The organism is Rhizobium sp. Root483D2 (genome assembly GCF_001426685.1).
GTDB lineage: Bacteria > Pseudomonadota > Alphaproteobacteria > Rhizobiales > Rhizobiaceae > Pararhizobium > Pararhizobium qamdonense.
The window spans coordinates 35,537-90,988 of record NZ_LMFB01000041.1 but is presented as its reverse complement, the minus strand read 5'-3'; the positions used below and the strand labels follow the sequence as shown (position 1 = coordinate 90,988).

At 60.3% G+C, this 55,452-nt stretch carries 57 protein-coding genes and 2 pseudogenes (1 of these 59 running past the window's edge); 27 read left to right on the top strand and 32 right to left on the bottom strand.

Going from position 1 to position 55,452, the window contains the following annotated elements:
* Positions 1-470 carry the 5' end (the start) of an OmpA family protein gene (locus ASD32_RS25265; RefSeq protein ID WP_060640790.1) on the bottom strand. The gene continues 1,756 nt to the left of window position 1, outside the view, so the window shows 470 of its 2,226 coding nt (coding positions 1-470); its start codon is at positions 468-470; its stop codon lies beyond the left edge, outside the window.
* Positions 471-854: 384 nt separating this feature from the next.
* Here ASD32_RS25265 and ASD32_RS25260 point away from each other — a divergent pair, with 384 nt between their 5' ends.
* The 4 genes from ASD32_RS25260 (at position 855) to ASD32_RS25245 (ending at position 3,863) form a co-directional block, all read left to right on the top strand.
* A complete protein-coding gene (locus ASD32_RS25260; protein WP_060640789.1) occupies positions 855-1,637 on the top strand; it encodes an ABC transporter substrate-binding protein in 783 nt (260 codons plus the stop codon).
* Between the two features lie 173 nt (positions 1,638-1,810).
* Positions 1,811-2,614 (top strand): ABC transporter permease, encoded by an 804-nt coding sequence (locus ASD32_RS25255; protein WP_060640788.1) that lies wholly within the window; start codon positions 1,811-1,813, stop codon positions 2,612-2,614.
* Positions 2,611-3,441: an ABC transporter permease gene (locus tag ASD32_RS25250; RefSeq protein WP_060640787.1), complete on the top strand. Its 831-nt coding sequence runs from the start codon at positions 2,611-2,613 to the stop codon at positions 3,439-3,441. The genes ASD32_RS25255 and ASD32_RS25250 overlap by 4 nt, the downstream gene beginning before the upstream one ends.
* 155 nt (positions 3,442-3,596) lie before the next feature.
* On the top strand, positions 3,597-3,863 hold the full coding sequence (locus ASD32_RS25245) for an usg protein (RefSeq protein WP_060640997.1): 267 nt from the start codon (positions 3,597-3,599) through the stop codon (positions 3,861-3,863).
* A gap of 45 nt (positions 3,864-3,908) precedes the next feature.
* Here the strand turns inward: ASD32_RS25245 and ASD32_RS25240 are convergent, their stop codons facing one another.
* Positions 3,909-4,613, bottom strand: coding sequence for an SDR family oxidoreductase (locus ASD32_RS25240; protein ID WP_060640786.1), 705 nt, complete (start codon positions 4,611-4,613; stop codon positions 3,909-3,911).
* A gap of 166 nt (positions 4,614-4,779) precedes the next feature.
* On the opposite strand from ASD32_RS25240, the gene ASD32_RS25235 reads away from it, so the two are divergent.
* A complete protein-coding gene (locus ASD32_RS25235) occupies positions 4,780-5,592 on the top strand; it encodes a class I SAM-dependent methyltransferase (RefSeq protein WP_060640996.1) in 813 nt (270 codons plus the stop codon).
* Between the two features lie 9 nt (positions 5,593-5,601).
* Here ASD32_RS25235 and ASD32_RS25230 read toward each other — a convergent pair whose 3' ends face one another.
* Complete coding sequence (locus ASD32_RS25230; protein ID WP_060640785.1) at positions 5,602-5,982, bottom strand: GFA family protein; 381 nt, start codon at positions 5,980-5,982, stop codon at positions 5,602-5,604.
* 277 nt (positions 5,983-6,259) lie between these two features.
* On the bottom strand, positions 6,260-7,231 hold the full coding sequence (locus ASD32_RS25225; RefSeq protein WP_060640784.1) for an aliphatic sulfonate ABC transporter substrate-binding protein: 972 nt from the start codon (positions 7,229-7,231) through the stop codon (positions 6,260-6,262).
* A 250-nt stretch (positions 7,232-7,481) separates the two neighbouring features.
* On the opposite strand from ASD32_RS25225, the pseudogene ASD32_RS25220 reads away from it, so the two are divergent.
* Positions 7,482-8,360 (top strand): annotated as a pseudogene (locus tag ASD32_RS25220) (NAD(P)-dependent oxidoreductase); the annotation flags it as partial.
* Between the two features lie 230 nt (positions 8,361-8,590).
* Here the strand turns inward: ASD32_RS25220 and ASD32_RS25215 are convergent.
* From ASD32_RS25215 to ASD32_RS25205, 3 genes are all read right to left on the bottom strand, one after another.
* Positions 8,591-9,079 carry an Lrp/AsnC family transcriptional regulator gene (locus tag ASD32_RS25215; RefSeq protein ID WP_037095833.1) on the bottom strand — a complete coding sequence of 163 codons (489 nt, stop codon included), beginning with the start codon at positions 9,077-9,079 and terminating at the stop codon, positions 8,591-8,593.
* A 65-nt stretch (positions 9,080-9,144) separates the two neighbouring features.
* Positions 9,145-9,804 carry a uracil-DNA glycosylase family protein gene (locus tag ASD32_RS25210; protein ID WP_060640782.1) on the bottom strand — a complete coding sequence of 220 codons (660 nt, stop codon included), beginning with the start codon at positions 9,802-9,804 and terminating at the stop codon, positions 9,145-9,147.
* Positions 9,797-10,393: a thermonuclease family protein gene (locus tag ASD32_RS25205; RefSeq protein ID WP_060640781.1), complete on the bottom strand. Its 597-nt coding sequence runs from the start codon at positions 10,391-10,393 to the stop codon at positions 9,797-9,799. The genes ASD32_RS25210 and ASD32_RS25205 overlap by 8 nt, the downstream gene beginning before the upstream one ends.
* A gap of 151 nt (positions 10,394-10,544) precedes the next feature.
* Between ASD32_RS25205 and ASD32_RS25200 the strand changes: the two genes are divergently transcribed.
* A complete protein-coding gene (locus ASD32_RS25200; protein WP_060640780.1) occupies positions 10,545-12,080 on the top strand; it encodes a HAMP domain-containing sensor histidine kinase in 1,536 nt (511 codons plus the stop codon).
* Between the two features lie 6 nt (positions 12,081-12,086).
* Here ASD32_RS25200 and ASD32_RS25195 read toward each other — a convergent pair whose 3' ends face one another.
* From ASD32_RS25195 to cobT, 5 genes are all read right to left on the bottom strand, one after another.
* Positions 12,087-13,145 carry an ABC transporter ATP-binding protein gene (locus tag ASD32_RS25195; protein ID WP_060640779.1) on the bottom strand — a complete coding sequence of 353 codons (1,059 nt, stop codon included), beginning with the start codon at positions 13,143-13,145 and terminating at the stop codon, positions 12,087-12,089.
* Complete coding sequence (locus ASD32_RS25190) at positions 13,142-14,695, bottom strand: iron ABC transporter permease (RefSeq protein ID WP_200953653.1); 1,554 nt, start codon at positions 14,693-14,695, stop codon at positions 13,142-13,144. The genes ASD32_RS25195 and ASD32_RS25190 overlap by 4 nt, the downstream gene beginning before the upstream one ends.
* A gap of 163 nt (positions 14,696-14,858) precedes the next feature.
* Positions 14,859-15,878 carry an iron ABC transporter substrate-binding protein gene (locus tag ASD32_RS25185; protein WP_060640778.1) on the bottom strand — a complete coding sequence of 340 codons (1,020 nt, stop codon included), beginning with the start codon at positions 15,876-15,878 and terminating at the stop codon, positions 14,859-14,861.
* A 156-nt stretch (positions 15,879-16,034) separates the two neighbouring features.
* Entirely contained in the window at positions 16,035-16,451 is a 417-nt protein-coding gene (locus ASD32_RS25180; protein WP_082546934.1) for a diacylglycerol kinase, read from the bottom strand.
* 201 nt (positions 16,452-16,652) lie between these two features.
* Complete coding sequence (cobT, locus tag ASD32_RS25175; protein ID WP_060640777.1) at positions 16,653-17,669, bottom strand: nicotinate-nucleotide--dimethylbenzimidazole phosphoribosyltransferase; 1,017 nt, start codon at positions 17,667-17,669, stop codon at positions 16,653-16,655.
* A 176-nt stretch (positions 17,670-17,845) separates the two neighbouring features.
* Here cobT and ASD32_RS25170 point away from each other — a divergent pair, with 176 nt between their 5' ends.
* From ASD32_RS25170 to ASD32_RS25155, 4 genes are all read left to right on the top strand, one after another.
* Positions 17,846-18,634 carry an adenosylcobinamide-GDP ribazoletransferase gene (locus tag ASD32_RS25170; RefSeq protein WP_060640776.1) on the top strand — a complete coding sequence of 263 codons (789 nt, stop codon included), beginning with the start codon at positions 17,846-17,848 and terminating at the stop codon, positions 18,632-18,634.
* Positions 18,635-18,682: 48 nt separating this feature from the next.
* Positions 18,683-18,907: a DUF1289 domain-containing protein gene (locus ASD32_RS25165; RefSeq protein WP_060640775.1), complete on the top strand. Its 225-nt coding sequence runs from the start codon at positions 18,683-18,685 to the stop codon at positions 18,905-18,907.
* Positions 18,904-19,608: a TIGR02281 family clan AA aspartic protease gene (locus ASD32_RS25160; protein WP_060640774.1), complete on the top strand. Its 705-nt coding sequence runs from the start codon at positions 18,904-18,906 to the stop codon at positions 19,606-19,608. The genes ASD32_RS25165 and ASD32_RS25160 overlap by 4 nt, the downstream gene beginning before the upstream one ends.
* Positions 19,609-20,196: 588 nt before the next feature.
* The gene (locus ASD32_RS25155) at positions 20,197-21,336 is read left to right on the top strand and encodes a glycosyltransferase (protein WP_060640773.1); all 1,140 of its coding nucleotides are present in this window, start codon (positions 20,197-20,199) and stop codon (positions 21,334-21,336) included.
* A gap of 112 nt (positions 21,337-21,448) precedes the next feature.
* Here the strand turns inward: ASD32_RS25155 and ASD32_RS25150 are convergent, their stop codons facing one another.
* Both ASD32_RS25150 and ASD32_RS25145 read right to left on the bottom strand, forming a co-directional pair.
* A complete protein-coding gene (locus ASD32_RS25150) occupies positions 21,449-22,210 on the bottom strand; it encodes an ABC transporter permease (protein ID WP_060640772.1) in 762 nt (253 codons plus the stop codon).
* A complete protein-coding gene (locus ASD32_RS25145) occupies positions 22,207-23,133 on the bottom strand; it encodes an ABC transporter ATP-binding protein (protein ID WP_060640771.1) in 927 nt (308 codons plus the stop codon). The genes ASD32_RS25150 and ASD32_RS25145 overlap by 4 nt, the downstream gene beginning before the upstream one ends.
* A gap of 428 nt (positions 23,134-23,561) precedes the next feature.
* Here ASD32_RS25145 and ASD32_RS25140 point away from each other — a divergent pair, with 428 nt between their 5' ends.
* Both ASD32_RS25140 and ASD32_RS29230 read left to right on the top strand, forming a co-directional pair.
* On the top strand, positions 23,562-23,822 hold the full coding sequence (locus ASD32_RS25140; protein WP_060640770.1) for a ribbon-helix-helix domain-containing protein: 261 nt from the start codon (positions 23,562-23,564) through the stop codon (positions 23,820-23,822).
* Positions 23,819-24,163, top strand: a complete 345-nt coding sequence (locus tag ASD32_RS29230) for a type II toxin-antitoxin system RelE/ParE family toxin (protein WP_082546933.1) — start codon at positions 23,819-23,821, stop codon at positions 24,161-24,163. Before ASD32_RS25140 ends, ASD32_RS29230 begins: the two co-directional genes overlap by 4 nt.
* A 144-nt stretch (positions 24,164-24,307) precedes the next feature.
* Here the strand turns inward: ASD32_RS29230 and ASD32_RS25130 are convergent, their stop codons facing one another.
* The 7 genes from ASD32_RS25130 to ASD32_RS25100 all read right to left on the bottom strand — a co-directional run bounded on the left by ASD32_RS25130 (position 24,308) and on the right by ASD32_RS25100 (position 33,588).
* Positions 24,308-25,591 carry an extensin family protein gene (locus tag ASD32_RS25130; protein ID WP_060640768.1) on the bottom strand — a complete coding sequence of 428 codons (1,284 nt, stop codon included), beginning with the start codon at positions 25,589-25,591 and terminating at the stop codon, positions 24,308-24,310.
* 230 nt (positions 25,592-25,821) lie between these two features.
* Positions 25,822-26,223, bottom strand: coding sequence for a VOC family protein (locus ASD32_RS25125; RefSeq protein WP_060640767.1), 402 nt, complete (start codon positions 26,221-26,223; stop codon positions 25,822-25,824).
* Between the two features lie 149 nt (positions 26,224-26,372).
* A complete protein-coding gene (locus ASD32_RS25120) occupies positions 26,373-27,176 on the bottom strand; it encodes an endonuclease/exonuclease/phosphatase family protein (protein ID WP_060640993.1) in 804 nt (267 codons plus the stop codon).
* An 85-nt stretch (positions 27,177-27,261) separates the two neighbouring features.
* On the bottom strand, positions 27,262-27,678 hold the full coding sequence (locus tag ASD32_RS25115; protein WP_060640766.1) for a Kazal-type serine protease inhibitor domain-containing protein: 417 nt from the start codon (positions 27,676-27,678) through the stop codon (positions 27,262-27,264).
* A 216-nt stretch (positions 27,679-27,894) separates the two neighbouring features.
* Positions 27,895-29,526, bottom strand: a complete 1,632-nt coding sequence (locus tag ASD32_RS25110) for a carboxylesterase family protein (RefSeq protein WP_060640765.1) — start codon at positions 29,524-29,526, stop codon at positions 27,895-27,897.
* Between the two features lie 130 nt (positions 29,527-29,656).
* Positions 29,657-31,315, bottom strand: coding sequence for a carboxylesterase family protein (locus tag ASD32_RS25105; RefSeq protein WP_156383349.1), 1,659 nt, complete (start codon positions 31,313-31,315; stop codon positions 29,657-29,659).
* 458 nt (positions 31,316-31,773) lie between these two features.
* Positions 31,774-33,588: a methyl-accepting chemotaxis protein gene (locus tag ASD32_RS25100; RefSeq protein WP_060640763.1), complete on the bottom strand. Its 1,815-nt coding sequence runs from the start codon at positions 33,586-33,588 to the stop codon at positions 31,774-31,776.
* Between the two features lie 200 nt (positions 33,589-33,788).
* Between ASD32_RS25100 and ASD32_RS25095 the strand changes: the two genes are divergently transcribed.
* The 5 genes from ASD32_RS25095 (at position 33,789) to ASD32_RS25075 (ending at position 37,790) form a co-directional block, all read left to right on the top strand.
* Positions 33,789-34,175 (top strand): acyl-CoA thioesterase, encoded by a 387-nt coding sequence (locus ASD32_RS25095; RefSeq protein ID WP_060640762.1) that lies wholly within the window; start codon positions 33,789-33,791, stop codon positions 34,173-34,175.
* Positions 34,176-34,209: 34 nt separating this feature from the next.
* Positions 34,210-34,797: a hypothetical protein gene (locus ASD32_RS25090; protein ID WP_060640761.1), complete on the top strand. Its 588-nt coding sequence runs from the start codon at positions 34,210-34,212 to the stop codon at positions 34,795-34,797.
* A 157-nt stretch (positions 34,798-34,954) separates the two neighbouring features.
* Complete coding sequence (locus ASD32_RS25085) at positions 34,955-35,923, top strand: aliphatic sulfonate ABC transporter substrate-binding protein (protein ID WP_060640760.1); 969 nt, start codon at positions 34,955-34,957, stop codon at positions 35,921-35,923.
* A gap of 156 nt (positions 35,924-36,079) precedes the next feature.
* Positions 36,080-36,859 (top strand): ABC transporter permease subunit, encoded by a 780-nt coding sequence (locus tag ASD32_RS25080; protein ID WP_060640992.1) that lies wholly within the window; start codon positions 36,080-36,082, stop codon positions 36,857-36,859.
* A gap of 34 nt (positions 36,860-36,893) precedes the next feature.
* Complete coding sequence (locus ASD32_RS25075; RefSeq protein WP_082546931.1) at positions 36,894-37,790, top strand: ATP-binding cassette domain-containing protein; 897 nt, start codon at positions 36,894-36,896, stop codon at positions 37,788-37,790.
* Positions 37,791-37,793: 3 nt separating this feature from the next.
* On the opposite strand, the gene ASD32_RS25070 is transcribed toward ASD32_RS25075, so the two are convergent.
* Positions 37,794-38,564: a hypothetical protein gene (locus tag ASD32_RS25070; RefSeq protein ID WP_060640759.1), complete on the bottom strand. Its 771-nt coding sequence runs from the start codon at positions 38,562-38,564 to the stop codon at positions 37,794-37,796.
* Positions 38,565-38,640: 76 nt separating this feature from the next.
* The gene (locus tag ASD32_RS25065; protein WP_037096567.1) at positions 38,641-38,994 is read right to left on the bottom strand and encodes a DMT family protein; all 354 of its coding nucleotides are present in this window, start codon (positions 38,992-38,994) and stop codon (positions 38,641-38,643) included.
* 258 nt (positions 38,995-39,252) lie between these two features.
* Here ASD32_RS25065 and ASD32_RS25060 point away from each other — a divergent pair, with 258 nt between their 5' ends.
* From ASD32_RS25060 to ASD32_RS25050, 3 genes are all read left to right on the top strand, one after another.
* Positions 39,253-40,482, top strand: a complete 1,230-nt coding sequence (locus ASD32_RS25060) for an MFS transporter (protein ID WP_060640758.1) — start codon at positions 39,253-39,255, stop codon at positions 40,480-40,482.
* Positions 40,483-40,592: 110 nt separating this feature from the next.
* Positions 40,593-43,772: an excinuclease ABC subunit UvrB gene (uvrB, locus tag ASD32_RS25055; protein WP_060640757.1), complete on the top strand. Its 3,180-nt coding sequence runs from the start codon at positions 40,593-40,595 to the stop codon at positions 43,770-43,772.
* 572 nt (positions 43,773-44,344) lie between these two features.
* Positions 44,345-44,815 carry a DUF3828 domain-containing protein gene (locus ASD32_RS25050; protein WP_060640756.1) on the top strand — a complete coding sequence of 157 codons (471 nt, stop codon included), beginning with the start codon at positions 44,345-44,347 and terminating at the stop codon, positions 44,813-44,815.
* Positions 44,816-45,171: 356 nt separating this feature from the next.
* Here ASD32_RS25050 and ASD32_RS25045 read toward each other — a convergent pair whose 3' ends face one another.
* Positions 45,172-45,750 (bottom strand): J domain-containing protein, encoded by a 579-nt coding sequence (locus ASD32_RS25045; protein WP_060640755.1) that lies wholly within the window; start codon positions 45,748-45,750, stop codon positions 45,172-45,174.
* Positions 45,751-46,274: 524 nt separating this feature from the next.
* Here ASD32_RS25045 and ASD32_RS25040 point away from each other — a divergent pair.
* Positions 46,275-46,487, top strand: coding sequence for a cold-shock protein (locus ASD32_RS25040; RefSeq protein WP_037095903.1), 213 nt, complete (start codon positions 46,275-46,277; stop codon positions 46,485-46,487).
* Positions 46,488-46,720: 233 nt separating this feature from the next.
* Here the strand turns inward: ASD32_RS25040 and dusA are convergent, their stop codons facing one another.
* Positions 46,721-47,833 carry a tRNA dihydrouridine(20/20a) synthase DusA gene (dusA, locus tag ASD32_RS25035; protein ID WP_156383348.1) on the bottom strand — a complete coding sequence of 371 codons (1,113 nt, stop codon included), beginning with the start codon at positions 47,831-47,833 and terminating at the stop codon, positions 46,721-46,723.
* 92 nt (positions 47,834-47,925) lie between these two features.
* Between dusA and ASD32_RS25030 the strand changes: the two genes are divergently transcribed.
* The 5 genes from ASD32_RS25030 to ASD32_RS29830 all read left to right on the top strand — a co-directional run bounded on the left by ASD32_RS25030 (position 47,926) and on the right by ASD32_RS29830 (position 51,613).
* Positions 47,926-49,005 (top strand): site-specific integrase, encoded by a 1,080-nt coding sequence (locus ASD32_RS25030; RefSeq protein ID WP_060640754.1) that lies wholly within the window; start codon positions 47,926-47,928, stop codon positions 49,003-49,005.
* A gap of 133 nt (positions 49,006-49,138) precedes the next feature.
* Positions 49,139-50,026: an FRG domain-containing protein gene (locus tag ASD32_RS29225; RefSeq protein ID WP_082546930.1), complete on the top strand. Its 888-nt coding sequence runs from the start codon at positions 49,139-49,141 to the stop codon at positions 50,024-50,026.
* Between the two features lie 262 nt (positions 50,027-50,288).
* On the top strand, positions 50,289-50,522 hold the full coding sequence (locus ASD32_RS25020) for a hypothetical protein (RefSeq protein WP_060640752.1): 234 nt from the start codon (positions 50,289-50,291) through the stop codon (positions 50,520-50,522).
* Positions 50,519-50,812, top strand: a complete 294-nt coding sequence (locus ASD32_RS25015; protein WP_060640751.1) for a hypothetical protein — start codon at positions 50,519-50,521, stop codon at positions 50,810-50,812. Before ASD32_RS25020 ends, ASD32_RS25015 begins: the two co-directional genes overlap by 4 nt.
* A 66-nt stretch (positions 50,813-50,878) precedes the next feature.
* A complete protein-coding gene (locus ASD32_RS29830; RefSeq protein WP_156383347.1) occupies positions 50,879-51,613 on the top strand; it encodes a hypothetical protein in 735 nt (244 codons plus the stop codon).
* A 90-nt stretch (positions 51,614-51,703) separates the two neighbouring features.
* On the opposite strand, the gene ASD32_RS25010 is transcribed toward ASD32_RS29830, so the two are convergent.
* The 7 genes and pseudogenes from ASD32_RS25010 to ASD32_RS24980 form a co-directional block, all read right to left on the bottom strand.
* Complete coding sequence (locus ASD32_RS25010) at positions 51,704-51,997, bottom strand: hypothetical protein (protein WP_060640750.1); 294 nt, start codon at positions 51,995-51,997, stop codon at positions 51,704-51,706.
* Positions 51,984-52,442: a hypothetical protein gene (locus tag ASD32_RS25005; RefSeq protein ID WP_060640749.1), complete on the bottom strand. Its 459-nt coding sequence runs from the start codon at positions 52,440-52,442 to the stop codon at positions 51,984-51,986. Before ASD32_RS25005 ends, ASD32_RS25010 begins: the two co-directional genes overlap by 14 nt.
* A 4-nt stretch (positions 52,443-52,446) precedes the next feature.
* Positions 52,447-52,752, bottom strand: coding sequence for a hypothetical protein (locus tag ASD32_RS25000; RefSeq protein ID WP_060640748.1), 306 nt, complete (start codon positions 52,750-52,752; stop codon positions 52,447-52,449).
* 14 nt (positions 52,753-52,766) lie between these two features.
* Positions 52,767-53,084 carry a hypothetical protein gene (locus ASD32_RS24995; protein WP_060640747.1) on the bottom strand — a complete coding sequence of 106 codons (318 nt, stop codon included), beginning with the start codon at positions 53,082-53,084 and terminating at the stop codon, positions 52,767-52,769.
* Between the two features lie 26 nt (positions 53,085-53,110).
* Positions 53,111-53,803: a TIGR02594 family protein gene (locus tag ASD32_RS24990; protein ID WP_082546929.1), complete on the bottom strand. Its 693-nt coding sequence runs from the start codon at positions 53,801-53,803 to the stop codon at positions 53,111-53,113.
* Positions 53,804-53,978: 175 nt separating this feature from the next.
* Entirely contained in the window at positions 53,979-54,482 is a 504-nt protein-coding gene (locus tag ASD32_RS24985) for a hypothetical protein (RefSeq protein ID WP_060640746.1), read from the bottom strand.
* A 24-nt stretch (positions 54,483-54,506) separates the two neighbouring features.
* Positions 54,507-55,452 (bottom strand): annotated as a pseudogene (locus tag ASD32_RS24980) (hypothetical protein); the annotation flags it as partial.

Below are 55,452 nucleotides of genomic sequence, written 5' to 3'. Positions count from 1 at the left end.
TGTTCGGCCTGCTGCTTCTTGCGCTCGGCACGCGCCTTGGCCTTTTCTTCGGCAGCCGCTGCGGCGCCATCGTCGCCGGACGGCTGGGCCTGTTCCTCCTGCTGCTGCTGTTCAGCCCGCTGCTTGCGGCGCTCAGCGCGGCTTGGCTGTTCTTCCTGCGCCGGCTGGGCTTCCTGTTCGGGCTGAGCCTGCTCCTGCTGCTGTTCGGCGCGCTGCTTGCGGCGCTCGGCGCGGCTCGGCTCCTGCTCCTGGTTTTCCGCCGGCTGTTCTCCGGACTGTTCGGCGCGCGGGCGGCGCTTCTTGATCACGTCTTCCGGTGCCTGTTCGCCGCCATCGGCTTGCGCTGCGCCATCTTCCTGCGCGACTTCGAACGGCTTCATCAGACTGTCGGCCAAAGCCGGCTGGATGGCGACCGAAATCGACAGCATGGGAAACGCCACGGTGGCGAAAAGTTTGGATCGGATGCTCATAAATGTCTCCTCCTTCAGAGGTCCCGTTTTCGTTGCGTTGAACCGGAGGGGCATCCCCACCGTCCGTCCCTCACCGCTCTTTGGACAGGCCAGGCGGTGAAAAAAAGGCGAACCGGCTCAAATCAGACATGGTTGATTAGCGAAACCTGCATTAACTCAGCATGAATGTTGCGTTCATCTTCGCCAGACATAGGCCTGCATCCCGGCGCAACCAGTGCGACGGCATGAAGATGTGCAGACTTTTCATCAAGGCAGCACTGCTTTCCTGTTGATTTTTCCATTTAAAGCGTAGGAATATCGCGCCAGCCCGACCGCAAAGACGGTTGGCTTACCGGCGGCCGTTAAGAACAAGAAACCGGCTGTCCGCCAACAGAGAGGATCACAATGCGTATTTCCAGACGTCTCGCCATGGCCGCTTCCGCTGCCGTTTTCGCGCTGATGGCAGGCTCCGCCATGGCCGATGGCGAAAAAATCGTCATCGGTACGGAAGGCGCCTACCCGCCCTTCAACAATCTGGAAGCCGACGGCACCCTGACCGGCTTCGACGTCGATATCGCCAAGGCGCTCTGCGTCGAGATGAAGGCCGAATGCACCTTCGTCACCCAGGATTGGGACGGCATCATTCCGGCTCTGCTCGCCAAGAAGTTCGATGCCATCATCGCTTCGATGTCGATCACGCCGGAGCGGATGGAAAAGGTCGATTTCACCAACAAATACTACAATACCGGCCCGGCCATCGTCGTTCCGAAGGATTCGCCGATCACCGAAGCGACCGAAGCTGGCCTCGCCGGCAAGTCGCTGGGCGCACAGTCCTCGACGACGCACTCCAACTATGCCGAAGCCTTCTTCAAGGAATCGGAGTTGAAGCTCTATCCGACCCCGGACGAGTACAAGCTTGACGTCGCCAATGGCCGCGTCGATGCGGTCATCGATGACGTCGTTGTCCTGACATCCTGGCTGAAGACGGCCGATGGCGCTTGCTGCAAGCTCCTGAAGGCCCTGAAGCCCGATCCGGAAATCAACGGCATCGGTGCCGGCATTGCCGTGCGCAAGGGCGATACCGCGTTGAAGGACAAGTTCAACACGGCGATTGCAGCCATCCGCGCCAATGGCAAGTACAAGGAAGTCGCCGATAAATATTTCGACTTCGACGTTTACGGCGATTAATCTTGAGTTGTTGCTGAAATATGATGGCGGAAGGCCTGCCCTTCCGCCATTCTAGATTCTCGTGAGTTTAATGCGGCGCATTCTGGTGCCGCATTGATCTGACGAGTGTCCGGTTTGACAAAGCAGAATAACAATAAGCGCGCAAAAGACGCGATACAGGGGAAATCAGACTGATGCAGGCTGCTTTTGCTGCCCTCTCTTCCATTGTCTCGTGGTTCGCCAGCATCATCGATCCGATGTGCGGCCCGATCGGCATCTTCCGGCTATTCGCGCAAGAGACGCTGTTGGCCTGCGGCGATACCGGCTGGGGCGACGAGATCGCCTATGGCTTCATGATCACCGCGAGCCTGGCGATCTGCACCTTGCCGATCGGGCTTTTCCTCGGCTTCTTCATCGCGCTGGCAAAACAATCGGAAGAAAAATCTCTACGGCTGGCGACCAATATCTACACGACGATCTTTCGCGGCCTGCCGGAGCTTCTGACGCTGTTCATCGTCTACTATGGGCTGCAGATCGTCGCCCAGCAGGCGATGGCGGCCATGGGCTATGAAGGGCCGGTCGAGATCAATGCCTTCATCGCCGGCATGATTGCGCTCGGCGTTGTCTTCTCCGCCTATTGCTCGGAAGTGCTCCTCTCCGCCTTCAAGGCCATTCCGCGCGGCCAGTACGAGGCCGGCGATGCGCTCGGCCTGCATCGCGGCAAGACCATGCGGCTCATCGTTCTGCCGCAACTGGTGCGTATCGCGCTGCCGGGACTTGGCAATCTCTGGATGGCGCTCTTGAAGGACACGGCCCTCGTCTCCGTCATCGGCCTGCCGGATATCCTGCGCCAGACCGGTGTCGCTGCCCGCGTGACCAAGAATGCCTTCGAATTCTTCTCGATCGCCTGCCTCCTGTTCCTCATCCTGGCGATGGTATCATCGTTCGTCTTCTCGGCGCTCGAACGCTGGACCAAACGTGCGGAGGTTGCCCGATGAGCCATGCCGAAACCATGCTGCCTGCCCTGCCGCCACCGCCGGAAGCGGTGAGGCGCTACACGTTCAGCCGCCTGCTTGGCCGCGCCCTGCTCGGTGTGTGGCTGGCTGTCTCCGTCGGCATCTTCCTGTTCGTCGTCGATTCCTGGAGCCCTGAAAAATTCGCCAAATACGGCCCGAGCTTCCTGTCCGGCTTGCGCGTCACGCTGACGCTCGTCAGCATTTCGATCGTGCTGGGCGCAATCCTCTCGCTGCCGATCGCCTATGGCCGGATGACCAAGAACAAGGTTCTGTCCTGGATCGCCTATGGCTATGTCTATTTCTTCCGTGGCACGCCGCTGATCACCCAGCTCTTCCTCGTCTATTACGGCCTGGGCAGTTTCCGGCCCTATCTGGAGGCCGTCGGGCTCTGGTCGCTGTTCAAGGATGCCTGGTTCTGCGCGCTCTTCACCTTCACGCTGAACACCGCTGCCTACCAGGCCGAGATCCTGCGTGGCGCCATCGAAAGCGTGCCGCGCGGCCAGCATGAAGGCGCCGCAGCCCTTGGCCTGCCCAAAGGCGTTGCCTTCTTCAAGATCATCCTGCCGCAGGCGATGATCGTCGCCCTTCGGCCCTATGGCAACGAGATCATCCTGATGATCAAGGGCTCGGCCATCGTCGCGATCGTCACCGTCTTCGACCTGATGGGCGAAACCCGCCGCGCCTTTTCCCGCACCTATGATTTCCAGATGTACCTTTGGGCCGCCGTGCTCTACCTGATCATGGTGGAATTGCTGCGCAATCTCTGGGCCTGGATCGAAACCCGCCTGACGCGGCATTTAAAGCGGTGAGAGCAGCGAACCGTTTGGCAGCACTCTCCAACTCATGCTGCCAAACACTTGTTTTTGAACGTTATTTTGTTTTCCCGTGACGCATTGTTAATATCCAGCTAACCATTTCCATGCTTCAATCGTAGGGACCATCATTGAACAAAATGAGGTCCGGCATGACGAACGAAATGGAACTGCAGCTCAAGGGTTATGGCCTGACGACGGCCCAGATTCTGTACCGGATGCCCGATCATCCGGCTTTCCTGCAAACCTATATCTGGCAGCACTACGACCTGGCGCCAGAATTTCCGGAAATGAAAAGCTTTCTCAAATTCTGGCAGGAAAAGCTGGAAGGGCCGCTGCACTCGGTGCGCTATGTCCACCGCAGACTGATTTCGGCCACCGACTGGCGTGCGCTCAAGGGCGAGTTCATCATCAATTGATGCCCCCGCCCCGCGCCCTGAGTACAACCCGCGCTCTGAGTACAATCAGACCGACCGTGTAATGCCGCCGTCGATGCGGATGTTCTGGCCGGTAATGTAGCCGCCGCGGTCGGTCGCCAGAAGCGCCACCAGCTCGGCCACCTCTTCCGATGTGCCGTAACGGCCCATGGGAATGCGCAGGCGCCGCTCTTCAGTCGCAGGCAGGCTGTCGATGAAGCCCGGCAGGACATTGTTCATGCGGATATTGTCGCCGGCATATTTGTCGGAAAAAAGCTTGGTGAACGCCGTCAACCCGGCGCGAAAAACGCCGGATGTCGGAAACAGCGGGTCGGGCTCGAAGGTGGCATAGGTGGAGATATTGACGATGCTGCCGGATTTCTGCTCCAGCATGATCGGCGTCACCAGCCGGGTGGGCCGCACGACGTTGAGGAAATAGACCTCCATGCCCTTGTGCCAGTCGTCGTCGCTCAGATCGAGCACAGGAGCACGCGGGCCGTGGCCGGCGGAATTAACCAGCGCATCCACCCTGCCCCATTTGTCATGGGCCGCATCCACCAGGCGCTTCAGATCGTCATTCGACTGGTTCGAGCCGGTCACACCGATGCCACCGAGTTCCTGCGCCAGGGCTTCACCCTTTCCGGACGAGGAGAGGATGGCGACATGATACCCTTCCGCCGCCAGCCGGCGCGCCGAAACGGCGCCCATGCCCGATCCGCCTGCCGTGATGATTGCAACCTTTTGATCCGTCATTGTCGTCTCCTCATGTCCATGGAGGCGCGATAAGACCAGCAGCCAGCAAAGATCACAATCAAGAAATCCTGCACATGCCATCAGCGCACCTGTTTTGAGCGCCAGAATGCCCTACTTTGCGGGTTTTTCATTGCCAAACGCCGATCTGCGCCGTAAACACGCCGCCATGCAGAAGATCGATGAAGAAGCCCTCGCCGAAGCCTATAACCGCGCGCTCGCCCTGGAAAAGTCCGGCGACGTCGAGGCGGCTGTCAAAGCCTATGAAGAAGTTCTCGCGATCGACCCCGACGATCACGGCGGCGCTGCCGTCCGGATTGCCTCGATGGGGCGCGGGGAAACGCCCGACAAGGCGCCCGATGCCTATGTCGCCACGCTCTTTGATCAGCATGCCGATGTGTTCGAGGATGTTCTGGTCGAACAGCTCGACTACCACGTGCCGATGCTGGTGCGGCAAAGGTTGCAGGCGCTCAACCTCGGCCCGTTTGCGCGTGTGCTCGATCTCGGCTGCGGCACGGGCCTCACCGGCAGCGCCCTGCGCGACATGGCCGAGGATATTACCGGCATCGACCTGTCGGAAAACATGGTCGAGATCGCCCATGAAAAGGACGTCTACGAGACGCTCTATGTGGCCGAGGTCGTCGATTTTCTCGAAGACAATGACGATGAGCCCTTCGATCTCGTTACCGCGACCGACGTGCTGCCCTATCTCGGCGCGCTCGAAGCCCTGTTTTTCGGCGCCGCCGAGAATATGAATGCGGGTGGCCTGTTCATCTTTTCAAGCGAGACCTTGCCTGCGGACACCTTTGCCGGCCGCAGCTTCATGGTCGGTCCGAACCAGCGTTTCGCCCATGCCGAAACCTATGTACGCGAAAGGCTCGATGCGATCGGCTTCGATATCGTCGAGCTCACGGATATCACCGTGCGCAAGGAAGAAGGCGAGCCGATCGCAGGTCATCTGGTGATCGCAAGACTGCGCTGAGGACGGCGCTCAGGCGCCGTGAACCTCCGGCAGCTCGTACCAGTCGCCCTTGAACTCCGTCAGGATGTTCTTGACGATCTGCTTGCCGGTATCGCCATCGATGACGCCGGCCGAGACCATCAGGAGGTCGGTTCCGATATTGTCCTTCAAAAGCCGGCTGCCGCAGGTCGAGCAGAACCCGCGCCTGGCCTTGTCGGAATAGCCGTACCATTGCAGGGTGCCGTCGGCCTCGAACTGGACATCGTCGCGCGGCGCACCAATTACCGCCATGTAATTGCCATGCGCCTTGCGGCAATCGCCGCAATGACAGCAGAACACTCCGGCGGATTCCACCGGAATTGAAAATTTGACACCGCCGCAGCGGCACGAAGCGTTCAGACGATCGGCCATGGAATTGTCCTTCCGAAGATCAACAGGAATACGGCAGCCGCGATACGTCTGCCCCGGGGGGACATACGGCGCAAACGCCCGTCTTCAAGCACCGGTTAGAAGCAATCTCCAGGGATCGTCGTCATTTTCGACGCATCTGCTATGACCAAGTCAATCCAAGCCGTTGTATCAAAAGATTTTTTCGACCCGGCGCAGGCCGGGTCGCTGCATCAGCATCAATCCCGGCATTAAACCCGAGGCAGGGATGCCGGAGTGTGGCTGACGGCCGCGCGCCGTCTCAGCTTGCCCGGCCCTTCCAGATGATATCGCTGACCGTCAGCTTTTTCGGAATGATCTGCAGCTGGAAGAACTCGTCGGCCAGCGCCTGCTGGTAGGCGGCCGCATCCGGGCCGAGCGTGGACACATCCGCAAGACTGAAATCCTTGCGCGTCAGCACCACGCGCTGGATCTCCTCCGGTACGCCTGTGATCTTCGAAAGCGCCGCAACCGTGCCGTCAAGATCGTTCTGCGCAGCCGCCCCGACCTTTGCCAGTTCGTCGAGAATGTCGCCCAGCACGTCGCCATGGTTGGCGGCAAAGTCGCCATTGCTGAGGAAGTAGCTCCAGGATTCAACGATCCCCTCGGCCGTGGTCAGCACCCGCGTGTTCGGGTCCTTTTCCGCCACAGCGAAATACGGATCCCAGATCGACCATGCGTCGATCTGCCGGCTGGCAAAGGCTGCGGCCGCATCCGAGGGCGAGAGGTCGGCAGCCTCGATGTCGGTAATGCCAAGACCAGATTTGCGCAGCGCCTTGACGGTAAAATTATGGGCGCTCGAGCCCCGCTTGAAGGCGACGCGCTTGCCCTTGAGGTCGGCGACCGTCTGAAATGGCGAATCCTTGTGCACCAGAATAGCTGACCCTGCCGATGATCCCTTATAGGTGCCGGCATAGAGCAGGTTGCCGCCAGCCGCCTGGGCAAAGAGCGGCGGCACGTCGCCGGTCGGGCCAAAATCGATCGCGCCAGCGCCAAGCGCCTCCAGCAGCGGCGGGCCGGAGGAGAATTCCGCCCAGGTCACCGTAATGCCGCGATCGGCAAAGCGCTTCTCCAGGGCACCAGTGCCCTTGGCGAGCGCCAGAACGCCATTCTTCTGCCAGCCGAAGCGCAGTTCCTTGAGCGGCTCGGCAGCCGAGGCGCTGCGGGTCGAGGGCAGGACTGCGACCGCTGCGGCCGCGCTCAAAAGTGACAATGTCTGTCTGCGGGTAAACATCAACGTGACCTCTCCTGTCGTGCCTGCCCGGCTGTCCAGCAGGGCCTTCGAAACCAAGGATGGATCAATCTATAAATTCTATCGACATTATAAATATTCAGAATGGGCGGATTACGGCAAAATTTGACGTGGCGGATTTGCTTTTGCCGCAAAACCGTTTCGAAACCGCTTTTGACTGGCCGCGATCACAACGGCCCTTCCCCGCCTGATCCGCATCGGCTAAGTCTCGGAGAAATGGAATTTCAGGAGTTTTCGAATGGCAAATGTCGCGTTCATTGGTCTTGGCGTCATGGGATATCCGATGGCCGGTCACCTCAAGGTCAAGGGCGGTCATGCGCTGACAGTCTATAACCGCACGGCCGCGAAATCCGAAAAATGGGCGGCGCAATTTGGCGGACGCGCGGCTGCGACACCGGCCGAAGCGGCGGAAGGCGCCGATTTCGTGTTCTGCTGCGTCGGCAATGACGATGACCTGCGCTCGGTGACGACGGGCAAGGGCGGCGCCTTCGAAACGCTGAAGGCCGGCGCCATTTTTATCGACAATACCACGGCCTCCGCCGAGGTCGCCCGCGAACTTGATGCGGCCGCCACCGCCCGCAGCGCCCATTTCATCGACGCGCCCGTCTCCGGCGGCCAGGCGGGTGCTGAAAACGGTGTGCTGACGGTGATGTGCGGCGGCGATCCCGCCGTGTTCGAGCGCGCCAAACCCATCATCGACGCCTATGCCCGCATGGTCGGCCTGATGGGCCCGGCAGGCTCCGGCCAGCTGACCAAGATGGTCAACCAGATCTGCATCGCCGGCCTCGTCCAGGGTCTTGCCGAAGGCATCCATTTCGGCAAACGGGCCGGTCTGGACATCGAGAAGGTTATCGAGGTGATTTCCAAGGGCGCCGCCGGCTCCTGGCAGATGGAAAACCGGCACAAGACGATGAACGCAGGCCAATACGATTTCGGCTTCGCCGTCGATTGGATGCGCAAGGACCTCGGCATCGTCCTGACCGAAGCCCGCAGCAACGGCGCAAAACTGCCGGTCACGGCACTCGTCGATCAGTTCTACGCCGATGTGCAGGACATGGGCGGCAAGCGCTGGGACACGTCGTCGCTTCTGGCGCGGCTGGAAAGTAAATAGGGACCGTTCAGCGGAGCGCAGCATGTCGACAAGCCCCGGCAGGTTGACTGCTGAGAGCCAACCCTTCCTCCTCATCCTCGTCCTTGTGTCAGGGGACATAATGACCCGACGTCCGTCAGGCCAAAAGAGTCTTTCAACTCAAGGACTTGAGCTGACTGGATTCCTGTGACAAGCACAGGAATGACGGGATTTGGCAATAGCGTTTTCAAACTTGAGCATGACGCCCGGTCTCAGTCCTCGCTGGACTTCGCCTGGTCGATCACCATGTAGTCCAGCGGCAGCTGCGTGGTATATTTGATCTGCTCCATCGCAAAGACCGATGAAACGTCGCGGATTTCGATCTTGGTGATCAGCCGCTTGTAAAAGGCGTCATAGGCGGCAATGTCGGGCACGACGACGCGCAGGAGATAATCGACATCGCCGCTCATGCGGTAGAATTCGACCACTTCCGGAAACTCGCCAACCACTTCGGAAAAGCGCTTCAGCCATTCGATCGAATGGGTGTTGGTGCGGATCGACACGAAGACCGTGACTTTCGTATTGACCTTCGCCGGATCGAGAAGCGCCACACGGCCCCGGATCACGCCATCCTCTTCCATCTTCTGGATGCGGCGCCAGCAGGGCGTGGTGGACAAGCCGACCTTTTTAGCCAGGTCAGCAACGGCGAGCGTGGAATCCTCCTGCAACAGGCGCAGGATTTTGCGGTCAAGACGATCCATAAAGACACCCCTTCGAATATTATTCTCTCTATAGCGTCAAATTCAGCAAATGAAAGAAAATTGTTTCAGATTATCAATTTTTCCACTCGCTCCCGCAGTACCGGTAGGACATCCTCGGCAAACCAAGGATTTTTCTTCAGCCAGCCGGTATTGCGCCAGCTTGGATGCGGCAGAGCCAAAACCGGCGGCCCGGTATTGGACCCAAGATGCGCGCGCCAGTTGCGCACGGTTTCGGTCATGGTGCGGGCCTGCCGCTCACCCAGATGCCAGCCCTGCGCATATTGGCCGATGGCGAGCACGAGTTCGATCTGCGGCATGGCATCCACCACTTCGCGGCGCCAGCGCGGCGCGCATTCCCGGCGCGGCGGCAGGTCGCTGCCATGCGCGTCATACCCCGGAAAACAGAAACCCATCGGCACGATGGCAAAGAGGTTGCGATCATAGAACGTATCGCGGTCAACACCGAGCCACTGCCGCAGCCGGTCGCCCGACGCGTCGTTGAACGGCAGACCGCTTTCGTGGACGCGCAGTCCGGGCGCCTGGCCGGAGATCAGGATGCGGGCTGCCGATGAGATCACGGCGACCGGGCGTGGTTCGTGCGGCAGGCGGTCGTCAGGCCCCCGTACCGGCGCATCGCGGCAGATCCGGCAGGCTGAAATCGCCGCCCGCAGGCCGTCCAGCCCATCCGCCTGCCCGTCACGTCCATCCTCCCGGCCGTCACTCATGCCATACCTTTGACATTACAGTCCCGATCCCCTCGCCGATCCGTGACACAAGCTTGCCCAGCCATCCCTCCGGAATATGGGGCATCTCGTCCATTCCACCATGCGTCTGGCGCCATGTGCGCGGTGCGTCGAACGTGCCGTCCCAAATTCCGAGCCGCTTTTGCCGGGCAACGGTTTCCTCGCTCTCGTAATCCCCGAATGCCACGGCATAACCGCCATCGACCATCGCCGCGTTGAGGCTGCGGTTTTCGACCCGGCAGACGGCAAGAAGCCGTTGATATCGATCGCTGCCCTCGGCATCGCAGGTTGCCTGGGCATTGCCGATCAGGTTTGCAAGATAGGTTCTGGCCGCGCCGCCGCAGGGCCATTCCTGCTGGTTTCGCCGGCAGACCTGCCGCAATTCCGGCGCATCGATCCCCACCAGCCGGATACGCTGGCCGTCAAGCACCAGCGTATCGCCATCGACAACCCGCACGCGGCCGGACAAGGCCTCCTGCGGCGCCTCGAGCCGCACCGCCACAAGCCCCACGAACAAAAGGATCAGCGCGGTCAGGAGCAGGTCGCGGATGATCAGGAATACGCGCTTCATGACAGTTGTGAGCTACCCTTGTGACCTACCCTTGCGACATTGCCAATTCGATTCATACCGGGACATATCCGATGAAAAACCAGGACATCGCAGCAACTTCTTAAGGATTCCCCCTTACAGTTCAACGGATTCCGTTAACGCGTATGAGATCATGAGTAAGGGCGTCAGCACATCGGCCGACAAGAATATCGTCGATAAATCGCGCAGCCACCGCAACACTGCGGTGTCCAAAGCTGTGCGCACGACCCGTGAACGCCTGCAGGCCGGCCCCTCCAATGCCTCCGGCTTCGACAAGGAGATGCTCGGTCTTCACGTCGATACCATGCTGCACGGCGCAGCCGCCATGCCGCTCTTCATCATCGTGGTCACCGGCATCGGCATCTACCTGTCGCAACAGCTCGATATTCTCCCCTGGGGAATTGCGGCCTTATGCGTGAATGCCATCGGCATTCTGATCGCGCGCCGGGCAAAGGCGGTGGAAATCGCAGCAGACAAGGTGTCCTACTGGCGCAGCCGTTTCCTGTTTGCCCAGATTGTCATCGGCTTCTGCTGGGCGGCATTCGTCTTTCAGGATTGCGATAGCTGCGGCGAAACCAATTTCGGCATCTACAAAGCCGCCGTGCTGCTGATTGCGCTCGCGGCCACGGCCATGGGCACGTTTCTGCTGCGCAATGCCCTGCTCTTCACCTTTGTGCCGGTCATTGCCGCGCTGAGCGGCCTGACCTTCAAAACCGGCAATTCCGGCTATTTCTCGCTGACCGTCGTGCTCCTGACATTGCTGCTCTTCCTCGTCTTCATGACCAACCGCATGCATCGCGGCAATGTGCATATCCTCTCTGTCCAGTCGGAAAAGGACGATCTGATCGCCGAACTCGAAGTTGCCAAGTCGATGTCGGATGAGGCCCGCCGCCGCGCCGAGGAAGCCAATATGGCAAAATCGCGCTTCCTCGCCTCCATGTCGCATGAACTGCGCACGCCGCTGAATGCCATTCTCGGCTTTTCCGAGGTGATGTCGACGGAAGTGCTCGGGCCGCTCAACAATCCGATCTACAAGGAATATACCGGCGATATCCATCGCTCAGGCCAGCACCTGCTCGATCTCATCAATGAAATCCTCGACCTCTCGCGTATCGAGGCCGGCAAGTATGATCTCAACGAAGAGGCCATCCATCTGGTCGAGATCACCGAGGATTGTATCGGCATGGTGCAACTGCGCGCCCGCACCAAGAATATCAGCATCACCGAACAGTTCGAATATGGCATGCCGTCGGTCTGGGTTGACGAAAAGGCGATGCGCCAGGTCGTATTGAACCTATTGTCGAATGCGGTGAAGTTCACGCCGTCGGGCGGCGAGATTTCGGTGAAGGTCGGCTGGACGGCTGGCGGTGGCCAGTATCTGTCCATCAAGGACAACGGCCCCGGCATTCCGGAGGACGAAATCCCCGTCGTGCTGTCGGCCTTCGGCCAGGGCTCGATTGCCATCAAGAGCGCCGAACAGGGAACGGGGCTTGGCCTGCCTATCGTTCAGGCGATCCTTGCCAAGCACAATGGCGACTTCATTCTGCGCTCAAAACTGCGCGAAGGCACCGAGGCGATCGCCATTCTGCCGTCAAAGCGCGTCCTTCAGAGCATCCCGGCCATCGAGGATGCCCCGGCCGTCGAGCGCCGCCGCAAAAGCTTCGCTTAGAAAATGTCAGTCCGGCAGAACATGTGCCATGCCCTGCACGCTGATCCCGACGAGATCGCCGGGCTCGGGAATGTCGGCGCCGACGCATTTGATCGACAGGAAGTCGGGCATGGCCCGATCGATGCGATCGATGCGCACGAGAACCATGCAGTTGCCGCCGCCGAACTCAACGTCATCGACGCGCCCGAACGGGCCTTCGATCTTGGTCCCAGTGGCGGCGGTCTTCAGCCGGATCTGCTCGGGCCGCAGCATCACGGTCGCCTTGCCTGATTTCAGCCCCGCTTCGACCGCCAGAGATCCCAGAGCGCATTGCGCACGCCCGGAGGCAATGCTCGCGTCCAGCAGGATGGCCTCGCCGAGAAAGGTCGCCGTTTCCCGGTCTTTCGGCTTGCCGTAGAGGGCGCGTGGCGAGCCGAACTGCACGAGCCTGCCCTGCCGCAACACGGCCACCTGATCGGCAAAAGACAAAGCCTCGGCCTGGTCATGCGTCACCAGGATCGCCGTCGTTCCCGCCGCCCGCAGCACCCGCGCCACCGCCCGCCGCAATGTATCGCGAAGTCCGGTATCCAGCGCCGAAAACGGCTCGTCGAGCAGCATCAGCCGGGGTTTCAGCGCCAGCGCCCGGGCGAGCGCCACCCGCTGCTGCTGGCCGCCGGAGAGCTGATGCGGCCGCCGCGAGGCCATAATGCCGTCAAGCTCCACCATCTCCATCAGCTCGGTGATCCGCTGGCTGCGGCCCGGCGCATTCTTTGGCAATCCGAAGCCGATATTGTCGGCCACCGTCAGATGCGGAAACAGCGCGCCATCCTGGGACACGATGCCGATGCCGCGCCGGTGCGCCGGAAGCAATGTGCCGGGACCGGCAAGCATCTTGCCGTCCAGAACCAGCGAGCCGCTATCGGGCGTCTCGAAACCGGCGATGATACGCAACAGCGTCGTCTTGCCGGATCCGGACGGCCCGACGATCGCCGTTCGCCCGCCCGCAGCAATGTTCATTCCGATGGCGTCGAGCGCCACCGTCGGGCCGTAGGATTTGCTGATGGCATCGAGTGTCAGAAACGTCATTGTCCGGTTGCCCGTCTGGATTGCACGTAAAGAAGAAAGGTGAGCGGCAGGGACAGAAGCACCATCATCACCGCATAGGGTGCTGCCGCCACATAGTCGATCTCGCTGGTCAGCGACCAGAATTTCGTCGCCAGCGTCTCGACGCCGGTGGGCGACAGCATCAGCGTTGCCGTCAGCTCGTTGGTGATGCCGAGCGCCACCAGCGCGGTGCTGGCGGCAATGCCGGGCGCTGCCAGCCGCATCGTCGTCTGGCGCACCGCCTGAAACGGCGTGCGGCCAAGCGCCATGGCGGCCCGCTCGAGCTCGACCGGCGCCTGCGCGATGCTGGTGCGCAACCCGACCATGGCACGCGGCAGAAACAGCATGATATAGGCAAGAAACAGTGTCGCAAATGTCTGGTAGAGCGGCAGCACCAGCCGCACCGTAATCGTCACCAGCGCCAGCGCCACCACGACGCCGGGCAGCGAGCCGACATAATAATGGCAGGCTTCCAGCACCCGCTGCAGCCGCCCCGGCGCACGCACCGACAGCCATGCCATGGGGGCCGCCGCGATCGTTGCGAGCATGCCGCCGGCAATGGCCAAAAGCACCGTCTGCCCGAAAGCGCCGCCGACAAGATCGATCCGCCAGATGTCGCCGCCGCCGATATAGAGCCAGCGCGTCAGCGTGACGAACGGCACGCCGATTGCAAGGGCGGCCGTTGCCGCATTGAGCGCGAGGGCGGGAACGAGCATGCGCCCGAGCCGGCGTTTGTCGGCCGGCCGCGCCGCGCCGGACCCTACCCGCGCATACCGCTCGCCGCCGCGCGCCACCGCCTCGATGACCAGAAGCAGCAGGCAGCACGACACCAGCACGCCGGCCAGCATGTTCGCCGCCGGGCCGTTGAAGGCCGACTGGAACTGATCGACGATCGCGGTGGAGAACGTGTCGAACCGGATCATCACATAGAGCCCGTATTCGGCCAGAAGATGCAGGCCCACCAGAAGCGAGCCGCCACAGATCGCCAGCCGCAGCTGCGGCAGCACGGCGCGGAAAAACACCTGCCACGGGTTGAGGCCAAGCGACGCCGCCGCATCCTCGATCGCCGGGTCGAGACGGCGCAACTGTGCCGCCACCGGCAGATAGAGAAACGGGAAATAGGCGAGAACCGATACCAGCACGCCGCCGGTCAGGCCATGCAGGCCCGGCACCAGGCTGATCCAGGCATAGCTGTGTACGAAGGCCGGCACGGCAAGCGGCGCCACGGCCAGCATCGACCATAGCCGCGCACCGGGCAGGTCGGTGCGCTCGGTCAGCCAGGCAAGCGCGACGGACAGCGCGATGGTGATCGGCAATGTGCACAGTTCCAGCAGCGCCGTATTGACCAGCAACTCACCGACACGGCCGCGAAAAATCAATTTCGCGGCGGTTTCCCAGCCGGTCTGCACCGAAATCCAGGCAATGAAGCCCAGCGGCACGAGGCTGACCAGCGACACGAAGGCGGCAACGATCGTGACGACGAGATAGGGAACCCTGGACCGTCCCCTGGCGGCGATGATCAGCCGGCGCAAGGCGGAGGCGGGCTCGGCAGGAAACGCGGTGGCGCTCAAAATTTCTGCTTTCAAACCAAAACGGCATTCGCAGCCGCCCGGATCGAGCGGCTGCGAATGTCACCGGTAGTCCGGAATGACGATACCTAACCGGAGCGTTCCGATCAGGTTTAGCCTCTGCCTATCACAGCAGACCGGCGTCCGTCATCAGGTCTGTGACTTTTGCGCTGTTGAGTGTGGCCGGATCGACCTTCGGATACTGCAGCTCGGAGAGAGCCGGCAGGGCCTTGTTGGAGGCTTCGCCATTGCCGACGGCATATTCGAACGAGGTGCCGTCGCGCAGGATGCCCTGCCCGCCCTTGCCGGTGATCCAGGCGAGGAATTTCTGGGCATTCTCCTTGTGCTGGCTGGACGCGAGCACGCCGCCGCCGGAAATGCTGACGAAGGCACCGGGATCTTCGTTCTTGAAGAAATGCAGCGCGACATTCTTGCTGTTTTCGCCGGTCTTCGCCTGATCGCCGAAATAGTAGTAGTGGTAGATCACCGCCCCTTCGACTTCCCCGGCATTGACGGCCTTCATCGCCGTTGAATTGCCCTTGTAGGCGGTAAAGTTTTCCTTCATCGCCTTCAGCCAGGCGGCCGTCGCCTCTTCACCCTTCAGCGACAGAAGCGCGCTGACGATCGCCTGGAAGTCGGCGCCGGACGGCGAAGCGGCCCAGCGGCCCTTCCAGCTCGGATCGGCCAGATCCAGCATCGACTTCGGCAGCTTGTCTTCGGTCAGCTTGGTCTTGTCATAGGCAAACACGGTCGAGCGGGCGGCAACGCCGGTCCAATGGCCGTTCGACGGGCGAAAATTCTCGGGCACCTGCGCCAGCGTATCGGCGGCAACCGGCTCGAACAGCCCGGCGCCATCCACCAGCGACATGGCCGGCGAATTTTCCGTCAGGAACACGTCGGCCGGCGATGCGGCCCCTTCCTGGACGATCTGATTGGCGAATTCCATATCGCTGCCCTTGCGCAGCGTCACCTTGATACCGGTTTCCTTGGTAAAGGCTTCGGCCCAGGCGACGCCGAGGCTTTCGTGCTGCGCATTATAGACGACGATGCCGATATCGTCCTGAGCGAGCGCAACGGTGGCTCCCGTGCTGGCGAAAAGGGCCGCGAGCGCCAGCGCGCCTGCTGAACCTGAAAAGGAAATTGTCATGGAAACCACTCCGAGTTTTCTGCGGACCATCTTGTCCGGCGGCCCCGGTATATAATCCTGATACTTGCCGTCAACTTTGATAAGCGTCAGGAAAGAAAGAAATCGCTCAATTAAATTTGACTGTTGAAGAGGGAATAAAATCAGCACCGGCCATTTTCAAATACCGAAGAGATGGGAGAGAACCACGACATAGGCGACATAGCCCGCATTGGCGAGGATCATGCACAGGCAGGCGAGCGAGCCCAGATCCTTGGCATTCTTGCCCATTTCTGAAATTTCCGGCGAAACGCGATCGACGATTTCCTCAATCGCCGTATTCAGCGCCTCGAATGCGATCATCAGCAGGAACAACACGAAGGCCGCGACATACTGGAACAGGGTTGCACCCGTCACGGCAAATGCGACCATCGCGATGGCAAAGGCGCCGAGTTCATGACGAAACGCCGCTTCGCCGAGCAGACGCTTGGCACCGCCGAAGGAATAGGTGGCAGCCGCAAAGAAATGCCGGATTCCCGTCTGCTTTTTTACCGGCTTCTCACTGGCCATTCCACGATAGTCCTCGTTCAGATACATGCTCGCTCCTTGCTCTCTACACCGCCGCAAGGAACACGCGATACTGACATCAGCCTGAATGCACCGTGAATACGGGCAGAATGGGCCACCATCATTCGAATGGATCGCCGCTCCCGAATAGGTGAGAAGCCCTGGCCTATCAAGCCCCGGCATGATGGCCGGAGCCGGCATGACCCACAATTGCAGGCAACTTTTGAAAGATCAGCTCTTGTTGCTGACGCCGGCCTGCGCGAAGGTCGCCATGCCGGAATGGCAGGCAGCCGCCGCCTTGACGATGCCGGCAGCCAGCGCCGCCCCCGTGCCCTCGCCCAGCCGCATGCCAAGCGCCAGAAGCGGCGTCTTGCCGAGCATTTCGATCGCCTTCATATGGCCGGGCTCTGCCGAGACATGGCCGATCAGGCAATGATCGAGCGCTGCCGGATTGGCAGCCTTCAGGATCGCCGCCGCCGTGGTTGCGACATAGCCGTCGATGATGACAGGGATTTTCTGCATGCGCGCGGCAAGGATGGCACCGGCCATCGCGGCGATCTCGCGGCCGCCAAGGCGCCGAAGCACCTCGAACGGATCGGCAAGATGGTCGCCATGCAACGTCACCGCCTTTTCAACGGCAGCGATCTTGCGGGCGAGAACCTCGCCCTGCGATCCGGTGCCAGGACCTACCCATTCCTCGGCGGTACCGCCGTAAAGCGCCAGATTGATCGCGGCCGCGATCGTCGTATTGCCGATGCCCATTTCGCCGATGCACAGAAGATCGGTTCCACCGGCAACCGCCTCCATGCCAAACGCCATGGTCGCCGCACAATCGCGCTCAGAAAGCGCTGCTTCCTCGGTAATATCGCCGGTCGGATATTCCAGCGCCAGATCGAACACCTTGAGGCCCAGATCATGGCTGACGCAGATCTGGTTGATGGCAGCGCCGCCGGCTGCGAAATTCTCCACCATCTGCGCCGTCACCGAAGATGGAAACGGCGTGACGCCCTGGCGGGTGACGCCGTGATTGCCGGCAAAGATCGCCACTAGCGGCCGGTTGACGGCTGGCGCCCTGCCCGTCCAGGCCGCCAGCCAGAAGGCGATTTCCTCAAGCCGTCCCAGCGCACCCGGCGGCTTGGTGAGCTGCGCATCGCGCTCGCGCGCGGCCACCAGCGCCGCACTGTCGGGACCCGGCAGGTTTCGCAGCAATTCACGGAAATCGTCGAACGGCAGGCCGCTGGCACTCATAATGAAAATCCTTGTATCGTCTCGTCATCGGCAAAGCTTGGCTTCGCAAAGGTGCTTCCTCATAAAGGGCTGCGATGAATCCGGCAACGGGGTTTGCGCCGGTTCGTGCCGCCGTCGCATGATCAGCTTGAAAACACCGATTCGCCGGGGGCGGCCCGGTCTGGGGGACGATGTTCATGTTCGATATCCGCGATTTCATCGATGACCTGGCCCGCTCGGTGGCGTTTCTCAGCCGGATCCACATGCCGCAGCGTCATTTCGTCAATTTCGATGGCCGCCTCAGCCGCGCGGTGCGCGCCTTTCCGCTGGCTGGCCTGCTGATCGTTCTGCCTGCCGCCGCCATCGTGTCGGTCTTCAGCGCGCTCAATGTTTCGCCCCTGTTCACTGCCTTCGCCGCAGTTGCCGTCCATGCGCTGATCACCGGCGCCCTGCACGAGGACGGCCTCAGCGATACCGCCGATGGCCTTGGCGGCGGCAGAACCCGGGAAAAGGCGCTTGTCATCATGAAGGACAGCCGCATCGGCTCCTACGGTGCCGTCGCCCTCATCCTCTCCTTCGGGCTGCGAGTATCGGCGCTCTCTGCAGTGCTGCCGCTGGTATCGCCGACGGGTGCCGGATTGCTGGTGCTGGCCGCTGCCGCGCTGAGCCGCACCGCCATGGTCTGGCACTGGTCGAAACTGCCGCCCGCCCGGCACGACGGCGTTGCGGCGTCAGCCGGCGAACCGCAGGCATCGGCAGTCACATTCGCGCTGATCTCCGGCGTCGTGTCGTCCGCAATCCTGCTGCTTTTGTCCGGCGCGTCGCTGCCGGCCACCGTCCTTGCCATCGCCGCTTTTGCCGTCACGGTCCCTGCCTTCAGCCAAATTGTCGATGGCAAGATCGGCGGCCATACCGGCGACACAATCGGTGCCACACAACAATTGACCGAAATCGCCGTTTTCGCGGCCCTTGCGCTGGCAATTTGAAACGACGATATAAGTTAGAACAACTGTTTGCCCGGATCACCGCACCTGATGGAAACACCCTGCATTCTCGTCTGTTCGATCGACATGAAAACCGGATATTGCTTCGGTTGCGGCCGCACGCGCGATGAGATCGGCGGCTGGACGCTCTATACGCCGCAAGAGCGCCGCGACATCATGGAGAGCCTCGGCGCCCGGCTGGAGACGCTGGAGCGCAAGCCGCGCCGCGAAACGCGCCGGACCCGCATGGCACGCGAAAGGGTCACCGGCGAATGACGAGACTGACCATTGTTCTGGGCATCCTTGCCGTCGGCCTCGTCTTTCTCATTCTCAACCACGACAGCGGCCGCACATTCGGCATCATGAACGACGATTTCGGCCGCCTGGTCACGCTCGGCGCCATCGCCACGATGTTTGCCACCGGCATCGTGCAAAGCCGCCGCCACAATATCGGCGAGACGCTGCGCCAGTTCGGCGTCTGGGTGCTGATCATCCTCGTTCTCGTCTCTGCCTATCTCTACCGCACCGACCTGCAATCCTTCGGCAACCGCCTGGTCGCCGGCCTTATTCCCGGCCGCGCCGCCGTCTTCACCGATAATGAGGGCATCCAGGAGGTCGTGCTGCACAAGGTGCTGAACGGCCATTTCGAAACACCGGTCACGGTCAATGGCGAAACCGTCCAGATGCTGGTCGATACCGGCGCCAGCCGCGTGGCGCTCTCCTACGAGGATGCCCAGACGCTGGGCCTCAACCCCGCCGGCCTCGCTTTCACCCAACGGGTCTCCACCGCCAACGGCGAAGCCCGCGCCGCCCCCATAACCCTCGCCGAAGTCGCCATCGGCCCGATCGTGCGCAACAACATCCAGGCCATGGTCACCGAGGAAGGCAAACTCGACCAGAGCCTGCTCGGAATGAGTTTTCTGTCGACACTCGATTTCCTGCAAATGCAGACGGATGAGTTGCGCCTGCGGGATTAACGGCCCTCCCTCTCACCTCGCGGGAGAGGACGCAAAATCAACATCTTAGCTTCAGCTAAGTGTTAGATTTTGCTGGTGAGGGGCTCGCTTCGTTTCCCAGCCCTACCCCTCTCTTGCAATTTCTAGCACTTAGCTAAAGCTAAGCTGCTGAAATTGCTTTCTCCCCCGCAAAGGGGGAGACAAGTCCGCCCTCCCTCTCCCCTTGCGGGAGAGGACGTAAAATCAACATCTTAGCTTCAGCTAAGTGTTAGATTTTGCTGGTGAAGGGCTCACTTCATTTCCCAGTCCTACCCCCTCTCTTGCAATTTCTAGCACTTAGCTAAAGCTAAGATGCTGAAATTGCTTTCTCCCCCGCAAAGGGGGAGACAAGTCCGCCCTCCCTCTCCCCTCGTGGGAGAGGACGCAAAATCAACATCTTAGCCTTAGCTAAGTGTTAGATTTTGCTGGTGAGGGGCTCGCTTCGTTCCCAGCGGCGCGCCTCTTTAAAGCACCGCCTGTCATCCGCGCGTCATATGACAATGATGTTGCTGGACAGCTCAGCTGCTGCGGATTCGTCAAGAAGCAGCTGTGCGAGCAAGGGGACTGTGTATGATCATCGCATTGGCCGCTGCGGCCGCAATCCTCATCCTGGTCAATGTCGTCAGCATCATCATCGCCGGCTGGCGAATGGCGCCAAGCGGGGAGCCGGCTCCGCCAGTCCAGAAGCGGCCGCCGGTCTCGATCGTCGTGCCCGCCCGCGGCATAGAAGCATTCACGCCCGAAACGCTCGCGCGCGCCTTTTCGCTTGATTGGCCCGATTACGAGCTGATCTTTTGCGTCGCCAATCCGCGCGATCCTGTCATCGGCGAGATACGCCGGGCGATGGCCGCCAATCCCGGTATTCCCACGCGCATCCTGACCGGCGACGACCGGATCAGTGCCAATCCAAAACTCAACAACTGCGTGAAAGGCTGGAAAGCCGCCCGGCACGACTGGGTGATCCTTGCCGATTCCAACGTGCTTATGCCGAAGGACTACGTGGCTCACCTGATGGCGGGTTGGCGCAAGAACACAGGTGTGGTGTGCTCGACGCCGATCGGATCACGGCCGGACGGTTTCTGGGCCGAGGTCGAATGCATGTTCCTGAACACGCATCAGGCCCGCTGGCAATATACCGGCGAAGCGATCGGGCTCGGATTTGCACAGGGAAAGAGCATGTTGTGGTTCAAACCTCTCCTTGACTCAAATAACGGCATTGAAGCGCTCGCCGCCGAGATTGCCGAGGATGCCGCCGCAACCAAGCTGGTCAATCGTCTCGGGTTGAAGGTCCATCTTGTATCCTCCCCCTTCGACCAGCCGCTCGGCAGCCGCACCCGCCATGACATATGGTCGCGCCAGGCACGATGGGCACGCCTGCGCCGCGTCACCTTTCCGCAGTTCTTCGCACCGGAAATTCTGCTCGGCGCGCTGCCGCCCCTCCTCCTTGCAATCGCCGCAGCTCATCTCGCAGGCGTCAATATCTTTGCCGTCGCCTTAGCCGTCGCCGCTGCGATCTACTTGCCGGAACTGGCCCTTGGCCTGGCCAAGGGCTGGCGCGTATCGCTCCTCTCCCTGCCCGCCATCCTCGTTCGCGACATCATGCTACCGCTGGTCTGGATCCGGAGCTGGGGCAGCGGCGCCTTCGTCTGGCGCGGTAACGCCATGACGATCGACACGAAGGCCTGTGAACTGGAAGAAGTGGTGCAGTGAGCGGATAGTGAGTAGTGAGTAGTGAGTAGTGAGTAGTGAGTAGTGGGTAGTCCTATTCACTATTCACTATTCACTATTCACTATTCACTATTCCCTATTCACTATTCTCTACTCAGTTTCGCAGCCGGTATCCTGTCTTGAAGATCCACGTCAGCAGCCCCATCAGCACCGCCAGAAACACGATGATGATCGCAAAGCTGACCACCGGGTTGACGTCGGCGATCTCGAAGAAGCTCCAGCGGAAGCCGCTGATGAGATAGAGCACCGGATTGAAATGGCTGACCGCCTGCCAGAACGGCGGCAGCATGTTGACCGAATAGAAACTGCCGCCCAGGAAGACCAGCGGCGGGATGACCAGCATCGGGATGAGGTTCAGCTGCTCGAAATCCTTGGCCCAGATGCCGATGATGAAGCCGAACAGGCTGAAGGTCACGGCCGTCAGCACGAAGAACAGCAGCATCACGAGCGGATGGGCGATCGACAGATCGACGAACAGCGAGGCCGTTCCGAGGATGATGAGGCCGATCATCATGCCCTTGGTCGCCGCCGCCCCGACATAGCCAAGCACGATCTCCGTCATCGAGACCGGCGACGACAGCAGCTCATAGATCGTGCCCGTGAATTTCGGGAAATAGATGCCGAAGGAGCCGTTGCCGATGCACTGCGTCAGCAAGGTCAGCATGATCAGGCCGGGTGTGATGAAGGCGCCGTAGGAGACGCCGTCGATTTCCTGGATGCGCGATCCGACGGCCGCGCCAAAGACGATGAAATAGAGCGAGGTCGAGATGACCGGCGAAACGACGCTTTGCAACAGCGTGCGGCGCGTACGCGCCATCTCGAAGAAATAGATCGACTTGACCGCTTCGAGGTTCATGCTTTTGCTCCCACCAGTTCGACGAAAATATCCTCGAGCGAACTCTGCCGTGTCGAGATGTCCTTCAGCCGGATGCCAGCCTCCGCCAGCGCCGTCAACAGCGTGGTGATGCCGGTTCGCTCGCCGGACGTATCATAGTCATAGATCAGGCTCTGGCCGTCGTCCTCGATCGTCAGGTCGTAGGATGACAGCGTTTCGGGAATAGCCAGAAGCTTCTCCTGCAGGTCGATCCGCAGCTGCTTGCGGCCGAGCTTTTTCATCAGCTCCTTCTTCTGTTCGATCAGAAGGATCTTGCCGCCATTGATGACGCCGACGCGATCGGCGATCTCCTCGGCCTCCTCGATATAATGGGTGGTCAGGATGATGGTGACGCCGGTTTCCCGCAGCTTCTCCACCACCTTCCACATGTCCTTGCGCAGGTTGACATCTACCCCGGCGGTCGGCTCATCCAGAAAGAGCACGCGCGGCTCGTGCGACAGGGCCTTGGCAATCAGCACCCGGCGCTTCATGCCGCCGGATAGCTCGCGCAGCATGCTGTCCTTCTTGTCGTACAGCGACAGGTCTTTCAGCACCTTCTCGATATGGGCCGGGTCCGGCTTCTTGCCGTGCAGCCCGCGCGAAAACGATACCGTGTTCCACACCGTCTCGAACTGGTCTGTGGTCAGCTCCTGCGGCACCAGGCCTATCATCGAGCGGGTGGCGCGGAAATCCTTGACGACATCGTGGCCGCCGACCAGCACCGTGCCGCCGCTCGGATTGACGATACCGCAGATGATCGAGATGAGCGTCGTTTTGCCGGCGCCGTTCGGCCCCAGCAGCGCCAGAATTTCGCCCTCCTCGATATCGAGACTGACATCCTTCAGCGCCTGAAAGCCGGACGCATAGGTCTTCACCAGATTGGAAACGGAAACGATGGGCGCCATGAAATATGTTCCGGGGAAAAGGAGGCGGAAAGAGATGCTCTATATGGGGCGTTCTTTCGAAAATTTCAGCTGCTAAATCAAGAAAAGACGAAAACACATCGCCAAGACCATCCGCAACGCCGCAACCGCCTGTTCCCTTTGGTTTCAGAAACCGCGTTTTTTCCGCTTGAGCCCGTCTGTCATCAAACGGTGACGCACCGGCGTCATGGTCGCGCCATGAGACTAAGACGACTCACGTGATTTGCAAGAACCTCCGGCAGTCCCCCTTTCGGAAAGGTTCATTTAGGCCGGTTTTCACCGGCCATTTTTTTTGCGCGCGGCTGATCGAAATGTGGCCGCCCGGCCCGCTTCACTGCCTGCCTATTTATCATAATTTGCACGGCAGAATGGTTTGTCTTACATTGTCTTACACAGCCAAGGAGATGGTCATGCCGCATGCGAGTACCTCAGAATCGGTCACCCTTCGAATACCCTCGGATATCGTGTCGGACATCGAAACCATTGCCGAAGCGACGGAGCGCTCTAGGAGCTACATCATCGTCCGGGCGCTCAGAACCTATCTCATGAACGAGGGTTCCGGCATCTTGGCCGCCATCAAGGGTCGTGACCAAATTCTCAACGGCGAACACGAAGACATGGATGACGTCCTTGCCGATATCGATCGGATCGTTTCCGGCAAGGTGGCATGACACCCGTCAGGCTTTCAAAAGACGCTGCGAACTACGTCCGGCAGGAAGCGGACTACTTGCGCCGGCGAAACACTGCTGCCGCGAGAAACTTCGCACTCGCAATGAAAAAAGCTCGGGAAACACTTCAAAACTTTCCTCAATCGGGAAACAGAATGCACGGTCTTGGGATCGCCGGCAGCCTGACCTTGGTCGTCGGCGATTATCTTCTCGATTATGTCTATGATGGTTTCCGCGTTGACGTGATCCTCATCCGGCATGGACGAATGCTGACACCCGCCCCGGAGATTGAATTGGAAGAGGATCAGGAAAGAGCGCCCGCAGACACCAAATCCTCCGTCTGAAAACCGGAATTGGGCGGCCTTTCAGCCTCTCGCCGCATTCGTTCCCCTCGGGAAATCTTCGATTCGTGGCCACGCGCCACCAAATCTTACCGCGCGGCACGGCATGCAGGCCACCCAGCCGCAGCGACCTACGGGCACCTCACCTCAGTCGCAATGCCGGTATCCGGACTTGCGCTCTCTCAGGTCGAAATGGAAATGGTCCTTGTGCTGCGGATCGCTGCCGGGGCCGAGCACCGTGTTGAAATATTTGCAGCTGTCGCTGCGCACCGCCTTCAACAACCCCTTTTCGCGGAAGGCGAAGAAGCCGGGCTTGCGCACGTCAATTTCCTTGCCGGAATTCAGCACGAACTTGCCGACATCGATGGCGTTGCCATGGGCATGTTCCGACATCGGATTGCCGCGCTTGGAATTCATCGTCCGGCAGGAATAGCCCCCAAGCGGCTTGATCGTCTTGATGCCGGACAGGTAGCGGTAGCGGGCCGAGGGTGCGAGTTCGTTCTTCACCCATTTGGCAAAGGCTTCCGTCACCTCGCAATTGAGCTTAACGGCGGGCTTGACGTCGATGCCGCCGGAAAGGCCGGTCAGCTGGATCGGGTAGTCGATGCCACAGGATTTTCCGTTGGAAATGCGGGGAATATCGGTGAATTCCACCCGCAATTTCTTCAGCCGTTGGCGGCAGGCCACTTCGGAGGCCGGCATGCGCCCGGTGAAATCAGGCTCGGATTCCAGCGGATTGCCCGCACGCGGCAGGAACGCCACCTGCTGCTCCTGCTGAACTTGGTTCTTGCGCAGCATCACGCGCTGCTGCTGGTCCAGAAACTGCGCCTTGCGCGCCTCCTCAGCCGCCTGCTTTTCAGCGCTGAGCGGCGGCAGGTCGGGGTCATAGCTCGGATCGGCGGAAGCCACCTGCATGGCCTGTGACCCGCCAAGCTGTTCGACGCTGTCGCCGCCAATCCCGCCAACCACCGGCTGGCTGGCATTGCCCTCGGCAATCTCATTGCCGCGGCCGTAATCGCGGTTCTGTTCCTCGGCTAGGCCGACAACCTGCGTCGATCCGGTTTCAACGCCCATCATCGCGTCCATGTTGACGCCTTCAGACGGCACCGTCATCGGCTGTCCACCGGCCAGCGGCTGTTGCGTGGGTTCACTGTCGATCATCGGCAGGCGCCGGTTGCCCCCCTGCAGCCCCGGATCGGCCGGGACCGCATCGTCGGAATTTTCAGAAAACGTCGCAACCGGTGTCTGAGCTGCCGGATAGGGATTTTCGCGCGAACCGCGCGCATGACCGTTCACCGGCTTGATGGCACTCACCCGTGCCGACGAATCGACCCGCCCAGGCGGCGTCAGATCGTCCGTCGAACAAGTGGTCAGCGATAACGACAGCAAAAACACCGCCACCGGCCGCCGGAAAAGGGAAACATACGCCATACTCACTTGCCGCCTCTACCGATGAGGATGCACCAGAATGCACCATCGCGCCGCCCCATTCCCGCCTGGCCCACAAGAACAACCTGCGGTCCGCCTGTGTCGAAAGGCGGGCGCCGGGCGGGAATGGCCGTCACTGAAACGGATTTTAAGCAAACATGGTAAACGAAGGCTTTCGCTGCCGTCACCGGAAATGGGTGACGGCAGCAGACGGCGGGTTGGAGGCTCCGTGCTCAGACTGCGCCCATGTCCATCCACATCAATTCGAGGATGTGGCCGTCGGGATCTGCGACCGCACGGTTATACATGAAGCCGCTGTCCTGGCGCTCGCGAATGTCGGCCTTGCCGCCCGCAGCCGCCGCCGCGTCAGCCAATCTGTCCACCTCCTGCCGGCTGTCGATCGACAAGGCGAGCAGCACCTCCGTCGTCGCATGCGCGTCGGCAATCGCCTTCGGCGTATAGGTTGCGAAATAGTCGGGGGTCGCCAGCTGGAACGTAATCGTCTCCGACCACACCATGCTGGCCGAACTGTTGTCGCTGAACTGCTCATTCTTCTGGCATCCGATCGCCTGATAGAAGCGGATCGCAGCCGCCAGATCGCGCACCGGCAGATTGACAAAAATCATCTTGGGCATTGCCTGTCTCCTTGAGGGTCCATGTGTTGTACGGGCTTACGGCCCGTATCATCACGACGAACGGCCCTGCTGCGGATCGACACGGCAACGGAAAAAATTTGACAACCGGGTCCCTCACACGATGATTGCTGCCCCGCGTTCGGCTTTCCCTAACGCATCTCCAGAAGCAGAGCGCGATGATCGGACACCTCCGGCTTGGGCACCGCATCAAAGGCGATCACTTCAATATCCGGCGTGACCAGCAGGTAATCGGCAAAACGCCCCGGCTTTTCATAGTAGGACGTGCGGGTATCGGCATGCCCGCGCGACGTGATCAGATCCGTCAGGCCGAGCGCCGCAAGTTCGGAAAACATCCGGCTGTCCGGCAGCACGTTGAAATCGCCACAGACCACCAGCCGCTCATCTGCACTCCATACCCGCCCGATCAGTTCGATCAGCGCCTGCGTCTGGGCATCGCGCGCCGGCGTATCGCCCTTGCCCGCAACCTCTCTTAAGCCATGCATCTGCGCGACGGTGAACGCAAACCCGTCCTCATGGTTGAAAAGGCGCAGGCAATGAGCGTTGCGGGCGCGCGGATGCGGCCCCCAGCCATCGGGCGAAAACGTGCCATGCACGAAATCCTGCGCCTGCGCGATCACCGTCAAAGACTTGCGCACAAAGGTCGCCAGCCCGAATTCCGACGGCACCGCCCGCTCGCCATCAAACAGAGGACCCCGCGCCGTCGGTGCGAAGAACCCGTCATGATCCGGCAGAAGCGCCCGGATTTCCTCGAACAGATTGGCCCGTTGCGGCAGTTCGACACCCTGGTCGCGATAGATCAGCCAGTCGGAAGGGGCATCCGGCGTGCGCGCCACCTCCTGCAGGCAGATCACATCCGCATCCACCTCGGCGAGATAAAGCATTAGCGGCGCATGGACCCGCCCGCCCCAGGCATTCAACGAAAGGATGCGCAGCATGCCCAGCTCCAGCCGTCAGCAACAGGAAGAGGACCGGGCAAAACGCCCCACGCGGGCGCATTGTCCGGTCCGCCAATTCAGATCAGCGGCAATCCCCGTTGCCGATCACACGAAACCCTTGCGCCTCAGCCATACAGCCATTCGCAAAGGTCTGCTCGCGCCGTCCCTGGCGGGCGCAGACCGGCGCATATTCGCGCGTGCAGACCTGCGGCCGGTCGCCGCCAAAATCGGGCCTTTGCGGCCGGCACTCGCCCCGGCCGATAACCCGGAACCCTTCCGCCCGCGCCTGGCATTCATTGCCGAAAGTCCGGCTGGTATTGCCGCGCGCGCCGCAAACCGGATCATATTGCATCGTGCACATCTGCGGGGACGAAGGCTGCGGCCGCGGATAGGGCCGCCCGCCGGGCTCATCGACAGCGACGGTGCAGGCACTCAAAACCCCGAGCGAAAGCGCCATCAGCGCGGCAATACGGATCATAACACGTTGAAACGGCGTCATTCGCAGTCCTCCCCTGGCAACAGCACCCAAGCGATAAACGCGGAGCGGCACTGTCGCACTTTAAATCACCCCGCCATTCTCATGGGAAATCCATACGGGTCAACCCGGCAGGCATCTTGACGGCACCGGGGGAGGCTTGGAGCGGCTTAACCTCAAGCCGATCCCAGCGATTTTAACGATAACCGCCCGCCAAAACCCCGGCGGGCGCGAAGCCCATCAGTTCTTCGCGAGATATTCCCAGAACGAACAATTATGAGCGCTGCGGAAGGCGGCCTCGGGAATGAGAACCGCATCGCCGGCACCGCGAATGGACAGGAGCGGCCCGTTTCCAGACGTGTAGGACGTCCATGGTGCCTGACCTTCGACCGCCGGATCACCATTGCGGATGAAAGCACCCCAATAGCGGACCATCTCGCTGGAAAGCTGCCATTCCTGATCGCCGAACGCGTTGGAATTGATCCCGGACGAGGCACGCTTGGGCATCAGATAGGGCAGGTCTGCCGCATGGGCGGCACCCCAGGCGTAGCCATCGACGGCGAACCAGCCCGGTCCCCTGTCATAGGTGAATTCATAGGCGAATGTGGGCACGCGTTCCGCCAGCGCATTGGTGACATTGTTGATGGGGCACGATCCGAGGCCACCCCCCGTCCCGGCAAGGCTCAGGTCTGCAACGAGATAGGTCCCGGTATACCGGCTGACATCCGTCGGCCACGGATAGACGTTCAGCACCGCATCGGCGTCCGTGCCGAAGCGTTCGCGGACAAACTTGACATAGGCGGCCTGGTCATATTGCGGAACGGAGGCTGTGCGCCAGTCGGCCACGAAGCCGCGCGCCTCGTCGCGCTGGGAGCCGATCAGAACCGGAACTTGCGCATGGTCGCCGCTTTGCAGGGCCCTGAAAGGAACGGATGGCAGGAAGGGCGTGCCGTGAGATGGCAGAAAAGGCGGTATGCCGGCGACCGCGGGCCGCGATTGCGCATCACCCCGCCCGCTCATGACCGTCTTCGCATCCAATACCTGCGCGACCGGCGTCCGGCGCAGGCAGGCAAGGATCGCATCATCGGTGCCCGTACAATTGAGTTCGGTAGCCAGCGCGACGCCGGCGTCTTCGGCCGTCGCGATCGGGATGGATTCGCAAAGCGTGCTCTGCATGATGGCTCCGGCAAACAACCCCTTTGATCCGGGGACTGCGAGTTGCACGCAGACGGATCCTGCACCCGCCGACTCACCGGCAATCGTGACGGCCTTGGGATTGCCGCCAAAACTGGCTGCATTGTCCTGAACCCAGCGCAGGGCCGCCTGCTGATCCATGAAGCCATAGTTTCCAGACTGCCCGGCGGACGCGCTCAGCGCCGGATGGGCCATAAAACCGAGGCTGCCGAGCCGGTAGTTGATCGCAATGCCGATGATCCTGTTGTCGCGCACGAGCTTTTCAAGATTCTCGACATTACCGCTGCCTCCACGCCATCCACCACCATGGATGTAAACCAATACCGGAAGGTTGGCATCGGCAGCTGTTCCGGCGGGCCGCTGCACGTTCAAATACAGGCAATCCTCATTTTCGACTCGCACGGATTCGAGACCGTCTCGCTGCGCGCAGTTCGAACCGAATTCCACCGCCGGCCGGACACCTTGCCAGCTTTTCGCCGGTGCAGGCGCCGCCCATCTCAAGTCTCCAACGGGCGGCGCGGCATAGGGTATGCCATAGAAATTCTCGACACCGTCGACGACCTCTCCCTGAACTGCACCCAGACGGGTCTGCACCACCTCGGTTAATCCCTGCGCAACCGCCGACCCGAGCGGCGAGACGATTCCCGCCAAAACAGCCAAGCCGAAAAATTTCCTCATCCTCATTCCTCCTCCATGACAATCTGCGCCTGCCGAAATTCAAGCCTCGCGCCGGTCACCGGTGCTGTCGCCATTACGCATTCGCTGAACGTGCCCGCCGCAAAACCGGCGGGCACGTCCGTGACCCGGATTATTTAGTCGCGAGATAGGCGCTGAACTCACAATTGTAGGAGCTGCGCAGCGCGGCCATGGGAATAGGCACCGCATCGGCCGGACCGCGGATCGACAGGATCGGTCCGCTTCCGGCCGTATAGGCCGGCCATGCCACCTGACCTTCGACGGCCGGATTGCCATTCTTGATGAAAGCGCCCCAATAGCGGACCATCTCGTCTGAGATTTGCCGTTCGGCCGGGCCGAATTCGTTGGAATTGACGCCGGGGGAAGGACGCTTCGGCATCAGATAGGCCAGGTCCGTTGCATGGCTCGCGCCCCAGACATAGCCCTCAACCGGGAACCAGCCCGGTCCACTCTGGTGGCTGAACAGGTAAGCGAAGGTGGGGGCATGCTTGGCAAACACATTGGTCATGTCGTTTGTGGCACATTGTCCGAGGCCCGTGGCCGTGTTGGCATAGCGCAGCGAGGCGACGAGATAGGTCCCGGTGTAGCGCGTGGCGTCCGAAGGCCAGGGCCAGACGTTCAGCACGGCGTCGGCGTCCTCGCCGAAACGGTCGCGGACAAACTTGATATAACCCTCCCGGTCATATTCCGGGATATGTTTCTTCCGCCAGTCGATGATCATGCTGCGCCCTTCGTCGCTCTGGGAGCCGACCAGGACCGGAACTTTGGTAAAGTCGCCATTTTGAAGGGCCACCAAAGGATCCGTTGGCAGGAAAGCGGTGCCGGTTGCCCGTTCCGTGGTCACTGTTTTTGCAGCGAGGAGTTCAGCGACCGGCTTGGCGCGCAGACAAGCAAGGATCTCGTCATTGCTCCCGGTGCAATTCAGTTCGGCGGCCAGCTTTTCGCCGGTCTGTTCGGCTTTGCCCACCGGCGGTGAACCACCACATCTGGAGCTCTGCAAAATTACTTTTGAAAACAGCCCCTTCGACCCGGGCGTTACCATTTGCACACAGACGCTGTTGCCCCCTGCCGACTCGCCGGCAATCGTGACGGCTTTGGGATCGCCGCCAAAGCTGGCCGCATTCTCCTGCACCCAGCGCAAGGCCGCCTGCTGATCCATGAAAGCATAGTTTCCAGACTCGCCGGCGGCCGCAGTCAGTGCCGGATGAGCCAGGAAGCCGAGGCTGCCAAGACGGTAATTGATCGCAATGCCGACAATATTGTTGTCGCGAACGAGCTTTTCGAGGTTCTCGACATTGGCACTACCGTTGAAAAACCCGCCACCATGAATGTAAACCAGCACCGGAAGGTTGGCTTTCGCAGCCGTTCCTGCCGGACGCTGCACATTCAGGTATAGGCAATCCTCATTTTCCGATCGCGGCGCATCAAGGCCGTCCCGCTGCGAGCAGCTCGGTGCGAAATCGGTCGCCGGGCGGACGCCCTCCCAGCGTTTCGCCGCTTGCGGTGGCGCCCATCGCAATTCTCCCACGGGAGGCGCGGCAAAGGGTATACCATAGAAATTCTCGACGCCGTCAACAACCTCCCCCTGGACGGCACCCAGGCTGGTCTGCACGATTTCAGTTGTATCTTGCGCAATCGCTGATCCCAGGGGAAAAATAAACCCTGCCAAAACAGTCAGGCTTGCAAATATCCTCATTTTAACTCCTCCTCCATTAATATAAATCCGCAGCGCATAAATATAGAATTGCGACGCAGCGCCTTTGTCCGCCAAATTTGCGAAGGCAATACATAACGCATTCAGCTCAGCCGACGGCTAAGCTTCTCTCCAAATCAATTCTGTTGAAATCGCCTCCCAGCGCTGCAACCATAAATGGCCTCAAGAACGCTACAACTCTTATCGGAATAATACAACCAAATAGTTGTAAAAAAATTCTATTTCTTGTTGCTGCAGCGCACCCTTCCCGTACGTCCGCTGCCAGCATATTCGGCTGCAGCAATGGCGTGTTCTGCAGAACGGCAACGTGCAGCTCAGGGGAAAGGTCGCACCAGAGACAGTCACGAAGCTGGCAAGGTCAGTTGCAGACGCGCTGCTTCAGGCAATGCAATAGGTTGGGAAGACAGGATATTGCAGCACTCACCATTCCCTCGAAAACCCAACCCATCACACACAAGAAAAAGCCCGCGTCTTGTCGAACGCGGGCAATTGGCATTTCCGTCTTTTGGATGCGATCAGGCCGCGCGGCTGTAGTTCGCATGCCGGTTGCCGGCGGTCAGGCGGAAGGTCTGCAGCAGGCTTTTCAGCTCGCGGCTCTCCTGTGCCAGGGTCTGGCTGGCCGCCGTCGTCTCCTCGACCATGGCCGCATTCTGCTGCGTCATCTGGTCCATGCTGTTGACGGCGGTGTTGACCTCGGCAAGCCCCGTCGCTTGTTCGCGGGCAGCCGTGGCGATCGAGGCTACGTGTTCGTTCACCCGGTTGACCAGCTTTTCGATTTCCGTCAGCGCCTCGCCGGTCGAGCGCACCAGCGTCACCCCGGTTTCGACTTCGGTGGCCGAGTTGCGGATCAGCTCCTTGATCTCCTTGGCGGCACCGGCTGACCGCTGCGCCAGTTCACGCACTTCCTGCGCAACGACGGCAAAACCGCGCCCTGCTTCGCCCGCACGCGCCGCCTCGACACCGGCATTCAGCGCCAAAAGATTGGTCTGGAAGGCGATCTCGTCGATGACGCCGATGATCTGGCTGATTTTCGTGGAGGAACCTTCGATCCTGGTCATCGCGGCAATGGCGTTGCGGACGATATCGCCGGATTTGGCAGCGCTGCCCTTGGTCTCATCGACCATTTCGCGGGCTTCGGCCGCGCGGTCGGATGCGCTTCTGACGGTTGAGGTGATCTCGTCGAGTGCCGCCGCTGTCTCTTCGAGTGCGGCCGCCTGCTGCTCGGTGCGGCGCGACAGGTTGTTGGCCGCTTCGGAAATGTCACCGGCGCTGCCATAGACCACCTCGGTCGAATGCGCGATCGATTGGATGACGCCGCGCAGGGCGCCAACGGCCGTGTTGAAATCATCGCGCAGCTTGGAATATTCCGGTGCGATCGTGGCGATCTCGGCCGTCAGGTCGCCGCTGGCCAATTTCTCCAGCGCACTGCCGATCGCCCCCATGGCATCGGCCTGCGTCTGCGCGTCCGATTGGGCGCGGTGTTCGTTGCTGCGCCGCTCGGCATCGAGCTGGCTCTGCTGCTCGGCCTCGCGCTGCCGCAGCCCGATGCGCTCCTTGACGGAATCGCGCAGCACCACGAGAACACCGGCCATCTGGCCGATCTCGTCCTTACGCCCGGTTTCCGGAACGGCAGACGACACGTCCTCATCGGCAATCGCCCGCATCGAAGCCTTCAGCCGCTCGATCGGACCGACGACGCTACGCACGATGGAGAAAGCCGCAAGCAGAATGACCAGCGCGGCGAATGCGCAGATGACGGCGACCTGGATCAGGCCTTCGGTAAACATGGCGGCCAGGTCGTCGGCATAGACGCCGGTGCCGACGATCCAGCCCCAGGGCGCAAATCCTGCCACATGCGAATATTTCAACACCGGCTCCTCGGCGCCGGGCTTCGGCCAATAATAATCGACGAACCCCTTGCCCTCGGCGGCAACCTTTTTGGCAAACTCGACGAAGATGCGCTTGCCGGTCGGATCCTTGTTCTCCGTCTGGTCGGTGCCATCAAGGGCCGGCTTGATCGGATGCATGATCATCATGCTCTTCATGTCGGTGATGAAGAAGTAGCCGCTATCTTGATAGCGCATCGCCTGGATCGCCTCGATGGCGCGCGCCTGCGCGTCCTTTTGGGTGAGCGTTCCGGCCTGTTCCTGCTTGTAATAGGCATTGAACACCGTCACCGCGTTCTCGTTCATCGCCTCCAGCATGGCCTTGCGCTGCGCCACCAGCTTGTCCTGTTCCTGGAACAGCCCCAGCGTCATCACGGCCGCCATCATCAAAAGCGCCAGCCCCACCAGCGCATACAGGCGCACGGAAATACGGAAATGTTTCATACAGCCAATCCCCCTTAGATTTATGGCCGCACGATACCGTCTGGAATTTTCGAACTTCCTAACAGGATACCCCTAAAATTGAGGATAGCCGGTTTACCCTTTGTTCATTCCGGAGTTCTGAAGCACAAGGCCGGGATATTTGCTACGGGGGTCTTTTCCGATCGCGGCTCCTCAGGTTACATCGCATCAAACGGAGAGCGATGACCATGGCCAAACCGAACGGCGACCTCACCCTGCGCACGCTGGCCATGCCGGCCGATGCCAATGCCGCCGGCGATATTTTCGGCGGCTGGGTGATGGCGCAGATGGATCTGTCCTGCGGCATCCGCGCCGCCGAGCGCGCCCGCGGCCGCGTCGTCACCGCCGCCGTCAAGGAAATGGCCTTCGAAATGCCGGTCAAGATCGGCGATACGCTGTGCATCTACACCGATGTCGTCAAGGTCGGGCGCACCTCGATGACGCTGAAGGTCGAGGTCTGGGCGCAGCGCTATCTTTCCGACCGGATGGACAAGGTCACCGATGCGCTGTTCGTCATGGTGGCGCTCGACGAGACCGGCCATCCGAAACCGGTGCCGCCCGAGGCCTGATCTTGAAAGCCCGGCACTCATAAAGGTCCAAGCCATGGACCAGCCCGTCGATCCGCAGATTTTCTCGCATATTCGCGTCGTCATGGGCATGGTCATCAGCCTCTCGATGGCCCGGCTGCTCACCGGCCTTGCATTGTTCGTCCAGCATCCCGGCAAGACCAGGATCTACTGGCTGCACCTTGGCTGGGTGCTCTTCATGTTCCTGTTCCTAATCTATTTCTGGTGGTGGGAGTACCGGCTGCATTCGGTGCCGGTGATCGATTTCAGCGTCTATCTCTTCGTCATTTCCTATTGCTGCATCTTCTTTTTCCTCTGCGTCCTCCTGTTTCCCACTTCGATGGAGGATTACAGCGGCTATGAGCATTATTTCATGTCGCGCCGCGCCTGGTTCTTCGGCTTTTTGGCGCTCGCCTATGCCGTCGATCTCATCGACACCGCCGTCAAGGGCAAGCAGTATTTCCTGTCCTACGGCGTGGAATACCCGCTGCGAAACGCCGTCTATATCCTGCTCTGCATCATCGCGGCCCTGACCGCCAACCGCCGTTTTCACGCCGCCTTCCTGATTGCCGGGCTCACCTATCAAGTCGTCTGGATTTTCCGCGCCTTCGATTTGCTGGACTGAGCGGCGGAAAAATCCCCCAATGTCCTGCGCTCACGGAAAAGCGTTTCGCTGCGCGTCCAATCTACAAAATAAATAAACTCTATAAGCACGCTAGATTTCACTAGCATGATCCCACATCACGCGGAGAAGCGTCTCCGCCAACGACTAAGAGGGATCGATGCTCACACTGACAAGACGCCTGTTCGGCGCCGGCCTTGTTGCCGCCAGCCTGCTTTCCGCCACCGGCCTGTCTGCAACAGCCGCGTTCGCCGCCGAACTGACCGAATTCAAGATCGGCTATCAGAAGACCGGCCTGCCGGTCATCGCCCGCCAGCAGCAGATCATCGAAAAGGCACTTGAACCGAAGGGGATCACCGTCTCCTGGGTCGAATTCACCGCCGGTCCGCCTTTGGTCGAGGCCTTAAATGTCGGCTCGATCAATGTCGGCTGGACCGGCGATGCGCCGCCGATCTTCGGCCAGGCCGCAGGCTCCGCCATCACCTATGTCGCCGCCCTTCCTGCAAATGGCGCCGGTGAAGCGATTTTCGTCAAGCCGGACTCGCCGATCCAGTCTCTCGCCGATCTGAAGGGCAAGAAAATCGGCGTCGGCAAGGGCACTTCGGCCCATAATCTCGTCGTCGCAGCGCTCGAAAAGGCCGGCATCGAATTCAAGGACGTCACTCCGGTCTATCTGAGCCCCGCCGATGCGGCGGCCGCCTTTGCCAGCGACAAGATCGATGCCTGGGCCGTCTGGGATCCCTTCTTCGCCATCGCCGAAACCCGCTACAAGCCGCGCGTTCTGACGACGTCGGCGCAGGCGCTGGATGTCAAAACCTATTTCCTGGCCAATCGCGACTTCGCCAAGGACCATCCCGAAACGGTCACCACCACCATCGCCGCCCTGAAGGAAGCCGCAGTCTGGGCGGATGCCAACCGCGACAAGGTGGCCGAAGCCCTGCACGAGGTCACCGGCGTGCCGCTCGAAGCCCAGACGATCGCCGCCAACCGCACCAAGTTCGGCATCGAGCCGATCACCCCGCAGATCGTCGCCAGCCAGCAGCAGACTGCCGACCGCTTCTTCAAGCTCGGCCTGATCCCCAAGCAGATCACCATCGCCGATGCCGTCTGGACGGCACCGTCGAACTGATTTCCTCCCAGGAAATGCGGCAGCGTGCCGGCCGATCCGGGCCGGCACGCAAGAGAACGTTCCAGCGCGCATCCGCTGCGGTCTTGCGATGAACAATCAGACAGGGTGTTTTCGCGTTTGCAGAATGACGAAAACGCGCGAAGTAAAGGGCAGATGATGAAATCCACCGGTCAATCGATCCTGCGCAATGGCACCGGCTGGCTTTTGCCGGCCCTGATCGTGCTTGCCTGGGAAATTGCCGCCCGCACCGGGCTGATCTCGCCCAATGTCATGGCCGCCCCCTCCGCCGTTGCCGAAGCCTTCTGGCGTCTGCTGCTGTCCGGCGAACTCATCCGCAATATCGGCGTCAGCACCGCCCGCGCGCTGTCCGGCTTTGTGATCGGCGGCTCGATCGGCCTGATCTTCGGTCTTGCCAATGGTCTCTCGGGCCTGTCGCGCAACCTGACCGATACGACCCTGCAGATGGTCCGCAACATTCCGCATCTGGCGCTGATCCCGCTGGTCATCCTGTGGTTCGGCATTGACGAGGAGGCAAAGCTCTTCCTCGTGGCGCTCGGCGTGTTCTTCCCGATCTATGTCAACACCCTGCTCGGCATCCAGAGCGTCGATCCGCAGCTGGTCGAGATGGGCCGCGTCTATGGCATGTCGCGCACCACGCTGTTCTTCCGCGTCATTCTCCCCGGCGCCCTGCCCGCCATCTTCGTCGGCCTGCGCTATGCGCTGGGCATCATGTGGCTGACGCTGATCGTCGCCGAAACCATCGCCGCGTCTTCCGGCCTCGGTTACATGGCCATGCAGGCGCGCGAATTCCTGCTGATCGATGTCGTCGTCTTGTCGATCTTGATCTACGCGCTGCTCGGCAAGCTCGCCGACAGCTTTGCCAGGCTGCTGGAACGGTTGACGCTGCAATGGCATCCCGCCTTCCAGACCGCCTGACCCATCGCGAAACGAAAAATACGGAGTACCGAACATGTCCGTCATCGCCCTCGATCAAAAAAACAAGCCAGCGCATCCGGCCACAGTACACCCAGCCTCAGCGCACTCGGCAAAAGAAACGGCGGAAGCGCGCGCGCTGCGCGAAACGGCTCCGGGCCAATGGTTTCCCTATGCCGCGCCCCAGCCGCGCGAACGCGAAAACCGCGACATCGCCTTTTCCTTCCGTGGCATCAGCCGAAAATTCGGCGACAAGACCGTGCTGGATAATATCGATCTCGATGTGCCCGCCGGCCAGTTCATTGCCGTCATCGGCAAGAGCGGCTGCGGCAAGAGCACGCTGCTGCGGCTGTTGACCGGCCTCGACAAGCCGACATCGGGCACGCTGACCGTCAACAAGGGCGCGGAAGGTGAAAACCGCACCCGCATCATGTTCCAGGAACCGCGCCTGCTGCCCTGGGCAAAGATCGCCAAGAATGTCGAGGTGGGCCTCACCGGCATCGCCAAGGGCGCGCAGGCGCGCGAACAATCGCTTTCCATCCTCAGCGAAGTCGGGCTGGCCGACCGCGCCGAAGAATGGCCTTCCGTGTTGTCAGGCGGCCAGCGCCAACGTGTTGCGCTTGCCCGCGCGCTGGTCGCCCATCCCTATATCCTGGCGCTCGACGAGCCGCTCGGCGCGCTCGATGCGCTGACCCGCATCGAAATGCAGCACCTGCTCGAAAGCATCTGGCAGCAGCAGGCGTTTACCGCCGTTCTGGTCACCCATGATGTCGCCGAGGCCGTGGCGCTCGCCGACCGCATCATCGTCATCGATCACGGCAGGATCGCGCTGGATCTGGATATCCCGCTAGAACGCCCCCGCCGCCACGGCGCGCCTGAACTGGCCCGGCTGGAAGGCCAGATCCTCGACACGCTGTTTGGCGGTTCGAACTGATTCCTACGCCGCGGCCCGGCGAAAGGCTGCGGCGATCTGCCGGCTCGCCCATTGCACTGTGACGGATGCCAGCGACGAGATCAGAAACGCGATCTCGGCATTCTGTCCGGGCAGCGTCCAGATCAGGCACAGGCAGAAGGCCGCAAACGAAAACCGTCCGAGCACCATGCCGCGCAGCAGCCGGACGACAAAATCCGGGCCATAGGCGCGCTGCGACGATACCGACAGGATCAGCCCGAGCAGCGGAAACACGCTGAGTACGCCGCTCCACTGTGCCCCCAGCGACACCGACAGCATCGTCACCGCCAGCGTCAGCACCGCGCCGGAGATCATGCGCATCACGAGATCGGTGCGGGTGATCGATATGACCTTGGCGGCGGCCTGGGTTCGCGGCAGGAAAGTCTGCGCACAGGCGACGCCAAGCAGCGCCGCGCCCAGCGCAATGGACGGCGATCCCGGCAGGCTGGTGAGAGTGAAGGCCGCGATGAACCACGCGGCAAGTCCCATCACGGCCGCGACGGCATAATGATATTTCCGGCATGTCCAGGCATAGGCGAGGTTGAACGCCTCCGATGCGAAGATCGCCGACAAGGCCGCCGCCGCAGCCCCGGCGCCGAACACCGGCCCATGTTCCAGCACCAGCAGATAGAGGATCGGCCCGGCCACGATCGGCAGGCCGGCCAGCCAGCCGGCCACACCCGGTCCCCAGCGCACGGCGGCCATCGAGACAACGAGAAGAAAGAACGGAACGAGCGTGAGTTTCAGAAGCAGCATGCCCGTCCGGTATCACATCCTCGCCGATAGACCAGCCCTGATGTGAGAGCCTCGTACGATCCGGCCGGAGCGGAACTCAGCCCTTGAACACGAAAGCCGCACCACCCGCGATCATGCAGAATCCGATGGCATGGTTCCAGGTCAGCGATTCCTTCAGCCAGAACACCGAGAAGATCGCAAACACCACCAGTGTGATCACCTCCTGCATCGTCTTCAGCTGTGCAGCCGAATAGACCTCATGGCCGATCCGGTTGGCCGGAACCGCCAGGCAATACTCGAAGAAGGCGATGCCCCAGCTGGCGATAATCGCCATGTAGAGTGGCGACGAGGTGAATTTGAGGTGCCCGTACCAGGCGAAGGTCATGAAAATGTTGGACAGGACGAGCAGCACGATCGGCAGGACGGCCGCCGTATTCAATGAAAAAGGCATATTCGAATCCTTGGGAGTGCGATGGCAAACGGTGGCAAGCATGTACCGTTCCCGCAAACAACTTCAAGGCCGAATTTCAGAGCGGATTGCGGCTTTTTCAGACGGGCCGGAAGGCGCCGGGCGCGGTGGAACTTTTACCGCTTTCCGGCATTTTCGTCTCTGCCGGAAACTGAGCGAATGCAACGCTCAAAGACGGCCCTCTGACAGCCTGATATTGCCCCTGACAACCCTTCGCTCATCGCCACCGGGAGACTTCGCGTGTCGCCATCCTCCACCTCTGTCAGGGCGGGAACGCCGCTGATCGCGCTTGCTGCGCTGAACTTCTTTTTGGCAGATGCCCGCGATGGGCTTGGCCCCTTCCTCGATGCCTATCTGGCGACAAACGGCTGGTCGCCGTTCTCGCTCGGCATGATCGCCACGTTCGGCGGCATTCTCGGCATGGTCTCGACGCCGCTGTTCGGGGCACTCGTTGATGGCACGGTGTACAAGCGGCTGCTGGTCATCGTGCCGGTGATCCTGGTCACCGTGGCGGCACTTTTGACGCTGGCCATTCCCAATGTCTCCGTCGTCGTCGGCGGCCAGACGGTCACGGCGATCGTCGGTGCCGTCATCGGTCCGGCGCTGATGGGCCTGACGCTGGGCATTGTCGGCGAGGCGGCCTTTCCGGCACAGGTCTCGCGCAACGAGTTCTGGAACCATGCCGGCAATGTCGTGTCGCTGGCCGGCGTCTATGCAGCCACCGTGTTCTTCGGCATGGGCGGCATCATCGCCTTGATGATCATCACCGCCATCGGCGCCGTCGGCGCAGCCCTGATGATCGATCCCGCGAAGATCGACCATAAGGTCGCCCGTGGCCTCGGCCATGACGACGGCGCGCCCGGCCCGTCAGGCTATTCGGTGCTGATCGGCACGCCCGGTCTCGTCGTTCTGGCCGTGGTCATGCTGGTCTTTCATTTCGGCAATGCGCCGATCAGCCGGCTGGTAGCCCAGCAATTCTCCGTCGAACTGGGAACACCGTTCCGCACCACGGCGCTGATCACCGGCGTCGCGCAGCTGACGATGATCGGCGCGGCCATCGCCGCCCCCTTTCTGATCCGCCGTTTCGGCCTGGCCGCCGTCTTCATCATCGCGCTCTGCGCCCTGCCCATCCGGGGCGCGATCGCCGGCAGCATCGGCGATTTCTGGATGGTCTATCCCGTGCAGATCCTCGATGGCCTCGGCGCCGGGCTGATCGGCATCGCCACGCCGATTGCCGCCGAGCGCATCCTGTCCGGCTCCGGCCGCTTCAATGTCGGCCTGGCCGCCGTCATGACGGTGCAGGGCATTGGCGCCTCCACCAGCAATATCGTCGCCGGCTGGCTGGTACAGACCTATGGCTTTGCGCTGGCCTATTGGGTGCATGGCGCGATTGCCGTCCTGGCGCTGGTGCCGTTTCTGATCTGGCGCAACAGCGTCGCACCACACGCGCCCGAAGGCCGGACCGCCTGATGCCGGCGCAAACAGCTCATGTCAGAAACTGGCAGTAGCCCGCCATACCCTTTCCTTTTCGACCTCATCGCCCCCTTCACATTTCACCGGACTCTCTCCATATTCCCCGCATGTCGAAAGCACCAAAAAAATCCCCCCGTCCCGACCTTAGCGGCTTCGAGGAGGCCCCCCAGGCGTCGTTCGAAGGCGCCCCCCTGTCGTCGAATGTGTCCGATTGGGCCAACGAACTGCAGCGCATGGCCGAGGCCGAGACGATCGAGACCCGCCACGACGTCGCCTCCAAGGCGGGCAAGCACCGCAAGAAAGTCGAGATCGCCGCCCAGAAGGCGAAGCAGGACAAGGCCGGCAAGGACACGGTCGGCGCCAGCCGCTCGGCCCGTGGCACCTCCATGGGCGGAACGTCGGACCCGAAAGCGCGGGCCGCCGCCGGCCTGAACCCCGTGTCCGGCATGAACACCTCTTTGGAGGACGCAGAGGCGCTGGCATCCGGCTCCGTCACCGCCACCGTCGAGGCCCTCTCGGCGCTGATCGAATCCGGCAATCCGTTGTTCAAGGACGGCAAGCTGTGGACGCCGCACCGGCCGGCCCGGCCGGAAAAGTCCGAAGGCGGCATCGCCATCCGCATGCAGTCGGATTTCGAACCGGCCGGCGACCAGCCGACAGCCATCAAGGATCTCGTCGAGGGCCTGTCGAACGGCGACCGCTCCCAGGTCCTGCTCGGCGTCACCGGTTCCGGCAAGACCTTCACCATGGCGAAGGTGATCGAGGCTACACAACGCCCCGCCGTCATCCTGGCCCCGAACAAGACGCTGGCCGCCCAGCTTTATTCCGAGTTCAAGAACTTCTTCCCCGACAACGCGGTCGAATATTTCGTCTCCTACTACGATTACTACCAGCCGGAAGCCTATGTGCCGCGCTCGGACACGTTCATCGAGAAGGAATCCTCGATCAACGAGCAGATCGACCGGATGCGCCACTCCGCCACCCGCTCGCTGATCGAACGCGACGACGTCATCATCGTCGCCTCGGTCTCCTGCATCTATGGTATCGGCTCGGTCGAGACCTATACCGCGATGACCTTCCAGATGACGGTCGGCGACCGGCTCGACCAGCGCCAGTTGCTCGCCGATCTCGTCGCCCAGCAATACAAGCGCCGCGACATGGATTTTCAGCGCGGCAGTTTTCGCGTGCGTGGTGATACGATCGAAATCTTCCCGGCGCATTTGGAAGACGCAGCCTGGCGCATCTCGATGTTCGGCGACGAGATTGACGGGATTACCGAGTTCGATCCGCTCACCGGCCAGAAGACCGACGACCTGAAGAGCGTCAAGATCTACGCCAATTCCCACTATGTGACGCCGCGCCCGACGCTCAACCAGGCGATCAAGTCGATCAAGGAAGAGCTGAAGCTGCGCTTGGCCGAACTGGAAAAGGGCGGCCGCCTGCTTGAAGCCCAGCGGCTGGAACAGCGCACCCGCTACGATATCGAGATGCTGGAAGCCACCGGTTCCTGCGCCGGCATCGAAAACTATTCGCGCTATCTGACGGGCCGCAGCCCCGGCGAGCCACCGCCGACCCTGTTCGAATATATCCCGGACAACGCCCTCCTGTTCATCGACGAAAGCCATGTCTCGGTCAGCCAGATCGGCGGCATGTACCGGGGCGACTTCAGGCGCAAGGCGACGCTGGCGGAATACGGCTTCCGCCTGCCATCGTGCATGGACAACCGGCCGCTGCGCTTCGAGGAATGGGATGCCATGCGCCCCGATACGATCGCTGTGTCGGCGACCCCGGCCGCCTGGGAGCTGGAACAGTCCGGCGGCGTCTTTGCCGAACAGGTCATCCGCCCCACGGGCCTGATCGACCCGCCCGTCGAGGTCCGCTCGGCCAAAACCCAGGTGGACGACGTGCTCGGCGAAATCCGCGAGACCGCGCAGGCCGGCTACCGCACGCTGGTCACCGTGCTCACCAAGCGCATGGCCGAGGACCTCACCGAATATCTGCACGAACAGGGTATTCGCGTCCGCTACATGCACTCGGATATCGACACTCTGGAGCGCATCGAGATCATCCGCGACTTGCGTCTGGGTGCGTTCGATGTGCTGGTCGGCATCAACCTGTTGCGCGAAGGCCTTGACATCCCCGAATGCGGCTTCGTCGCCATTCTCGATGCCGATAAGGAAGGCTTTTTGCGCTCGGAAACCTCGCTGGTCCAGACGATCGGCCGCGCCGCGCGTAACGTCGATGGCAAGGTCATCCTCTATGCCGACCAGATCACCGGCTCGATGAAGCGCGCCATGGAGGAAACCTCGCGCCGCCGCGAAAAACAGGTGGCCTATAACGAGGCCCACGGCATCACACCGGAATCGGTCAAGGCCCGCATTTCCGACATCCTCGATTCCGTTTACGAAAAGGACCATGTCCGCGCCGATATCGGCATTCGCGGCGTCAAGGGCGGCATCACTGACATGGTCGGCAACAACCTCGCCGCCCATCTGGAAGCGCTGGAAAAACAGATGCGCAACGCCGCCGCCGACCTCGACTTCGAAACCGCCGCCCGCCTGCGCGACGAAATCAAACGCCTCAAGGCCGCCGAACTCGCCGTCATGGACGATCCGATGGCTCGGCAAGAGGCAAGAGCGATGGAAGGCAGCGGCAAGCCCACCGGTTCGAAAAAGAAGGGTGCGGCAAACGGGGGCCCTGCCTCTCCCCTTGCGGGAGATGATAGCTTACCCCAACAGGCGCAGCCGATTGGCGAGGCAAGCGTGGTGAGGGGTCCCTCGCTCTTCGCCAAACCCAGCCTCGACGACATGGGCCCGGGCACCGACATGACCCGCCCGGCCCGCAAACCGTCACCCCTGAACGAGCCCGGTGAGCGTGGCGAGCCCGGTGAGAATCGTGATCGTGGCGATTCCGGTGAGCGTGGCGCGCCCGGAGACACCACCGTCCCCAGCACATTCCGCAAGCCCGGTCTCGACGAGATGGGCCGCGACATCGCCACGCCTGCCCGCCCGCAGAGCAGCCTGTTCCGCAAGAACAGCCTCGACGAAATGACCGTCGGCCGCACCGAAAAGCCGCTGAACACCACGGGCAAGCTGCCGGAAAAGCCGAAGACCGAGCCCGGAAACCGCATCGCACCGCTCCTGGAAGGCCAACCGCAAAAGCACGACCCCGCCGCCGGCGCCAAACCCTTCATCCGCGCCAAGCCGGGCGCCGGCTCCTACGAGGACGCCGGCGATATGAAGCGCCAGAAGAAAACCAAGGGAAAGACGGGCCGGCCGGGTCAGTAATCGCCCCCCGAGTCCGGAACCTTTTTTCTCCCCCGGCGGAGAGTCCGGGGCCTTTCCTCTCCCCTTGCGGGAGAGGATAGTTCGCCCCAAGAGGCAAAGCCGATTGGCAAGGCGAACTTGGTGAGGGGTATGATCCCGCCCAAGCTCAAGCGAATCTCGCTTTCCCCCAGCGGGGAGAAATGATGCAAAGTGCCGGATGACGGGGCCGAAGGCCACCGCCTCAAACTCCCTCTACGCCGAACCGCCCCCTCATCGCCTCGCTTCGCTCGGCCCTTCTCCCCGCTGGGGAGAAGGGGGAGCCCGCCGCGAGCCCCCTGCCTTACCTTCTCTCCAGCGGGGAAGGCCGTCGCTATCCCTACGCTCCCTCTTCTCCCCAGCGTGGAAGCCCCGCCGCTGGCCCCACGCTCCCTCTTCTCCCCAGCGGGGAGAAGGTGCCCGAAGGGCGGATGAGGGGGCCGGAGGCCACCGCCTCCATCTCCACCGCCACCCCAAGCCCCCAAAAATGCAGCATGGCCAGACCAGCCCCCATCGGCTACTCCTCCAGAAACACCCCAAGCCCAGGACCAAGCCCCATGCGCCTGCCCGCCCTCGCTCTCTTCCTGACCACACTGTCAGCCCTCTCAGCCTCTCCTGCTGCCGCCCAGACCTACAAGACGCCGCAGGCACTGCTGCAGGCGCTTTACCGCTACGACACGGCCCAGACCAGCGACGGTGCCCCGTCGCTCTATTCCCCGTTCTTCTCCGACCAGTTGAACGCCCGCTTCCAGGACGACGCCGACACCACGGAACCTGGCGACAGCGGCACGATCGACTTCGACCCGATCATCTCCGGCCAGGACGGCCAGGCCACTCATGTCGAGATCGGCGAACCGATCGTCCTCGACGGCACCGCCGAAGTCGAAGTCTCCTTCGAGAATTCCGAACCGGTGACGCTCTACTACACCCTCGTCCAGGAACATGGCGGCTGGAAAGTTGATGATATCGCTAACCAGCAGGGGGAATACCCGTGGAGCTTGAGTGCTTTGTTTGATGGAGCGCAGTAGCACCGTGGGGCAACAGTGGCAAAAGCACGAGCGATACCGCCCACGAAACTCTGCCCTTTCAACACCCTCTGCGGGGGTGAATTTACCCCAAAAAGCGCCGCAACCTTACCTCTCCCCTTGCGGGAGAGGACACAAAATCAACACCTTAGCCGAAGGCTAAGTGTTAGATTTTGTTGGTGAGGGGCACCCCCAGGCTCTCCCAAAGCTCACCCCCAAAAACCCGCCTCGCGATAAGCGCCGCTTCAACGCCTTCCGCCGCACGAGGGAAAAAATCCTGTCGCCGCCACGCCAACCGCAGCAAACGGCGTAAATGCGAAGCCGCTCCCAGAAAGAGACCCCGCAACACAACGCGCGCTCTACTCCGCCGCCGCCTCCAGCCGTTCCAGCTCGTAGGAATAGCCCTCCAGGATCGTATAGGCCTGTTCGGTCGCCTCGATCTGCGCCTCGGCGCTGCGGATGGCGTCGGCGATCGATTGCGAGCGGGTGCGCAGCATCGAGCCAAGAATATCGGCGGCCGGGCGGCGGCCCAGCCGGTCGAGATGCTGACGGACGCGGGCGCGATGACGCTCCAGTTCGAGAATGTGAAACCGGCTCTTGACGATATCATCAGACAGTTTGCGGCGCATGGCGGCGACGGGGTCGAAACTGCCGGGCTCGCGCTCGTCGAGGATGAAGTCGTTGACCAGCGTTTCCAGCTTGAGGATGCCCTGCAGATCGCGCGGGTCGGCCAGCTGCGGATCATAACCGGTATTGTCATAGACCTTGCGGCGCACGGGGTCCTTCAACAGGTCATAGCTTGCCTGCAGCCGGCCGAAGGCCTCCGGTTCGCCGCCGCTGTCGGGATGAACCGTCTTCACCAGCTTGCGATAGGCCGCCTTGACCGCCTGATCGTCGGCGCCGCGCTCCAGTCCCAGCGTTTCATAGGGGTCGATCACGACGCCACCTCTTCAGTCCAAGCATTCGTCCAGTCCGCTCCTGACCTACCCTTTAGCCCACCCGGCATCAACCCAAAAGCGGATGCGGCGCGGCCAACCGTTACCCTGACACGGCCCCTTAATCGGACATTGCCGGGACCAAATTGTGGTGAGATCGCGACACCGTCCGGTTTTCCCCGGCCATGGCGTCAGCGCCGCGCAAAACCCTGTCAATGTCCCGCCCTGGTGCATCCCGGACGCAGCACCGCCAGGCGGTTGAGTGCAAAGGATTAAACGCTTGCTATTTTCTTTTTTTGCTGCAAATATTTCCGCGTTCGGGCGTTTTCTATCCCGGAGACTGGACTGGCTGTATGGTCCCGGAGGTAATCCGGGCGTGTCGATAAAAACGGCACTGTAGACGTTCTTTCCCCGTTATCGTGACTTCACCGACTGGCTTTCCGAAATAAAGACAACACCGGAAAGAAAAACGTCTCCACCCTGGCAGGGGTGAAGACACATCATTAAGGGAAAAAAGGACTTCTCCCATGGCCACCAAGGGCACCGTAAAATTCTTCAACCAGGACAAGGGTTTTGGTTTCATCACGCCGGAAGGCGGCGCTAAGGACGTGTTCGTTCACATCTCCGCGCTGCAGGCCGCTGGCCTCCAGACCCTGAAGGACGGCCAGCAGGTCACCTTCGACACCGAGCCGGATCGCATGGGCAAAGGCCCGAAGGCCGTCAACATCCAGGCCGACTAAGCCTAGATCCGACTGCCTGCGAACACTGAATTAAACGGCGTCCTTCTGGGGCGCCGTTTTTTTGTTGGTGGGTAGGTTTTAGTGGGTAGGTTTTAGTGGGTAGTGGGTAGTGGGTAGTGGGTAGTGAATAGCGAATAGCGAATAGCGAATAGCGAATAGCGAATAGTGAATAGTGAATAGTGAATAGTGCAATCTCTTCTATTCGCTATTCGCTACTCACTATTCGCTAAAAACTACTCACTACTCACCAATTCCTTCGCCTCTGCCGCAACAAACACCGCCTCAAACGCTGCGGCAATCACCTCCGGCCCGGCGCCTGCCCGCGTCGCATCCGCCGACAGGATCTGACGGAAGCGCCGGGCGCCCGGCCAGCCCTGGAAGAGGCCGACCATATGACGGGTCACATGGATCAGCCGCCCGCCGGAGGCGATATGCCGGGCCGCATAGCCCATCATCGCATCCCGCACCCCGCCCCAGAATGCCAGCGACTGCCGGTGTCCGTTGGCGGTAAAAGTCTCACTGCTGACATCCAAGGGCGCAGCCCCCGAGACCGGATGCGGAAACACACCATCCACCGCCGTCAGCATGGCACTGTCATGATAGGGCGCCCGCCCCAGCATGACGCCGTCGAGAGCAGCCCCCTTGTTCAACTCTTCGAACGCTTGATTCAAACTGCCAAGACCGCCATTGATACCAATGAAAAGACTGGGATTTTCCGCCTTCAGCCGGTGAACGAGATCGTAATCCAGCGGCGGGATATCGCGGTTTTCCTTGGGCGACAGTCCCTGTAGCCAGGCTTTGCGGGCATGCACCCAGACCGCATCGGCGCCAGCCTGCGTCACCCGCGATACGAGATCGCGCAGCGCAAGCTCCGGATCCTGATCGTCCACCCCGATCCGGCACTTGACCGTGACGGGAATAGACACAGCAGCCTTCATGGCCGCCACGCATTCCGCCACAACCGCAGGCTCGCGCATCAGGCAGGCACCAAACGTGCCCGACTGCACCCGGTCGGAGGGACAGCCGACATTGATATTGATCTCGGCATAGCCGAACTCTTCGCCGATCCGCGCGGCGCGCGCCATCTTGCCGGGATCATTGCCGCCCAGTTGCAAGGCCACCGGATGCTCCACCGCATCGAAACCCAACAGCCTCTCCCGGTCCCCCCGCAGGATGGCCTCGGAAACGATCATCTCGGTATAGAGCAAGGCATGTTTGGACAGCTGGCGGGCAAGAAACCGGTAGTGCCGGTCGGTCCAGTCGATCATCGGAGCGACGGCAAAGACGGGGTGCTTGAAGTACCCTGTCTGGCCTTGATTTTCACTATACGTTTTCAATTCGTTCACGTCTCGTTTTATATCGTTATCGCTCTTTTCCGGCCGTTTCCTCCATGCTAATGCTACGCCGTAGCACTGAGAGAAGGCGTGTAGCACCGGCAATGGGTACGATAACCGAGAGAAAACGAGCGAATGGGTCGAAATCTTATACTGCGCAAATCAGGATAAAGCGAGACGGCAAAATCGCTCACTCGGAGGCGCAAACCTTCGAGCGCCGTCCGGCGGCCAACGCCTGGCTGAAAAAGCGCGAAAACGAACTGAGTGCGCCTGGCGCGCTTTCGACCGGCAAGAACCCTAATATTACCTTGGCGGATGCCATCGATCGTTACGTTAGCGAGAGCCAGAAGTCATACGGCAAGACGAAGGCACAGGTGCTCAAATCCATTAAAGATTTTCAAATCGCCTCTATGAAATGCCGAGATATCGGAAGTGCCGATATCGTTGAGTTCGCGCAGGAATTAGGCGACGGGCGGCAGCCGCAAACGGTTGGAAATTATCTGTCACACCTCTCAACCATCTTCGCTATTGCCAAGCCCGCCTGGGGTATTGAACTAAACTATACCGCCATGCTCGACGCGCAAAAAGTGCTGAAGCGCTTAGGAACAGCAGGCAGGTCAAAAGAGCGTGACCGGCGGCCAACGATTGAGGAGCTGGACAAGATACTTGCTCACTATGAAGATCGACAGATCCGCGTACCAACCATGGCGCCGATGTCATCAATCATATTGTTTGCTCTGTTTTCGACGCGGCGCCAGGACGAGGTTTGCCGGATAACTTGGTCTGATCTCGATGTCGAACATGGACGGGTCCTGGTGCGCGACATGAAAAATCCGGGTGAGAAGATCGGTAACCATGTCTGGTGCGACCTAGTACCCGAGGCCTTGGCAGTTCTAAAGGCTGTTCCTCATCAGAACGATGATCGCATCTTTCCCTACGAAGCTAAATCAGTCAGCACCTCGTTCACCAGGGCCTGCAGCCTTCTGGATATCGACGATCTTCATTTTCATGACCTGCGCCATGAAGGGATATCACGCCTCTTCGAGTTGGGATGGTCCATACCGCATGTTGCGACCGTGTCAGGACACCGCTCATGGAATTCCTTGAAACGTTACGCTCACCTGAAATCCCGTGACATAGACAAATACGTGAATTGGGCACGGAGACCGCCCTGTAAGGAGTAGTCGCCATGTATCACATGACTCATGCAATGAGCGCGCAACGCTGGTACAGTACTATTCGTGCGATATAACGGTATCTTACGACGGGGTAACCCGCGCCGTCTCAGATTGAGTATAATTTAAATCGGTACCGAAAATGGCAGAAATAAACATTATCGAATTTAAGACTGCGAAAGAACTGCTTTCCGCATTGAGGCTATCAAATGACTTATGGTGGGATGGCGGTCAAATTTCGACAAGAAGTTACTTTCGAGGGCATGCCAATGCAGACTGGTTACTTCTCCCGTCAGGGCATCGCGAACTGGGCGATCATAATCTTCTCACGCCACTCATCAACAGGATTGAAGAACGAATTAGAAACGGAAGCCTGAAATATGCAAATGATGAAAGCGATGATGATAAAAAACTAATAGCTTGGAACAACGCGCTTGCCGACGCTCTAGCAATTTTTTCGGAAACATGCCGCAAGATAGGGCTACCGGTGCCTTACTTGCATCGGCAACCGACCGATCGGTCCAGCCTAATATGGCCCCCATCGCCACCACCTCAGACTCTCTCTGCGATAGCCCAACACCACGGCATTCCGACCGGACTACTCGACTGGACTGAAAACCCTTTGGTCGCTGCTTTTTTTGCCGCGGAAGAGCCCAGAGGCGAAAAGATTTGCGTTTGGGCAATCAAGGAATCGATACTGTTCCCTAGGGCGTCAAAAGAGATAGGCTTTGACAATATTGGCATCCATCTCATCAAGTTCCATGAGAGGGACAACCACTATTTATTTGCTCAAAAAGGCCTATTTTCCGATATCCAAAACTCGACTCAATATTTCCTTGGAAGAGGAAAATGGCCAGACTTGGAAACAGTGCACGCGTTTTTGGACGAGCCAATTTTAACAAAACTGACGCTTCCCAGTGCGGAAGCAAAATCCTTGATTGGTCTTTTGGATAGAGAAGGCATAAGCCGCGCCCAGTTGACGCCGAGCTACGACAACGCAGCAAAAGCGGCGATCAAAGGATGGAGTTAACCCTGCGAACGGGGATTATAGGCCGTGCCGTCCGATTGCATAGGTTCAGTGCAGTTCGTGCTATTCATGGGTTGCTGATCAGAGTGAAAAATAGTCCTCCGTGCCGAGCTACGGAAAGTGAACCTATCCAACGGCTCGGCGATTTTCTCGACACTGATTGTTCGTCAGCATTCATTATGCTTTTCGAAATTGTGTCCAGACGGTATCGGTAGGCCTCGCCTTTTGACCATCGCTCTCTATCCTCCATTCAGGAGGAATTGCCATGCGCGCCATCATGCCCCCTGCTCAGTCCGGCCCCTACCCCGACCGTCACCTTCACTGCCAGATGTTAATGGAGGAGCGCTTCAGGGCAGTGCTCGATGATGCCGTCGCAGCAGGATGGGCACTCGACGAAGCGGCAACGGCCATGGTCGAGCTGGCCGATAACCAGGTCCTCATGATCATGGCGAACGCTGAGACAGACGACGAGATTGCGCGAACGATAAAAAGCCGATGACGGACTACCAGCCCAAATACAAATGGCGCCGCACCCAGCTAGATGAAAACGACCCGCCCACGGACTTGGATTGGATCGGAATGGATGGCGTGCTGCCGATCGGTCGGATCAGGAAGGAAACGGCTGGGCCGACGAAGGGGAAATGGCACTGGGCAGGCTGGTACCCTAAAACACACATGGGCAGCCCGCCAACTCCGAACGCTGGCTATGAGGCGACAGCTCGGCTTGCCACGCAAAAGGTCGAGGGATACTGGGAGCTGAGCTTGCGTAAAATGAAATCGCGCAATTGAACCCTCGAACAACTCAATCCTGAACGTAGCGGCGCGTGTCGCCTCTTTTTTTGAATGGACGCATCCGTGAAAAAATACGCTATAGATTTTAGACTAGTTAGAGAAAAACTGGAAAAAGTAACTGATTTCGCGGATTTTTGTCGGCTAATACGGCAGTATGATAGCTGCTGCTCGACAAGAAATGATTTAAGGTCTGCAAGTAACTCAATAACTACATTGAAGAACATACATGAATTTGCGGAAATGAGAAAAGCCTATGGAGAGGCCTTGGTCACACATGCCGTACTTATGTACACTCGTTCATGCCATTCAAAACAAAGCCGCAGATCTAACGTCGGCGCTACAAAAGATTTTACGTCGCGTCACAAAGCCTGCCATGCACGGGTCGTTGACCTTCGGGACAAAGTGATCGCTCACTTTGGAGATCCGATCTTCTTTTCGGGTCGTGATTGGGTCAAAGAAAGACCGACGTATATTGTTACCGATGATCATGAAGGCCTCGCTTTCTGCTCGATACGGTCCATTTACAACTTAGATATTGTCGCCGATCTGACTGAGGTGATTTCCAGAAGCTTAGAAACAATCACCAAAATCATCGAAGAAAAAGACGCCGCGCTTTGCGTTCAAATAGAAGAACGTATCTCCGACTTAAGATTAAAAAATGCTATTGAAAGCTCACCGTTTCAACCAGAGAAATTCTACCACTCCGCTGAAGCTGTGCGCTCATATTGGGAAAATACGTCAGGAAGCATCCATACATCTGGCTATAACCTACCGAACCGAGCGGACCCAGACGAGTGAGTTCGAGGTGAAACCGAGTGGCGCTGCACAGAGCACTTACGGCTGATTATTGGGAAGGTCGAAAGAGTAGGAGTGACCATCGCACCATACTTACCTCCGGTCCGGAATACGCTCGAGCAAATCTTCCAGCGCGTCCTTGATGTCTGCTCTCTCCCGATCAGCCAAAATCGCAAGGCTAGCCGCCACGCCGGCAACGCCGTCGGCAACTCGTTTCGTCTCCACTATCAGTTCATCCATCTGCATTCGATTGCCAAATTCCAGTCCGACGCTGGCAACCACCGGATCAACTGCATTCTGTGTTGGCTTCTTGCGGTATCCGGCGAGCGCCATGAGTAGCCCGCCGAAGAACACGCCGGCGTAGGTCAAAAATTCATTGATCGTCACCGGCATTTCTCCGCGCATGAGCATGATCTATCGAGCGGGCATCGCCCATGGCGCACATGATGTTGAGCATATCCATGCCGAGGAAGCCCACGGCCAGGATGAAGGCGAAACCAAACGTCTGGGCAAAAGAAAGAACAATCTGCGTCCACAAGAAGCAGGACAAGAACGCCATCGCCGCCCGCATGTAGGGGCTTCGTCGCCAAGCCCCGTTGACCAGGAGGACAAGAAGGCGGGCGAACGCAAACACCATCAGCACAACGGACCAAACCGGCTGCGGAGCTATCATCTGCAGCAGATTGTAGGCCTGTGTCTTTGCGGTCGCCATAAGGTCGGGATTTGCCGAGAGCATCCACCCCGTTCCAAACAGAGTGAATGCGGCAATCCACTCCGAGCGCCTTGGATAGAAAGACGCTGCGAAGTTTTGGCGGATGTGGGTGATAAGCATCCGGTTATTTCTGCCCCGGCGCCGACACCGTGATGTCGGGCGCGTTGCCAGGTGTTTTGATCACCACGTCTTGGTTCGCCGGGATCTGCGAATCAATTTCCTTGGCAGCCTCCATCGCCTTCGCGGAGGGGCGCTTCACCAGAGCCCAGACGACGGTCAGCAGACCGACGAGCGCGGAGACGATGATATCGAGATTTTCACCCAGGATGGCGTTGTGCTCGGGCGAAAGCCATCCATGCGTGAACATGGCGGCCATCAGCGAGACGATGGCATACCGGACGACAACCGGGACGTAGCTGGTGAGGTTCATAGCAGTTTCTCCAATTATTCGGCGGTCTGCGCTTCCTTAAGCGCGGCCGAGATGATGACGGAAGCGGAGACGACACGGACAAGCGCATCAGCGGCCGTGACGCCGGCAGGGTTGGCGCAGATGATGACAACGCCGCCATAAGCCGCTTCCACCTTCGCAACGGTGCGGGGTTTGACGTTGCCGGTTGCCGCAGCGGCCAAGAACGCCACGCGGGCCGTCTCGACGATCTGGCAGGCTTTTGGCAGATTGGTCTGGATCGCAGTGTCGATCGATGTGGTGGTGCAAGCGGACAGCGTAATGCATGCCGCTGCTACGATGAGCAGAGAGCGCATGATAGTTCCTTGATGTTAAGGGCGGGTTAGGCTTCGTTGGTAGAGAGTTTGCCGTCGCTTTGGACGGTCGGGACCGCGCCTTCCGGCAACGGTTCGCCCTTCGGCCACCAGTAACCGGTGACGCGGGAGACTGCGAAAGGTTTAATATTGACGGCGTCGGCCTGGTTTCCGCCGAGAACCATCAGATTGCCAGCGCTATCCCGGCCGACGACAAACCCGACATGACCGCCACCAGTGCGCTTGAACGTGACGACGCAACCCACGGCCGGGCCAGCGAGCTTCAAGCCCCACTTTTCATAGGATCGAGCCATGCCGGAGCGTGTCGAGGTGATGCCGGAGCTTTCCAGAACAAACCCGATGAAGCCCGCGCACCAGGGCGTTTCATCGTCCTTGAAAGGTAGGCCGAGCGTTTTCCACATTTCCAGAATTTCCGGGGCGTGGTTCTTGCCCTTGATCTCCCGTAGGCCGGAATAACGGCGGGCAAACGTCAGCCATCGCGGCTCTCCGGAGCCCAAAGGCTTCTGCCCCGCGACCGGGTAACCGAACAGCTTTTCAAGCGTGAGCGGGCCAACGTATGGCCGCGCCTGCAGGCCAACCGACTTTTTGAAAGCGGTGATGGCCTTCTCAGTGTCCGGCCCCATGATGCCATCGGCACCGGACTTGCCGACCTTGAAGCCAAGCGCAAGCAGCCGCCGCTGAATGTCAGCGATCGTTTTCATGGTGATTTCCTCAAATTGTGGGGATTGACGTTTTGCCCGCTCGCACCAAATTTGTGCAAATTAGCGAGGGGCAGGAATGACTTACGATTGGGACGGCCGGAAAAACCGGCTCGTTAAAGCCGTCAAGCTGACGACGGGTGCGGCACTAACGCTGTTTGTGCTTGGAATGCCGCTGCTAATTTTCAGCTGAAAGGGGATTTGCAGCAGTTGCAAGCTGCTCCGTAAGCTCGGCGATCAGCGCGAGCCGCGATGTTGCCTCCTCCTGCAGGGCTGAGACAGTCGCCTGCGCTTCCTGCAGCTGGGTAGTTTTCTGGTCCAGATTCGTTTGTAGGATCGTAGCCTGCATTTCCGCTGCCGACTTTGCCTCTAGCGCCTGGTCGCGACCTTGATGGGCTGCCTCGATTGCGGCGAGAGCGGCCTCCAGATCACCCTGCAAAGTTTCGACCTGCGCATTCAGTGCAGTCACCTGCGAAAGCGCCGCCTGCGTCGCCGTCGTCATGATCGCGCTGGTCGGAAAGCCTTCCATCTGGAGCGGGGCCGCCGGCAGTATTTCATCCTTCAGCACCTCGCCATCAAGAATGACGCGCCGGCGGCTCTGCACGTGCGCACCTTTCGGGGCGCCCTCCTCGTCGAAACGGACGAGGATTTCATAGGGGATCGTCTGGTCGGTAAGGGGCATTGGAGTTCCTTCAGTGAATGGAGTTTAGGAAACGATTGCGCCATCGGGAAAGCGCCAGTTGGTGCCGTCAGAGACGGCAAGGCGCTTGTTGCCGGTGCCATTTGAGACGTAGGCTTGGCACTGCGCAAAGGCCGACGCCGCCGGGAGGGTGGCAACTGTGAATGAGGGGTTTTTCAGGGGGGCCAAAAGAGAGAGGACGCCATTCGTTCTGTCCACAGTCATCGGCGTATCGACAAAAACACCGCTGTCATTGTAGCGATTTAAAACGAAGTTATCGGTGGTGGCGCCGGATAGAAGCGCCCACCGGTCCACATTGGCGGAGCGGAACCTGAAAAGCTTGTTGGATGCAGCCGCACCGTTGATCAAAACAACGGATGAGGTTTCGGCATCCCCCCCAACGGTAACAGCAGACGCTCGCACATCCGAGTAGCGACGCGCGGCCGTTCCGAGCGCCTGCCCCTTGTCTGCCGTTGGCCCGGCTACTTGAGCGTAGACGGGGTTGAGAAAAGCAGCTGTGTTGTAGACAGCCTCCCAGGAACCCGGAACGCCGGCGGCGATGATGCGTGTCAAGCAGAGCGTCGATGATACGTGGTAGAACACTTGCACAGCGTATGACGCATCAAATTGGAGATGCAGGTACGTGCCAGAGTTACCAGCCGAGCCCGTCGCGCTCGCTGCAGCTTTGTAGACACCCGTTTGCGTCAATGTATTAAGATCCGTGACGGTCACGGCGATCGACTGCAGACCGGCGCGAAGGCGGGCGTCAGGGAGGGTGCCCGTCGTCAGATCGGTCGCCGATCCGGACGCGGCCACCGGCGCGAGCCCCAGAACGGTACGCGCCGCCGCTGCACTGGCCGCAGCAATCAAAGATCTGCCAAATGCAGTGAAGGTCGCCAAAGCGGCAGTGCCGGTCCCTGTAAAATAAGGAACCCGATCCGCAACCGTCGCCAGACCGGCAATGGCATAAAGG

What these genes read in the sequence shown, in the direction of transcription:
- ASD32_RS25125 (WP_060640767.1), bottom strand. Translation starts at nt 26,223, where the DNA reads ATGCCCAAGATGATTTTTGTCAATCTGCCGGTGCGCGATCTGGCGGCT.
- ASD32_RS25040 (WP_037095903.1), top strand. Translation starts at nt 46,275, where the DNA reads ATGGCCACCAAGGGCACCGTAAAATTCTTCAACCAGGACAAGGGTTTT.
- ASD32_RS29225 (WP_082546930.1), top strand. Translation starts at nt 49,139, where the DNA reads ATGGCAGAAATAAACATTATCGAATTTAAGACTGCGAAAGAACTGCTT.
- ASD32_RS25030 (WP_060640754.1), top strand. Translation starts at nt 47,926, where the DNA reads ATGGGTACGATAACCGAGAGAAAACGAGCGAATGGGTCGAAATCTTAT.
- ASD32_RS25075 (WP_082546931.1), top strand. Translation starts at nt 36,894, where the DNA reads ATGTCCGTCATCGCCCTCGATCAAAAAAACAAGCCAGCGCATCCGGCC.
- ASD32_RS25000 (WP_060640748.1), bottom strand. Translation starts at nt 52,752, where the DNA reads ATGAACCTCACCAGCTACGTCCCGGTTGTCGTCCGGTATGCCATCGTC.
- ASD32_RS25250 (WP_060640787.1), top strand. Translation starts at nt 2,611, where the DNA reads ATGAGCCATGCCGAAACCATGCTGCCTGCCCTGCCGCCACCGCCGGAA.
- ASD32_RS25110 (WP_060640765.1), bottom strand. Translation starts at nt 29,526, where the DNA reads ATGAGGAAATTTTTCGGCTTGGCTGTTTTGGCGGGAATCGTCTCGCCG.
- ASD32_RS25210 (WP_060640782.1), bottom strand. Translation starts at nt 9,804, where the DNA reads ATGAGTGACGGCCGGGAGGATGGACGTGACGGGCAGGCGGATGGGCTG.
- ASD32_RS25200 (WP_060640780.1), top strand. Translation starts at nt 10,545, where the DNA reads ATGAGTAAGGGCGTCAGCACATCGGCCGACAAGAATATCGTCGATAAA.
- ASD32_RS25170 (WP_060640776.1), top strand. Translation starts at nt 17,846, where the DNA reads ATGTTCGATATCCGCGATTTCATCGATGACCTGGCCCGCTCGGTGGCG.
- ASD32_RS25240 (WP_060640786.1), bottom strand. Translation starts at nt 4,613, where the DNA reads ATGACGGATCAAAAGGTTGCAATCATCACGGCAGGCGGATCGGGCATG.
- ASD32_RS24995 (WP_060640747.1), bottom strand. Translation starts at nt 53,084, where the DNA reads ATGCGCTCTCTGCTCATCGTAGCAGCGGCATGCATTACGCTGTCCGCT.
- ASD32_RS25115 (WP_060640766.1), bottom strand. Translation starts at nt 27,678, where the DNA reads ATGACGCCGTTTCAACGTGTTATGATCCGTATTGCCGCGCTGATGGCG.
- ASD32_RS25070 (WP_060640759.1), bottom strand. Translation starts at nt 38,564, where the DNA reads ATGCTGCTTCTGAAACTCACGCTCGTTCCGTTCTTTCTTCTCGTTGTC.
- ASD32_RS25020 (WP_060640752.1), top strand. Translation starts at nt 50,289, where the DNA reads ATGCGCGCCATCATGCCCCCTGCTCAGTCCGGCCCCTACCCCGACCGT.
- ASD32_RS25090 (WP_060640761.1), top strand. Translation starts at nt 34,210, where the DNA reads ATGGACCAGCCCGTCGATCCGCAGATTTTCTCGCATATTCGCGTCGTC.
- ASD32_RS25195 (WP_060640779.1), bottom strand. Translation starts at nt 13,145, where the DNA reads ATGACGTTTCTGACACTCGATGCCATCAGCAAATCCTACGGCCCGACG.
- ASD32_RS25160 (WP_060640774.1), top strand. Translation starts at nt 18,904, where the DNA reads ATGACGAGACTGACCATTGTTCTGGGCATCCTTGCCGTCGGCCTCGTC.
- ASD32_RS25080 (WP_060640992.1), top strand. Translation starts at nt 36,080, where the DNA reads ATGAAATCCACCGGTCAATCGATCCTGCGCAATGGCACCGGCTGGCTT.
- ASD32_RS25005 (WP_060640749.1), bottom strand. Translation starts at nt 52,442, where the DNA reads ATGCTTATCACCCACATCCGCCAAAACTTCGCAGCGTCTTTCTATCCA.
- ASD32_RS25235 (WP_060640996.1), top strand. Translation starts at nt 4,780, where the DNA reads ATGCAGAAGATCGATGAAGAAGCCCTCGCCGAAGCCTATAACCGCGCG.
- ASD32_RS25150 (WP_060640772.1), bottom strand. Translation starts at nt 22,210, where the DNA reads ATGAACCTCGAAGCGGTCAAGTCGATCTATTTCTTCGAGATGGCGCGT.
- ASD32_RS25095 (WP_060640762.1), top strand. Translation starts at nt 33,789, where the DNA reads ATGACCATGGCCAAACCGAACGGCGACCTCACCCTGCGCACGCTGGCC.
- ASD32_RS25205 (WP_060640781.1), bottom strand. Translation starts at nt 10,393, where the DNA reads ATGAAGCGCGTATTCCTGATCATCCGCGACCTGCTCCTGACCGCGCTG.
- ASD32_RS29230 (WP_082546933.1), top strand. Translation starts at nt 23,819, where the DNA reads ATGACACCCGTCAGGCTTTCAAAAGACGCTGCGAACTACGTCCGGCAG.
- ASD32_RS25215 (WP_037095833.1), bottom strand. Translation starts at nt 9,079, where the DNA reads ATGGATCGTCTTGACCGCAAAATCCTGCGCCTGTTGCAGGAGGATTCC.
- ASD32_RS25100 (WP_060640763.1), bottom strand. Translation starts at nt 33,588, where the DNA reads ATGAAACATTTCCGTATTTCCGTGCGCCTGTATGCGCTGGTGGGGCTG.
- ASD32_RS25230 (WP_060640785.1), bottom strand. Translation starts at nt 5,982, where the DNA reads ATGGCCGATCGTCTGAACGCTTCGTGCCGCTGCGGCGGTGTCAAATTT.
- uvrB (WP_060640757.1), top strand. Translation starts at nt 40,593, where the DNA reads ATGTCGAAAGCACCAAAAAAATCCCCCCGTCCCGACCTTAGCGGCTTC.
- ASD32_RS25050 (WP_060640756.1), top strand. Translation starts at nt 44,345, where the DNA reads ATGCGCCTGCCCGCCCTCGCTCTCTTCCTGACCACACTGTCAGCCCTC.
- ASD32_RS25065 (WP_037096567.1), bottom strand. Translation starts at nt 38,994, where the DNA reads ATGCCTTTTTCATTGAATACGGCGGCCGTCCTGCCGATCGTGCTGCTC.
- ASD32_RS25155 (WP_060640773.1), top strand. Translation starts at nt 20,197, where the DNA reads ATGATCATCGCATTGGCCGCTGCGGCCGCAATCCTCATCCTGGTCAAT.
- ASD32_RS25015 (WP_060640751.1), top strand. Translation starts at nt 50,519, where the DNA reads ATGACGGACTACCAGCCCAAATACAAATGGCGCCGCACCCAGCTAGAT.
- ASD32_RS25185 (WP_060640778.1), bottom strand. Translation starts at nt 15,878, where the DNA reads ATGACAATTTCCTTTTCAGGTTCAGCAGGCGCGCTGGCGCTCGCGGCC.
- ASD32_RS25130 (WP_060640768.1), bottom strand. Translation starts at nt 25,591, where the DNA reads ATGGCGTATGTTTCCCTTTTCCGGCGGCCGGTGGCGGTGTTTTTGCTG.
- ASD32_RS25255 (WP_060640788.1), top strand. Translation starts at nt 1,811, where the DNA reads ATGCAGGCTGCTTTTGCTGCCCTCTCTTCCATTGTCTCGTGGTTCGCC.
- ASD32_RS25165 (WP_060640775.1), top strand. Translation starts at nt 18,683, where the DNA reads ATGGAAACACCCTGCATTCTCGTCTGTTCGATCGACATGAAAACCGGA.
- ASD32_RS25260 (WP_060640789.1), top strand. Translation starts at nt 855, where the DNA reads ATGCGTATTTCCAGACGTCTCGCCATGGCCGCTTCCGCTGCCGTTTTC.
- ASD32_RS25085 (WP_060640760.1), top strand. Translation starts at nt 34,955, where the DNA reads ATGCTCACACTGACAAGACGCCTGTTCGGCGCCGGCCTTGTTGCCGCC.
- ASD32_RS24985 (WP_060640746.1), bottom strand. Translation starts at nt 54,482, where the DNA reads ATGCCCCTTACCGACCAGACGATCCCCTATGAAATCCTCGTCCGTTTC.
- cobT (WP_060640777.1), bottom strand. Translation starts at nt 17,669, where the DNA reads ATGAGTGCCAGCGGCCTGCCGTTCGACGATTTCCGTGAATTGCTGCGA.
- ASD32_RS25145 (WP_060640771.1), bottom strand. Translation starts at nt 23,133, where the DNA reads ATGGCGCCCATCGTTTCCGTTTCCAATCTGGTGAAGACCTATGCGTCC.
- ASD32_RS25225 (WP_060640784.1), bottom strand. Translation starts at nt 7,231, where the DNA reads ATGTTTACCCGCAGACAGACATTGTCACTTTTGAGCGCGGCCGCAGCG.
- ASD32_RS24990 (WP_082546929.1), bottom strand. Translation starts at nt 53,803, where the DNA reads ATGAAAACGATCGCTGACATTCAGCGGCGGCTGCTTGCGCTTGGCTTC.
- ASD32_RS25245 (WP_060640997.1), top strand. Translation starts at nt 3,597, where the DNA reads ATGACGAACGAAATGGAACTGCAGCTCAAGGGTTATGGCCTGACGACG.
- ASD32_RS25140 (WP_060640770.1), top strand. Translation starts at nt 23,562, where the DNA reads ATGCCGCATGCGAGTACCTCAGAATCGGTCACCCTTCGAATACCCTCG.
- ASD32_RS25180 (WP_082546934.1), bottom strand. Translation starts at nt 16,451, where the DNA reads ATGTATCTGAACGAGGACTATCGTGGAATGGCCAGTGAGAAGCCGGTA.